This window comes from uncultured Allobosea sp., from assembly GCF_945957345.1.
Taxonomy (GTDB): Bacteria; Pseudomonadota; Alphaproteobacteria; order Rhizobiales; family Beijerinckiaceae; genus Allobosea.
On the sequence record NZ_CAMFKW010000011.1, the window covers coordinates 55220 to 111087 of the forward strand.

A 55868-nucleotide genomic window follows, 5' to 3' on the forward strand; every position below is an offset into this window, starting at 1 on the left:
ACGGCGGCGAAGCCCATAATCACGATCGCCGTCAGCGTCGCGTTCCCCAGCACGTCGTTCATGACGAGCCAGAACGGGATCGCGGTCAGGACGACCGAAAGCAGGAAGCCGGTGACGTAGCCGCGCAGGCTGCCATGCGGCGCATGATCGTCGTGAATGTCGGCGTGGTCGTTGGGACCGCTCATTTCAGCACGCCCATCAGGTAGACGAAGGTGAAGACGCCGATCCAGACGACGTCGAGGAAGTGCCAGAACATCGAGAGACACAGGAGGCGCCGGCGATTGGCCTCGATCAGCCCGCGCCTGGAGACCTGCACCATCAGCACGGTCAGCCAGATCAGGCCGAAGGTGACGTGTAGACCATGCGTGCCGACCAGCGTGAAGAAGGAGGACAGGAAGGCGCTGCGCATCGGCGTCGCGCCCTCGTGGATGAGATGCGCAAACTCGTAGAGCTCGATCCCGAGGAAGGCGAGGCCGAACAGCGCGGTGACGGCGAGCCAGGCCTGCATGGCCGCCTGCCGGCCCTTGTCCATCGCCAGCATGGCGAAGCCATAGGTGATCGAGGAGAACAGCAGCATGGCCGTGTTGACCGCGACCAGCTTGAGGTCGAACAGGTCCGCGCCCGACGGCCCGGCGGCATAGTTGCGCCCGAGCACGCCATAGGTCGCGAAGAGGACTGCAAAGACCAGGCAGTCGCTCATCAGGTAGAGCCAGAAGCCGAGCATGGTCGAGCCGCCGGAATGGGCGTGCTCGTCCTCGGTCACATAAAAGGCCGGGACGCCCGCGGCCTGCGCCTGTGCTTTCGCTTTGGCCATCACCGCCCCTCAGGCCCTGCCGAGCAATTGGCTGCGCGAATCCTCTTCGCGCAGGACTGCTTCCGCCGGAATGTGGAAATCCCGGTCGTAGTTGAAGCTATGGATGACCACTGTCGCGATCACACCGACGAAGCTCAGCGCCGCCAGCCACCAGATGTACCAGATCAGGGCGAAACCGCCGACCGTCGCAAGCGCCGCGATGATCACGCCGGCCCCCGTGTTCCGGGGCATATGGATCGGCTTGAAGCCGCCGAGCGGGCGCCGGTAGCCGCGCTTTTTCATGTCGGCCCAGGCGTCGAGGTCATGCACGATCGGCGTGAACGCGAAATTATAGGCCGGCGGCGGCGAGGAGGTCGACCATTCCAGCGTACGCCCGTCCCACGGATCGCCGGTCGTGTCGCGGAGCTGCTCGCGCCTGACGATGCTGACGGCGATCTGGATGATGAAGCAGAGGATGCCAAGCGCGATCAGCACGGCGCCGATCGCCGCGATCACGAACCAGATCTGCAGCGACGGGTCCTCGAAGCGGCTCAAGCGCCGCGTCACGCCCATCAGGCCGAGCACATAGAGCGGCATGAAGGCGACGTAGAAGCCGATCACCCAGAACCAGAACGAGAGCAGGCCCCAGAACCGGTCGAGCTTGAAGCCGAAGGCCTTCGGGAACCAGTAGGCGATGCCGGCGAAGACGCCGAAGACCACGCCGCCGATGATGACGTTGTGGAAATGGGCGATCAGGAACAGGCTGTTATGCAGCACGAAATCGGCCGGCGGCACCGCCAGCATCACGCCGGTCATGCCGCCGATGACGAAGGTCAGCATGAACGCCACGAGCCACATCATCGGCAGCTCGAAGCGGATGCGGCCGCGATACATCGTGAACAGCCAGTTGAAGATCTTCGCGCCCGTCGGGATCGAGATGATCATCGTCGTGATGCCGAAGAACGAGTTCACGCTGGCGCCAGAGCCCATCGTGAAGAAGTGGTGCAGCCAGACCAGGTAGGACAGGATGGTGATGACCACCGTCGCATAGACCATTGAGGCATAGCCGAAGAGGCGCTTGCCGCAGAAGGTCGAGGCCACCTCGGAATAGACCCCGAAGATTGGCAGGATCAGGATGTAGACTTCCGGGTGGCCCCAGATCCAGATCAGGTTCACGTACATCATCGGATTGCCGCCGAGATCGTTCGTGAAGAAATTGGTGCCGACATAGCGGTCGAGCGTCAAAAGCGCGAGCGTCGCCGCCAGGATTGGGAAGGTTGCGACGATCAGCACGTTGGTGCACAGCGCGGTCCAGGTGAAGACCGGCATCCGCATCATCTCCATGCCCGGCGCCCGCATCTTCACGATGGTCGCGATCAGGTTGACGCCCGATAATGTCGTGCCCACGCCTGCGATCTGGAGCGCCCATAGGTAATAGTCCATGCCCACACCGGGCGAGTAGGCAGCCCCTGAGAGCGGCGGATAGGCGAGCCAGCCGACCTTGGCGAATTCGCCGATGAACAGCGACATCATCACCAGAACGGCGCCGCTCACCGTCATCCAGAACGAGAAATTGTTGAGGAAGGGGAAGGAGACGTCGCGGGCGCCGATCTGCAGCGGCACGACATAGTTCATCAGGCCAGTGACGAAGGGCATCGCCACGAAGAAGATCATGATCACGCCGTGGGCTGTGAAGATCTGGTCGTAATGGTGCGGTGGCAGGTAGCCTTCGTTGCCGGCAAAGGCGATCGCCTGTTGGCCGCGCATCATCAGCGCGTCGGCGAAACCGCGCAGCAGCATGATGACGCCGAGGATCATGTACATGATCCCGATCTTCTTGTGGTCCACGCTGGTGAACCACTCGTGCCAGAGATAGCCCCAGAGCTTGTAGCGGGTGACCAGCGCGATGAGCGCGAGGCCGCCGAGCGCGACCGCCGCGAAAGTGCCGATCAGGATCGGCTCGTGATAGGGGATCGCCTCGAGGGTGAAGCGCCCGAAGATCAGCTTCCACCAGTCGGGATAGGAGGTCATCGCTCACTCGCCTCAGTTGGCGACCCGGGCGGAGACGCCCGCGGTGCCGTAGACGTCGGTCGGCGTGCAGATCGCCGTCACGAAGGGGCGCGGCGGCATCGGCTGCCCGCCCCGGCGCACGCTCTTGTCGTATTCGAGCTGCGCGACGATATGGATGCCCTCCTTGCCGCCCCCGCCCTTGGCATCCAGCGCCATCATGTCGCGCGTGCACATCTTGGCGCGGTCGACGCACATGTTGAGCACGGCGCTGAAGAGATCGGACGGGATGTCGCGGAAATAGCGGACCGCCTCGCGCTCGCTCGGCTTCTCCAGCACGAGATATTCCTCGCGCCCGAGCGTGCTGCCGTTGCGGATCGCGCCCTGCACCCAATCGCCGAAAGCCTTGTCATCGACGCCGCGGAAGCGGAAACGCATCTCGGAGAAGCCGGCGCCGCTGTAATTGGCGGAGAAGCCCTCGAACTCGCCGGCATGGTTGATCACGGCGTTGAGCTTCGCCTGCATGCCCGGCATCGCGTAGATCTGGCCGGCGAGCGCCGGGATGAAGAGCGAATTCATCACCGAGGACGAGGTGATGCGGAATTCGATCGGCTGGTCGACCGGCGCGACGACTTCGTTCAGCGAGGCGATGCCCTGCGCCGGATAGAGGAACAGCCATTTCCAGTCGAGCGCGACGACCTGGATGACGAGCGGCTCCTTGCGGACGCCGTTGCCGCCAGCCTTCGCCTCGACCACCGGCTTGCCGGCGGCGATACGGTTGAGCGGGCGATAGGGGTCGAGCAGATGCGTGCCCATCCAGGTCATGGCACCGATCACGACGATGATGAGCAGCGGCACCGACCAGATCACCACCTCCAGCGGCAGCGAATGGTTCCAGTCCGGATCGTAGCTGGCCTTGGCCGAGGCCCGGTAGCGCCAGGCGAAGAAGATCGTCAGCGCCATCACCGGCACGATGATCAGCAGCATCAGCCCGGTGGAGGCGAGCAGCAGGTTGCGTTGCTGCAGCGCAACATCGCCGGATGGACCCAACAGCACCATCTGACAGCCGCCGAGCAGCGCGAAGAGCGGCAGAACCGCTAAAAAACGAAAGATCCGCAAGAGACTCGAGACCTCCCTCATCCGGGACTGCCGTTCTCTATTCCCATTCTTTCGCACCGCACATAAGACAATCTGTCTCATTGCGATGGTTTGACGGGTGGCTTCTATCCACCGTATCCATTTGTATGAGGTGCGGGCAAGCCCGGTTCTGCCGAGCTGCCTCCCAACGAGGAATTCGCGGTCATGAGCGCTGACGCGGCGAGCCATTCATCGAGACATCCGGCGGACGAGCACGGCCGCGACCATGTGTCCCCGGCCGATATCGCGCTCGGCGTCATCATCGGCCGGACCTCGGAATATTTCGACTTCTTCGTCTTCGGCCTGGGCTGCGTCCTGGTCTTCCCCGAGCTGGTCTTCCCCTTCGCCGACCGGCTCACCGGGACGCTCTATTCGTTCGGCATCTTCGCACTGGCCTTCATCACCCGGCCGATCGGCTCGGTGCTGTTCTTCGCCATCGACCGCCAGTATGGCCGCGCGACCAAGCTCACCGCCGCGCTCTTCCTGCTCGGCGGCTCGACAGCGGGCGTCGCCTTCCTGCCGGGCTATGCGACGCTCGGCATCTGGTCGATCGTCATCCTCGCCGGCTTCCGCCTGCTGCAGGGCATCGCGCTCGGCGGCGCCTGGGACGGCCTGTCCTCTCTGCTCGCCCTCAATGCCCCGCCGAACCGCCGCGGCTGGTATGCGATGCTGCCGCAGCTCGGCGCGCCGTTCGGCTTCATCCTCGCGGCCGGGCTCTTCGCCTATTTCGAGGGCGCGCTCTCGAAGCGCGATTTTCTCGACTGGGGCTGGCGCTATCCGTTCTTCGTGGCGCTCACCATCAATGTCGTCGCGCTCTTCGCCCGCCTGCGCATGGTCGCGACCCAGGAATTCGCCCAGTTGATGGAGACCCGAGAATTGATGCCGGTCTCGATCTTCGAGCTGATCCGCGTCCATGGCCGCACGCTCGTGCTCGGCGCCTTCGTGCCATTGGCGAGCTTCGCGCTCTTCCACCTCGTCACCATCTTCCCGGTCAGCTGGATCAATCTCTTCACCGACCGCTCGGTCTCCGAGTTCCTGCTGGTTCAGGGCGCGGGCGGGGTGGTCGGCGCGGGCGCGATCGTCACCTCCGGCCTGATCGCCGACCAGATCGGCCGCCGCAACACGCTGCTGCTCTCGGGCGCGATGATCGCGCTGTTCAGCCTCTCGAGCATCGTCGCGCCGCTGCTCTTCGGCGATAGCCTCGCCGGCCAGACGATCTACGTCATCATCGGCTTCGGCCTGCTCGGCCTCGCCTATGGCCAGGCCGCCGGTGCCGTCGCCTCCAGCTTCAAGCCGCAATACCGCTATACCGGCGCGGCCCTGACCTCGGACTTCGCCTGGCTGATCGGCGCCGGCTTCGCCCCGCTGGTGGCGCTGACGCTGTCGAGCACTTTCGGCCTCGCCTGGGTCGGGCTCTACCTGCTCTCCGGTGCACTCTGCACGCTGGCGGCCTTGTGGATCGATCGGCGATTGGAAGCGCGCTACGAATAGCGCGCCCCGCCCGCCTCAACGCTGCCGATAGAGGAAACGGTCCGGCTGGACCGGCTCCTCGCGCAAGCCCATGCGCTGCACCCGGTAGAGATGCTTGGTGAAGGCCAGGGCATCGGCTCGCGACAATTCGCGGCCGCGATAATAGGCCTCCATCTCGACGCGCACGGCTTCCGGCGGATGCCGCGCGATCTTGCCGGCGACCTCGCGCGCCGTCGTCATCAGCGCATCCGGCGCGACGACCTTGTTGACGAGCCGGTGCGACAGGGCTTCCTCCGCCTCCATCGGCTCGCCGGTCAGGAGCATCCACATCGCGACCGTATGCGGCAATTGCAGGCCGAGCCGCGAGGTGCCCCCCGCGCCGCCCATGCCATAGGCGACCTCGGGGAAGCCGAATTTCGCATTGGTCGAGGCTATCCGGATATCGGTCAGCGAGAGCAGGTAGATCATGCCCTGCCCCAGGCACCAGCCATTGACCGCGCCGATGATCGGCTTGAAGCGCTCCAGCGCGAGCACGTCACGCGACCAGGAAAAATCATGTGGCGTCTCGCCCTCGCCGTTATGCGGCCAGAGATGGTCGGCGAGCTCGTCGCGTGCGGTGGCGCCGCGCTTGTAGCTGGTCTTGATGTCGTCTCCGGCGCAGAAGCCGCGCTCGCCCGCCCCGGTCAGGATGCCGCAGCGGATCGAGGTATCCGCCAGAAAGTCCTTGAGCGCGAGGAAGAGCTCCTTGTGGATGGCGGGATTGGTCGGATTCACCGACCCGTTCTCGATGGTGAAGACGGCGATGTCGCCATCCTTCTCGTAGCGAAGCGGCAAGGCGGTTCTCCTTCGGCGCGGATATCTCGAAACGGAAGCGGTTCAGCCGGCGAGCCAGCCACGGGACAGCCGGTCATAGGCCCCGGCGCGCAGATCCTCGCGCTCGGCGACGATGACGTGCTTGGCGACCTTCTCGGACGGGGTTTTCGGCAGGCTCACGCGGAATTCGAGGAAGCGCGGCACCTTGAACGGGGCGAGATGCGCGCTGCAATGCGCGAAGAAGCCGTCGACATCGAAGGCATCGGCCGCGACGCCCGGCTTCAGCACGATGCAGGCCTTCACCTCCTGCCCGCGGTCGATATCGGGGACGGGGATAGCGGCGACTTCGAGGATATCCTGCCAGCCGAGCATCACCGCCTCGACCTCGCGTGCGGCGATGTTCTCACCCGAGCGGCGGATCATGTCCTTGATCCGCCCGACGATATAATGGAAGCCGCGCTCATCGCGCCGGAACAGGTCGCCGGTGCGGAACCAGCCGCCCTCACGGAAACTGTCGGCGTTGGCTTCGGGCTTGTTCCAGTAACCCTGCAGGATGCCGGGGCCGCGAATCCACAATTCGCCGATCTCGCCAGCCGAGACTTCGTTGCCGTCCTCGTCGCGGATCGTCGCCTCGCGGAAGGGCGAGGCGATGCCGCAGGTGCCGGAGCCGACCATCGAGGTCGCGCCATAGGGCGTGAACAGGGCCGAGCCGACCTCGGTCATGCCGAAGCTCTCGCGCGCCACCACGTTGAAGCGCGCTTCCAGCTCGGCATGCATGTTCTTCCGCAGGCCGAAGACCGAGACCATCTTCAGCGGGATATCGCGATCATCCGGCCGCCGCGCCTGCTTTAGGACGATCTGCGGGAAGATGCAGTATTCGATGCCGTAGCGCCGGACCCAGTCGAGGAAGTTCGTACCCGAGGCCTTGGCCGCGACGAAGAGCGTGCCCTTCAGGCGCATCGCCATCAGCAGCAGCCATTGCGGGTCCATGTAGTAGAAGGGCTGAGCCGCGATGACATGCTTGACGATGCCGTTGGCGCGCATCGCCGCGACCCGGCCCAGCGTCAGCCAGTAGCGATGGCTGAGCATGCAGCCCTTGGGAAAGCCGGTCGTGCCCGAGGTGTACTGGATGTTGATGAGGTCATCGAGTTCGGGCTCCCGTGCCGGCACGAAACCGGCGGCCGGCGTCGCGGCCAGTGCTTCCCAGTCGCCCTCGCCCCCGACGACGATCGGCTTGGCGAAAGCCGCGAGGTCCCTGACCTCGGGCGCCTCCCCGATCTCGGCAAGCAGGCCGGCCTCGATCACGATCGCCCCGGCGCCACTATCGCTCACTACATAGGCGACCTCGCGCGGGGTGTAGCGGACATTGACCGGCACCATGATCGCGCCGATCCGCGCCAGCGCCAGCCAGGTCAGCGGAAAGGCCGGAATGTTCGGCAGCATCACGCCGACGCGGTCACCGAAGCCGATGCCGCGCGCCGCCAGCCCCGCCGCGAGCGAGCGCGTCTTCTCGGCAAGCTCGCGATAGCTGATGATGATGCCGGCCTCGAAGAAATTCGCTGCCGGGGCATCGCCCATCTCGGCGGCGCAAGCCTCGATGAAGGCCGCGAGATTGCGCGGGAACGGCTCGGCCTCGATCAGCGCGCGCAAATCAGCGGCTTCCTGCAATTCCCTATCCATCGGCCTGTTCCGTCCTGAGCCGGCGTAAGCCGGCGCTACGCGCGATTTCGGCGATACCGAGCCCGGCCATCGACATAGCCACCATCACGCAGGCGGCGGCGGCGACGGTCGGGTCGAGCCTGAGATTGAGGTCGTTCCAGATCCGGAGCGGCAGGGTCTCGATCGCCCCGGAGACAAAGAGCGTGATGATCAGGTCATCGAAAGAGGCGAAGAAGGCGAACATCGCGCCGGCCAGGATCGCGGGCCTCAGCGCCGGCAGCGTCACCAGCAGGAAGCTCCGCCACGGGTCGGCGCCGAGCACGCGCGCCGCGCGCTCGATCGTCTCGTCGAGATTGCGCAGGGCGGCACTGACCACGACGATCACATAAGGCACGGCGACGACCGTATGGGCGAGGACCAGCGTGGTCAGGCTCTCCAGCCATTTCAGCCGCGCGAACAGCATGAACATGCCGAGCGCGATGACGATTCCTGGCACGATCAGTGGCGCGATCGCGAGCCCATAGAGCAGTCCCGACCCCGGCAGGCGATGCCGCACGATCGCCAATGCGCTGGCCGTCCCGATCGCGACAGAGAGGATCGTTACCAGCACGCCGATCTTGACGCTGAGCCAGAGCGCCCCGCTCCAGGAGGCATCGGTGAACAGTACGCGATACCAGCGCAGCGACCAGGCGCTCGGCGGGAAGCTCAGGATCTCCGACTCGTTGAAGGAGAGCGGGATCAGGAAGACCAGCGGGAACAGCAGGAAGAAGACGACCGCGCAGAACCAGAGAGCGAGCGCGATGCGAACGACACGGGGGCTCATCGGTCGCCCCCATAGAGATTGCGCTCCGGCACCAGCCAGCGCAGCAGCGCGACCGCGGCGATCGTCGTCGCCAGCAGCACGAGCGCCATGGCGGAGGCCGCCGTCCAGTCGTTCATCTGGTGGACCTGAAGATCGATCAGGTTGGCGATGGTGCGGTGGCGCGGCCCGCCGAGCAGTGCCGGCGTGATGTAGAAGCCGAGCGACAGGATGAAGAGCAGCATCGCCGCCGCGACGATACCGGGCTTCGTCATCGGCAGGTAGACATGCCAGAAGGCGCGCCAGGGCGAGGCGCCAAGCACGCGCGCCGCCCGGACCAGCCCCGCATCGAGCTCGGTCATGACGCCGACAAGAGTGAGGATCGCGACCGGCAGCAGGATCTGCACCATGCCGAGATGCACAGCCAATGGCGTGAACATGAAGCGCTGCGGCTCGGAAGTGATCCCGAGCCAGATCAGCGAGGCGTTGAGCAGCCCCTCGCGCCCGAGCACCAGCGACCATGTATAGGTGCGCACGAGCACGCTGGTCCAGAACGGCAAAAGCACCAGAGCGAGATAGATGCCGCGCCGCGAGGCCGGCTGGCCGGCGATGAAGCAGGCGGCGGGATAACCGAGGACGAGGCAGATCAGCGTCACGCTCAGCGCGAGCTGCAGCGTGTTCAGGAAGACGAGCGCGAAGACCGGCGAGGACATCAGCCAGCTCGCGCCGGCCCATGCTCCGCCCTTGCCCGAAAACGAGATTCGCATGATCTCGACGAACGGGACCACGAAGAAGATCGCGAAGAGCAGCAGGAGCGGTGCGGCCAGAAGCGGCGCCACCATCGATTTCCTGATCACGTCACCCGTCTCCGGCTCGTGCCCTCAACTCAGCAGCCAGGCGGCCCAGCGCTCGGTCAGCTTCGGCCGGTTCTCGCTCCAGTATTCCGGGTTGAACGCGTACTGGACGGCGACATTGTCGGGATGGATCGGCAGGATCTTCGCCAGTTCCGGATCGACCTTCTCGATCAGGCCGGGCGCGAAGCCGGGATAGGGCGAATCCTGCAGGAGCTGAGCGCCCTTGTCGGGGTCGAGGCGCGATTTCATGTAGCGCATCGCTTCTTTCGGATGCTTCGCACCCTTCGGCACCGCCCAGTAGGAGAGCTGCAAAGCACCGCCATTCCAGATGATGTCGACCGGCTTGCCCTCCTTCTTGAGTGGCGGCACGCGCCCGTTCCAGACAGTGCCCATCACCGCCTCGCCATCGACGAGGAGCTGGACCTGCTGGGCGCCGGTCGTCCACCAGGCCGCGACGTTGCGCTTGATCTGGTCGAGCTTCTTGAAGGCACGCTCGACATCGAGCGGATAGAGCTTGTCCGCCGGCACGCCGTCGGCCAGCAGCGCGAATTCGAGGTTCTGCACCGGCGAATCCTGCAGGGCGCGCGGCCCCGGAAAGCTCTTCACATCCCAGAAATCGGCCCAGGATTTCGGCGCCTTCCCGCCGAACTTGTCGGTGCGATAGGCGATCACGGTCGAAAAGGTCGAGGTCACCATGCCGTATTTCTGGCGGGCGATCGGCGGCAGCTTGTTGTCGGGATCGACGATCGACCAGTCGATCTCGGTCAGCCAGCCGTTCTTGACCGCCTCGATCATGTCGGCCCCGCCCATCTCGGTCAGGTCCCATTCCATGTTGCCGGTCTCGACCATCGCCTTGAGCTTGGCGAGCGAGACGGGCGCCGTGGCCCGGATCCCGATGCCGGTCTCGGCGGTGAAGGGCTTCTCGTAGATCCGCTCCAGTGACTTGGCGAGGCTGCCGCCCGACCCGTTGACGGTGATCGTCACGGCTTGTGCGCGGGCGCTCGTGCCCAATGCGACAAGCGCCGCGCCGCCCAGCGCCAAGCGGCCCATGTCACGTCTCGTCACTGCGGTCATCGTTCGCTCCCTCCCCTTGTTATGTCGTGGAATCGATCGTCAGCCGTCGAGGAACGCGGCCCTTTCCAGGCTGAACCTGAGCGTCACCGGCGCGCCGACCACCGGGCCGTCGGCGCCATGCCGGCGCTGCTCCTGCACGATCACGCGCCCCGCCTTCTCCGTCTCGACGACATAGCGGTAGCTGCCGCCGTGGAAGGCGACGTCGCCGATCCGCCCGGCGAGCACTGGCATAGCCCCAGCCTCCGCGACCCTCGTGAAATGCTCCGGCCGCAAGGCCACCCGCCCGCGCCAGCCTTCCGGCAGGCGCGCCGGCGCCGGTCCATCGCCCCCCGCGAAGGTGAGCCGCCCCCCGGCCAGCTTGGCCGGCAGAAAATTGGTCTCGCCGACGAATTGCGCGACGAAGGCGTTGCTCGGGCTGTCATAGACCGCGGCCGGCGAGCCGATCTGCTCGATCCGCCCCTCGCTCATCACCACGATCCGATCGGACATGGCGAGCGCCTCGCCCTGGTCGTGCGTGACATAGATCACTGTGCAGCCGATGCGGCGCTGCACCTCCTTGATCTCGTCCTGCATCGCCTCGCGCAGCTTGAGATCAAGCGCGCCGAGCGGCTCATCCATCAGCAGCACGCGCGGCTCGAACACGATGGCACGGGCGCAGGCGACACGCTGACGCTGGCCACCGGAGAGCTCATGCGGCTTGCGTCCCCCGAAGCCTGCAAGCCTGACCATCGCCAGCGCCTGCTCGGCGCGAGCATGGCGCTCGGCCTTCGGCACGCCGCGCATCCGCAGCGGAAAGGCGACATTGTCGCGGACATCCATATGCGGGAACAGCGAATAGCTCTGGAAGACCATGCCGACATTGCGCTTCTCGGTCGGCAGGCGGGTGATCGAGACGCCGCCGATCAGCACGTCGCCTGCACTGGGCTCGATGAAGCCGGCAAGGATGTTGAGCGCCGTCGTCTTGCCGGAGCCCGACGGGCCGAGGAAGGTAACGAACTCCCCGCCCGCGATATCCAGCGAGAATTCCCGAAGCGCCTCGACCGGCCCATAGCGCTTCGTGATCCCCGCAAACGAGATCGGCGCCCCGCCTGCGGAGGCCTGCAACCCTTTCGCGCCGCGATGTGCTAGAGATGGGTGCATCATGATCCTGAAACTGATATCAATGTCAGTATGTGAATCGGAGACGAGACGTGTCAAGCGGCCATCCATCCGCAAAGCAGGCTGACGAAGCTGAAAAAGCGGCCGAAACGGCTGCCGGCGCAGCCATTGGCTCAAGCGTAGCGGAAGCCGCAACCTCCGGCTTCAGCCTGCCGGAAGCCATGTGCGCCGAATTGGAAGCCGCGCCGAAACTGTCGCGTTCGGAGATGACCCGCCGAAAGCTGATGATCGCGGCAGCGGAGCTGATCCAGGATGCCGGCTTCGGCGGCCTGAAGGTCGCCGATATCTGCAAGCGCGCCGATTTCGCCCACGGCACCTTCTATCTGCACTGGAAGGACAAGCGCGGCGTCGCTCATGACGTGCTCACCGCCTTCATGGAAGCGATCCGCGCCAATCGCCCGCAGCGGCAGCCGGGCCAGAGCTTTTACCAGCGCCTCGTCATCGGCCACCTCTACTATATCGACCTCTACCGCCGGAATATCGGCCTGATGCGCTGCCAAGGGCAGCTCGCCGACGAGCTCGACGAATTCGCAGCGATTGGCCTGAAAGCCAACCTCGCGCTGGCCCATCGCGTCCTGCGCGCGGCGGAACGCGAGCAGCCTTCACTGACCGCGGAGCCGATCCCCCAGCGCCTGGCGACCGCGCTGGGCTGCATTGCCATGGTCGACAAGCTGCTGCACGAGGTCTTCGCGCGGGGCCTCGCCATCGGCCTCACCGATGACGAGTTCGCCGGAATGCTCTCACTGAGCTGGCATCGCTCCCTGCTCGGCCGCGATCCGTGACCGCGATCACGCCGCCTGCGGCTGCTCCTGCGGCGCCAGATACGCGCCCTGGAACGTTTCCATCACATGCTGGACCATGTCGCGTGCGACATGGAGCTGGTCGTCCTGGAAGGCGAGCGCACGCGGCGAGTTGAGCACGATCTCGTAGCTCGGGAAGTAGTCGACGAAATCGAAGCGGCGGAACAATTCCTCCGCCACGGCCCGCAATACCGATTTCGAGGCGCTGTTGGCGACGATGACATCGGCGTCCTTGAAGGTCGCTCCGAACGGCACTGGCGAGACGGTGACGACGAAGCGCATCTCGGGATGGCAGTGCTCGCGGATCAGCCCGATGATGTCGAGCATGTCGGCGAGCGTCGCGTCATAGCCGTAATCGACGAAGCGGAAGCGCTCCGGCATGCGCTGCAGCCAGACGGGGCCGGGATGGGCGTTCATCGCGATGCCGGTCTGCGCATCGAGCCAGGTCTCGGTCAGGCCGAGCGTGAAGAAGCAGACGCGGGCCTGCTTGATCTGCGCCGTCGCCGTTGTCAGGCGCTTGCGGTTGGCGAAGGCGCTCTCCCGGTCGAGCAGCCGGAGGCCACTGGCCTGCGGATCGAACCATTGCCCAGGCCCAAGCTCGATCAGCCCCTCGTCAGGGTAGCTCTCGCCCGTCAGGACGCGCTTCAATTCATGCGTCATCGAGCGCACCGAGTACTTGTTCAGCGCGCCCCGGCTGAGCTGGCCGCGATCGGCCCCGCCGCCGCGCCCGCTCTCCTCGCTCCAGCTCTCGAAATGCTCGGCCGGCACGCCATGGCCTTCAAGCAGCAGCGGCAGGCCCCGCGCCATCAGGATGTTCTCGACCTCGCGCGCGAAGCACGAACCCATGGTGAAGATCGGCTCGGACGGGTCGAGCTTGAACTTCGGCTTGTGCTCCACCGCGACATAGTCGCCCGTGGTCAGGCGCTCCTTGGCCATCTTCTCGGGCTTGCCCGAGGTCCAGCCGCGCACGGGATTGCCGCGCATGATCGAAAGGGCCGTGCCCGCATCATATTCGATCTTCATGATCGTCTCCTGGTTCGTGGAAGCCGATAGCCGGAGGGCCTTCGCGCCTCTGCGAAGGCCATTCGTGGGATCAGCCCAGCCCTCACATCCGGTGGGGAATGCCGTTCCGGTCGAGGAAGCCGCGCATCCGGTCGTAGGAGCCGGCATAGCTCTTCGCGAGGCCGTTCAGGGCCGCCTCCTGATAGACCGCGCGCCACCCGCCCTCGGCCAGCGCCGCCTCCGGCACGACCGGGATCTTCAGTGTCTCGGCCAGTTCCTGGCTGCGCGTGTCATAGGCGACGAGCACGCCGGGCACGCCATGCGCCACCGCCGGCAGCACGCCATGGACGCGATAGCCGACAGCGAGATCCTGCGAGCGGGCAAAGGCGTCGTAATGCTCGACATCGAAGAACGAGAACAATTGCTTCTCGTAGATCCGGCGCATCGCGGCATCGTTCGCCCCGCTCCACCAGCCGGTGCGGGTGAATTCGGCGACGGCCTTCTCCTTGGCGGCGGGATCGCGCAGGAAGAACGCCTTCTCCTCCTGCTCGCCATGCGAGGACATCACCATCTCGCTTTGGGCATCAACCTTGAGCAAGGCGGCCTTCTGGTTGCGCAGATAGGCTTCGGGGTCGGCGGTATAGCTCTTGTCGGCCTCGCGGCGCAGGCTGAACGCGACCTTGCGGATCTCACGCTGGTCAGGAACGCGGATCTTGAGGTCGCGATTGCGGGTGCGGAAGATCGAGGGGCAGCCGACCACCTCGACATTGCGGATGCCGTTCTGCCGTAGCGTCTCGGCGCTGAAGGCGCCGCGCACGCCGACGGCGGCCGAACGCTCGGCGACGATCGACCAGAAGCGCTTCGAGCCTTCCGACAATTCGATCCGGCGGTTCTGGCTCGCCTGCGCCCCGACGCCGATAGCGTAGACCGGCAGCTTGACCTTCTCCAGCACCTCGACGGCACGGAACCACTCCATGCTCTCATGGATGAAGTTCGAGCCGCGCACGAAGACGAAATCGAACTCGCTGGCATAGCGCGCGATGTCGGCATCCGTCGGCGACATGATCTTCATCGGCTCCAGATGCGCGTAATCGAGGAGCTTCAGCGTCGAGTCGTAGACGATCATGTCGCCGATGTTGAAATAGTCGCTGAGCAGCTTCTCCATCGGCGCGCGATACCAGCGCACCTTGTCATGGTCGTAGACCTCGCCGGCCGGATAGATCACCAGCGCCCGCAGCGCCTTGGTTTTCGAGACCGGGCGCAGTTCCGAGCCGGGCGCGAGCGCGCCTGTACGGGCGTCCGCCACCGCGATGGAGCGCAGGCGCGTCTCGGGGAAAGCCGGCAGCGGAATGGCGATCTCGGCAACGGTCGCATCGCCCGTGACCAGCGCGCCTGGGTTGATCGTGGCGTAGTCCTGCCCATCGATGAGCAGGAGCAATGACGGCCAGCTTCCGCCGGGCTCGCGGGCAACGAGGACTACGACCTCCTGCGTGGTGGCCCGCAGGATTTTCATGGTCTGCACGGCCTGGCTGGCCGAAAGCGGGTGCGCTGGCGCATTCATGGATTGTCCTTCACGATGCGGATTTTGATGCGGACGAGATCGCGCTGCGGGCCGATCTTGCAGTCGGCGACATGCATCTTGGTCATGAACAAAAAGGGCTGATCGCCCGTGGTCTCGAAATTGCGCGAGCGCGAGGCCGGGTCTGCGACGGCGCCGTAGCCGTAGCGGTCGCGGTCGCCGCAATCCTTGCTCCACATGGTCGGATGCGTGACGAGCGTCTTGAGCGGCGACCAGGTCACGAGATCCTTCGACCAGCTATAGGCGACGCGCCCGCCAGCAATGCCCTGTTTGGGATCGGGACCGAGATGGAAGATCGCGAGCCATTGCCCGCTCGCCTCGTGCCGTGTGACCGAGCCGACCGTGGTCGGCAGATATCTGAGCGGCTGGCACGGGCGCGCTTGGCTCAGGTCATCGCGATAGGGATCGACGGCGGGGATCGTGAAATCCTGCCCGTCGAAGGCGCGCCAGGTCGTCGGGTCCTTGATATCCGTGGAGCGGAACAGGCAGACGCCGTTCTTCTGGCCTTCGCCACCGGTCGTCGCGATCAGCGCATACCAGGCGCCGTCCTTCTGGACGATGTTCGAGGGATTGAAGAAGCCGCGATGCCGACCCTGTCCGACATCCTGCTTGTAGGGCGGTGCCGCCACCAATGGACGCGGCTCGTCGGTCCTGAAGCTGCGCCCGCCATCGTCGGACTGCGCGGCCGTCACGACATTGTACCAGCAGCTCATCGCCTCCTTGAAGCGGCAGGCGCCCGGATGCTTGTCGGCATGGTACTCGGCATGGATCAGTGCTTCGACATGACGCCCGTCGCCGGTCCAGGTCGCGGCGATCCAGCTCTTGTCGCTGAATTGGCTCGGATCGGCACTGCTATTAGCCTCGAACGAGACCGCGCAACTCTTGCGGATCGAGGTGAGGTCACGGCCGATCAGCGGGCGGCTGCGATAATGGCTGGCGAAGGCGACAACCTCGCCCTTGTCATCACGGAAGGCCCGCAAGGGCGCATCCGGCAGGTCCCATTCCTCGCAGCGCTCGCGCGCCCAGGAGACGACGGTCTCCTCCTGCGCGCCGGGCGCGAGCTCCAGCCGATAACCCTGCGCCACCGCAGGCACCGCCAGCAGCATAAGGGCCGCCGACAGAGCCCCGCGCAGGGTGCGGGCGCCCCTCATGCCACCTTCCTTTCGGGCGCAGGCGCCTCCTGGGTGGCCGCAGCCGGTTTGGCCATCTTGTGGTCGACCTTGTTCTCGCTGAGGAAGGCGCTCATCGCGCGATAGACCTGCCCATAGGCCGCGTTGAAGCGGTCGAAGCGCGCCTGGTCCCAGTGCTCCTCCAGCCTGAAATCCTGGCCGGCGAAGACGTCGATGCTCGGGATCTTGAACGTATCGGCGAACTCGACCGTGCGACTGTCATAGGTGAAGTAGATCGAGGGCGTGCCGTTCGCGAGCGCCATCAGGTTGCCGTGCAGGCGATAGCCAAGTACGAGGTCGAGCCCGCGCACCAGCCGCTCATATTCCGCGACCACGTCGGAGTAGAACATCCGGCTCTGGTAGAGTCCGGTGACCTGCTCATCGAGATACCAGTTATTGGCCCACTCGTTCTGCTTCAGCGCGGCAAGCGCCTGCGCCTTCTGCTCGGCCGTGCCGAGCGCGAGCTTCTTCTCCTCGACCTCGCCCTGCGACATCAGCGTGACCTCGAAACGATCGGCCATCGCCTTCACCAGCGAGCGGTGGAAGGTGAGATAGCGCTTGATATCCTGGGCATAGGTCTTCGAGACCTCGCGCCGCAGCGTCACGCCGGCGGTCTTGATCTGCTCCAGCGGCGGCAGGCGGATGGCGAGGTTGGGGTCGTTGTTCCGGAATGCGGTCGGGCAGCCGATGATGCGGACATTCCTGATGCCGAGATCGTTCAGCACCTCCGCCGAATAGGTACCGCGCACGCCGAGCGACGCCGTCGAATCCGAAATGAGCTTCAGGACGGTCTTCGTATCCTCGCTCAATTCCAGCTTGCCGCTGACCGGCGCCTGGGCGCCGATGCCGAAAGCGATCACCGGCAATTTGAGCCGGCGCAGCACCTCGCCCGCCTTGGCCCAGTTCATCTGCGCATGGACATAGTTGGAGCCGCGCAGGAAGACATAGTCGTATTCGGCATTGAGCCGGTCGATCATCGCGGGGTCGACGCGGTCGATCGGCAACTCGTCGAGCTTCTCGAAATTGAGCAGCTTCAGCGAGGAATCGAAGACGAAGGCATCGCCGATATTGTGGTAGTGCTCGATATGGCTCTGCAGATCGGCATGGCGATACCAGCGGACATTGTCGTGATCATAGACCTCCCCGGAGGGGCTGATGACGAGGATGCGGGCCATGGTCGGGTCTCCCCTGTTGTTTCGTTATGGTTTCAAGCGATCATCGCGGCAGGGTCCTGCCGCATGGCGGAAGGCTTGCTGCGCTCCGCAAGGAGGCGGCGGTAGAGGTCGAGATGCGTGCCCGCGCATTCGCGATGGCTCATCGGCCGCTTGATGCCGCCGCGCAGGCGCTCCCAGAGGCTGGGCTCGGTCAGCGCGCGGGTCATGCAGTCGACGAGATCTTCCGGGCTGCCGGGCCGGAAATGCAGGCCGTCGACCTCGTCGGTGATCTTCTCGGCCATGCCGCCGAGATTGCTCGCCAGGATCGGGCGGCCGTGGAAGAACGCCTCCTGGATCACGATCGGCGAGTTCTCCCACCAGACCGATGGCATCACCATCCAGTCGACCGAGCGCATCAGATTAGGCATCTCGCGGTTCTGGAAGGCGCCGCAGAAGCGCACGCGCCGACCGGCCGCTTCAACGAGCTTGGCGAACTTGTCCTGATAGGCTTGCGGCTGGCGCTCCAGATTGCCGCCATAGACCAGCAGGATCGAATCCTCGCCCCAAACATCCTCGGGAATGCGCGTCACCGCGTCGATCAGGACGTCGGCGCCCTTGTAGGGCGTGAGCTGGCCGAAATAGGCGAAGCGCGAGCGGCGCGCCTTCCCCTCGGGCAAAGGACGCGGCGGCGCGACGCTGGCGACGTCGATACCGTTCTCGATCACCGAGAAGCGCTCCTCGGCGAGGCCCCAGTCGACATAGCGGTCGACGAGGAAGCGGCTCGGCGAGACGAAATGGTCGGCCAGCCCCAGCATGCCCTTGATGAAGGTCTCGCGCGCCAGGAAGCGGGCCGGCGAAATGTCCGGGAAACAGGCGTTGCAGTCGGTCGGCGAAGCCCGGTAGCAGAGCTTGAAGGCGCCGGTCTTCACCATCTGGCCATGGTGATGGCAAATCGAGAGATATTCGTGGAAGGTCACCACGATCAGCGCGTCCGGCAGCGCGTCGCGCACCGCGAACAGGCATTCGAGGCCAAGCCCGATGAAATGGTGGAAATGCACCACATCCGGCTTCAGGTCGTTCAGCACGCGCACGAAATCGCGGTCGATCTCCTCCGTCGCCCGGTTCGAGATCAGGAAGTGGTCGTAATCCTCGGCGTAGTAGAGTAATTCGCCGCCGCGCTGGCGCAGGCTCATCAGCGCCGTGCCGGCATGGCGCGGCGTCGGCGCCCCAACGCGGGCGAGGAAATGGGAATCGACGCCCTCGCCGGCCTGCAAGCCCTTGTGCAGGTTGTAGGACGCCACCTCCGCGCCCCCCAGGGACATCGAAGGATGGCCGTGCGATATCACGAGAACCCGCATCCTCAGCCTTTCATGTTGGAGATGGCGAGCGCCCAGCGCCGGTCGAAGCTGGTGCGGTCGGCGAGCTGCGCGAGCACGCCGGCATGAGGCGTCGTGGTCTCGGCGTCGTCGACGGCATAGACCTCGACATCCGGCACCCAGAGCGAGGGCGAGCCCGCCATCCGGAGCTTGAGGCAGAGATCGAGCCCCTTCTCCGCCGTCGTGAAGTAATTGCGCGCGAAGCCGCCGACCTCGATGAAGGCGGCGCGCGACAGTACGCAGCATTCGCTGGCGCCGGCCGCGACCTCCATCGGGCCGAGATTGCCGACCGCCTCCAGGGGATAGCCGACGAAGCGGTTGGCGATGCGCCGGCTCGTCCCCTCGCCTTCCAGCCAGGCGCCGGCCCAGCGGATGGAATCGTCCTCGAAGAGCAGCGTTGGGCTTGCGACGCATTGGCCGCCGCGTGCTCGATAGGCCCGCTCCAATCGGCCGAGCCAGCCGGGCATGCGGATCTGCGCAGCCCCGGAGAGCAGCGCGACGGTATTGAAGCGGCAGGCGCGGACGCCCGCCTCCAGCGCATCGCAGGCATCCTCGACTCCTTCCACCGCGACGAGGCGCACCGACAAGCCATAGAAACGCGCCAGCCGCCGCGCCTCCGCACCGACACGGTCGAAGCTCTCGGAGGGTGCCGCGAGCACGATCGGCAGGGGCCGCGCTTCCGGGTCCATCGCGAGCAGCGCGAACAGCGCCGACAATTCGCGATGCCGGTGATCAAGGCCGATCACGAGGCCGAGCGTGGCCTCGGGATCGAAGGTGCCGACATCGAGCGTCTCCGCGGCGCGTGGTGGCGCGATCTCGGCCGCCTGCAGGGCTGGCGCGATCTGGCGTTCGACCACGGCATTGGCGGTCGAGGAGCGCGCATCGAGCAGGCCGAGCACCCGCTCAAGCGCGCGGCGCGCCGGAGCACGGTTGGGTTCGAGCGGCAGGAAGGCGGGACCTGTGCCCTGTACCTCGAAGGCGAGATGCAGCGGCTGGCCGGCTTCCGGCAGCAGCTTCGGCGCGAAGACGATGAAGCCGTGATTGTTGCGCCGCGAGGCCAAGGCCGGGCCGAAGCGCGGGTCCTCCATGAAGGCCGCCGTCACGTCGGCGCGTTGCACCCGCGTCCACAAACGATCGACGGCGCAAGACTGGCTGCCGCTGCGCAGCGAGACGCCGCCGACCCGGCGCTCGGGATCGAACAGCCAGCCGATGATCAGCACGCCGGTACCTTCGACCACTGTCACCGAGTCGATGCCGGCGCGCACCGGCTCCTCCAGCAGGCAGACCGTGTCGCGCCCGTCGAAGCGCTGGGAGGCGCGCCTGAGCTTGTCGGCCGTCACTTGGGGAGCAGTGCCGCGTTGCAGGCCGTCGCGCAGATGGCCGGGTACGGTGATCGGTTCGAGCAGGACATGGCGCTCATAGACTTCGAGCGCGCGCCAGCCGTCATTGCCGCGGAAATAGAGCCGCTCGATCTCGCCGGGATGCTGGGCGTGGCAATCCTCCAGCAGGCCGAAGAAGCCACGCGCGCCCTCCCCGAGATCGTCGCGCTCGAAGGTGCCGGTTTCGAGATGGGCCGGCGACAGGCCGCCATGGGAGATCAGCAGCTTCACCCGCCCGGCGGCGAAATGGGAGGTCCAGCCCTGCAGGAAGATGCCGCCGCCCAAGCCCGCTACCTCGTCGAGCTTGCCCATCACCTCCACGAAGCCACCCGGCCGCGCCACCGTCTGCAACAGCATCGCCACGGCCCGCAGGCGGCGCGGATTGGGTGCGCCGGTCAGCAGCACTTCGAGCAGGCCGTCGACCACGCTCGGGAAAGCCTGGCCGGCATCGTCGGCAAGCTCGGACAGGAAGGTCTGCAAGGGCTGAGGCTTGGACGCCAGGATCAGCCGCAGCGGCCGGCCGGGCCGCCCAATCAGCAGCGCGCCGGTGCCGCTATCGTCGACGCTCGGCGCCGGCGCCAGGCACAGGAAGCCGGTGGCCGCCGAGGGCTCGGCACCGGGCCGGCGCCAGCTCAGCACCATCGTCTGGGCGCGGTTGCGGGGATTGCCGTCGACCGCGACCGGCACCTTCGCCGGAATCGCATCGCAATGGCTGCGGACGAGGATCGCGTTCTCGCCGAGCGGCGTCCAGGCCACGGTCGGCGCCTGCGCGATCGCTGTCCTCTCGGGAACGATGACCTCGCTCATCGCCTCACCCTCCCCAGAGCGTCACGGCGAGCGTGACGAAGGACATCACCGCTGCGAGCGCCGAGAGGAAGCCGAGGATGACCGTGACCTGCCGGAGCGGCGCGCGTGCTTCCTTGCGGATCGCGTCGAGGCGCTCGTCGAAGCCGCGCAAGGTGCCGTCAAAGCGCAATTGGAAGACGTCGAGCTCGCCGAGCCGGCGCACGATCTCGCTCTGGCTCTCGGTCTCGGCCTTTGTCGCCTCGGCCAGCGCGTGGTTTTCCTCCAGCCGCGCAGCGATGCGGTCGAGCTTCTCGTTGAGCTCTTTCTGGGCGAGCTGAGCGCGCCGGTTGAGCACGATCAGCATCTCGACCTTGTCGAAGAAGCGCGCCAGCGGCACAGCGATCGCCGCTTCCGCCGCCAGCTCGTCCGCCGCCGGCAGGCGCAGTTCGAACTCCGCCCTCGTCGCAGGCGAGATGCCAACGACCACCAGCCGCGCCCGCGCCGCAACCAGCACCTCGTCGAGATCGATCGAGAAAGCGTGCTTGCCGTCGCCGATGCCGTTGCGACGCAGGTCGATGCGGCTCTGGTCGGCTTTCGTTTCCGCGACGACCTTGCCGTCGCAGGAGATCCTGACGGTGATCGCCTCGTCGGGACGGGCTTCGTCCCAGATCCAGCCATGCAGCCGGCTGCCGTCGAGGGCATCGACCCGTCCGTTCAGGCGAGCGGGATTGACGTTGGGAAGACGGACGTCGTTGTCCTGATGCTGAGCCGTGGTCATGCGGCCTCCGCGAGCTTGAGGCTGTCGAAGAGGGCGAGGTGGCGGCCGGCGCAGCCGGCTAGCGTTGGCTGCTCGGCGATGCCGTGGACGAGGCGCTGCCAAAGGCCGGCCTCCTCCATCGCCCGGCGAAGGGTGCGGGCCAGTGCAGCCGGGTCGCCCGGCCGGACATGCAGCCCGTCGATCTCGTCGCGCACCATCTCGGCCATGCCGCCAATGGCGCTGACGATCGGCGGACGGCGGTGCTGGAAGGCTTCCTGGATGACGAGGGGCGCGTTCTCCCACCAGATCGAGGGCATCACCACCCAGTCGACCTCGGCCATCAGACCGGGCACCTCGTCACGGGAATAGGGCCCGTAATGGGTGACGACGCCCTCCGCGCCGCCAAGCGCAGTCTCGAACGCCGCGGTGAAGGCCTCGCTCTGGAACGGTGCACCGCCATGGATGCGCAGGGAGAATCCGGTCTCGCCGGAAGCGCGTAGCAATTGCGCGGCCTGCAACAGAGGTAGCACGCCCTTCCAGGGATTGAGGTTGCCGAAATAGCCGAAGCTGGCACGGCGACCTGTCGCCTGCCGATGCGGCGCGGCTTCCTGCGCCGGGCGGGCATTGGCGATGATCTCGATCCGCTCGCCGGGCAGGCCCCAGTCGACATAGCGCTGGCGCAGGAAGCGGCTCGGCGCGACGAAACGGTCGACCACCGCGAGATGTGTCTTGATGAAGCGCTCGCGCAGCAGGAAGCGGTCGGAGCCGATCTCGGGGAAGCAGCCATGACAGGCCGAGGGCGAGGAGCCCTTGCAACGCTGGCGGTCGCCCGGCCGCACCATCAGCCCGTCATGGTGGCAGATCGAGTAGTAGTCGTGCAGCGTCATCACGATCGCCGCCTGCGGCAGGAGCCTTCGCGCCAGCGTCAGGAACTCCGCCCCGATCAGCACGAGATGATGGACGTGGATCACGTCCGGCCGGAACTCCTCCAGCAGCGTCGCGAGATCCTGCAATGTGCCGTAATGGTCGATCTGGCTCATATGGAAGCGATCGTAATGCGCGCTCCACAGCACCACGTCCTCGCCGACCGCCTGCAGCGCCGTGCCGGGATGCGGCTCGCGATGCATCGCATTGGTCGCGCCGAGGAACAAAACCTCGCAGCCCTGCTCGCGATAGGCCTGCGACAGGTCATGCGCGAAGATCTCGGTGCCGCCCGGATGCAGCGACGGGTGGTTATGCGCGACGACGAGGATGCGCAGGCTCATGCCACGCCTCCCGGTGCTTTGCCCCCCGGCTTCGTCGCGATCAGCAGGTCCTGGTAATGCGCCGCGCTGATGCCGCGCCAATGCCCCGGCCGCAAAGCCTCGACAGTCAGACCGGCCTGTGCGGTCTGCTCCAGCAGGAAACGGCTGTCGATGCCGGCGGCCGCGAGCGGCGCCTCGTCGATCGCATACCAGCCCGGCCCCTCCTGCCAGCGCTTGAACGACAGGCGCTCCTGCCCGGTCGACGTGCCGTCGATCGCGAAGGCGGTGAGAAAGAGGCGCCCGCCCGGCGACAGCAGCCGCGCGGCCTCCTGCAGATAGACCACCAGCTCCTCGGGCGGCAGATGCGTGGCGACCGAGGTCATCGTCACGAAATCGAAGCTGCCATTGGCGAAACCGAAGCGCACTTCGATCCCCGGCAGGGAGCCGGCCGGATTATAGAGCGGGTGGGCGATGTCGAGCCGCTGGAAGCGGAAGCGCGGATAGGCCGGCGTGATCGTCTGTGCACACCAGAGGATGCCCTCCATTACCGGATCGACGCCGTCATAGCTGCCGCGCTCGGGATCGAGATATTGGGTTAACGGCACCGCCATACGGCCGATGCCGCAGCCGATATCGAAGACGCGCTCATGCGGCTTCAACCGGCCGATGCGGATGAAATGACCCAGGAACTCGGCGCCGATCGCGCGATAGTCGCCGTCGCCGACGAAGATCGAGTCCGGCGGCGGGTGCGGCATGAAGCGGTTGCTCTGCAGCGAGGCCAGGAGCCAGTCGAGCTCGGGCCCTGCGGAAACCTCCGCGGGAGCAGGCTCGGGTGCGATCTGTCTCAGGGCGGTCATGCGGCGGTCGCTCTCCTGAAGCTGAAGCGAGGAACAAGGTCGGGTTCGGCAGGTGCCGGCGCCGGCAGCGCCAGCTCGGGCGCGGAGGTCTCGAAGGCCTGCATCAGCGCTTCGATCTGGGGGCCCCAGCGTTGCGATTGCAGCCAGGCATTGTGCTGGGAGGCGGCGCCGCGCGTGTAGTCGACACTGCGTGCGATCGATTGCCGCTCGAGATGATAGAGCGCGACATCGGGGACATAGAGGATACCGAAGCCGGCGCGCCTGATCTTGAGGCAGAGATCGCTGTCCTCGTAGTCGCCGATGACATAGCTCTCGTCGAAGCCGCCGAGCTCCTCGTAGAGATCGCGCGCCATCACGATGCAGGCGCCGGTGACGCCCGGCACCGGCCGCTCGACATTCGCCGGCGCGTAGCTGCCGGGCATGCCCTTGAAGTAATGATGGTTAAGCCAGGCGCCTTTACTGTCGCGCTTGAAGAACAGCCCCGCATGCTGCAGCGAGTTGTCGTCGTAGAGCAGCTTCGGGCCAACCGCACCGACCCGCGCGCGGCGGTCCAATCGGGCGATCAGCCCTTCCAGCCAGCCATTGCCGGCCGGGATCACGTCGGAATTGACGAGCGCGAGAACCTCGCCACGCGCCTGCGCGGCACCGGCATTGCAGGCAGCCGAGAAGCCGCCATTGCGCCGCATCGCGACAAGCTGCATCGGCAGGCCATAGGCGAGATGCAACCCACCGAGGAGATGCGAAACCTCTGCCTCGTGCTCGGGCGAATCGAGCACATAGATCAGCTCGGCATTCTCCGAGAACCACGGGTCGCCGGCGAAGGCCGCGACCTGCACGCGCAGGAAGTCATAGACCCGGTAGAGCGGGATCACGACCGAAGCCTTCGGCCGCGCCCATGGCTGCCCGAAGGCCTTGACCACCGGCTCCGGCCGGCTCCCGCGCAGATCCTCCTGGCAGGCGGCGAGGATCGGTGCGAGCGTCGTCTCGATCATATCCCCGGTCAGATATTGCGGCGGAATCGCCGCAAGCGCTCGCGCCCGGATCGTCGTGGGATCGGCCGGCTGCACCGGCGGGCGCAAGGTCAATGTCGTCCCGGATTTCAGCTTGATCTCGCAGCGGGGCTGCAGCACGGGCGCCCCGCCAGCATAATCGGACGCGAAACCGGCAAAGCCCGTGCCGGGGCGGGTCTCGCCATCCACTCCGGTCGGCAGACGGACGGGAAAGCGTTGCAACCGCGAGAGCATCGCGATCGGCTCGCCATTGCCGCGATGGAGCAGCACTTCTTCCAGCAGTTCGTCGGGATCGCGCAGCCAGCCGCCAATCAGAAGTCCGGCCCGGTTGCAGACCGCGAGGTCGAGCTCGGCGGCAGGCAGGTCGTTGCTGCGCCGAACATGTTGGACCGCAAGCGGCACGCGCCGCTGCATCTCGATGGCGAGCAGGCGGCCCTGCTCGGACAGCCCGGCGAGTTGTTCGACAACCCAGTTGCGCAAGCCATCGCGGCTCGCGGCCTTCCCCGCCCACCAGCGGCCGAGCGAGGGCGCGGACTGCCGGCCAGGCAGCGCGCGCAGGACCAGCGAGCGCTCGCCCTGCAGGATGAGAAGTCCACCACCACGGCTCGGCGGCGCATCCATCACGAGATGGGCCTCGCGCTTGCCGCTGCGATCGGTGGCGCCAAGGCGGGACTTGAGGTCAAGGCGCGAAAGCCCGGTACCATCGAGGCGCGCGACGCCTTTCAGGTCGCCGAAATCGGCAGGCACGACCGTCTCGAACAGCCATTGGCCTTCGACCAGCGACGCGGTCGGCTGCATCGCCGCCGGCTTGGAAAACAGGGTCAGCAGGAGCTGGCGCAGGAAGGACAGGTAATTCGGGATCGCGGCGAGGCCGAACAGGGGCGGCCAGGACCGTACCAATGCATTCGCGAGTGTCAGGCGAGCCTGTGGGGTGAGTTCCCCGAGAATCTCGGCCGGATCGGCAAGGCCGTGGACGAGCGTCGGGTCGAAACCCGCCGTCACCTCGCCCTGTGGGCCGTGATCGCTGAGCGTCGCGACGACATTGTCATGACCCGATGAACGGAAGGCGACGGCAAGCCGCTCGCGTCCATCGCGCAGGCCAAGCGAGATCGAGGCCGCAGGCAGGCGCCGGCCGCCAGCCGTGAGCGCGATCGCGGGCTTGCCGAAGGGCGAGGCCTCGAGCGTCCAGCAGAGCAGAAAGACCGACCCGCCGAGGCGGTGAAGTTCGAGCTGGGCAGGCGGCGTCGTCGCCATCGCGACAGGCGCGAGTGAAAGCATTGGTGCGCTCCTGCGGCATGGAGAATCCCGGAGCGCTTGCGGAAAGCGTGGGAACACTTTCCGGGGGCGTGTGCGCTCCGGGGGCTGCAAGCCTCTCGCCGGGCCGGTTCGGCCGAACGGGAGGCAGCATCAGGATCAGGCGACCGTGAAGTAGGAGTTCGGATCGGCCTGAACGTCGTCGGCGGAAACACCGACCAAGGTCAGGCTGTCGCCGTGGCCAAGATCGATGACAGTGTTGCCGCCGACCGTGGTCGCGCGCGCCGCCACGTCTTCCGCGGTGTGGACACCCGTGCCGTTGATGTCGGACGCGATCTGCAGCATGTCCGTGCCGGCCTGGAAGTCGAGGACCACGTCGTTGCCGCCGCCGCCGGCGAACACGAAGGTGTCGGCACCCGCGCCGCCGTGCAGGATGTCGTTGCCGGCACCGCCGAACAGCATGTCGTCGCCAGCGCCACCCTGCAGGATATCGTTGCCGTCGCCGCCGTGGAGGATGTCGGCTCCGTCGCCGCCCTGCAGGACGTCATTGCCGGCACCACCCTGAAGGATGTCGTTGCCCGGCCCGCCCTGCAGCACGTCGTTACCCTCGCCACCGATCAGGACATCGTCGCCGGCATTGCCGCGCAGGATGTCGTCACCGGCGCCGCCGAGCAGGATGTCGTTGCCCTCGCCGCCGAACAGGGCGTCATTACCCTCATCGCCGGACAGGACATCGTCACCGAGGCCGCCGAAGAGGATGTCATTGCCCTCTCCGCCGAACAGGGCATCGTTGCCGCTATCGCCGAAGAGGAGATCATTTCCCTCTTCGCCGAACAGGGTATCGACCTGATCCCCGCCATGGACGATGTCGTCGCCGGCGCCCGCGTGAATCACGTCGCTGAAACGCGTCCCTATCAAAAAGTCGTCGAATGCACTTCCTTCGATCGTCGCCATACGGCACCTCCTGGGCGATCTGATGAACCTGGAACGTTCGGCGGCCGCACCGCGGAACGGAAAGACCAGGAACGATTCCGGCGGCCCTCAATAGATCTGGCCGCCGCTCGACGGGCTGAAGATTGCCTACTCGATGCAATGCAGCAAGAGTTTTATTGTGATCATTTTGCGACGCAACAAGATTTGGTCTTTATTTTACGATCAACAAACTATCGATATTGCAACCGATATACTTTCAAAATCGAAATATAAGTCCGTCCATGCGGATGCCCGACCGACGCGGCACCCAGCGCGGCTCAATCCTCGCGGAAGGCGCGGTTGAAACTGTCGGTGATCGGCGAGAGCAGGTAGTCGACCGCGCGGCGGGCGCCGTTGACGATCATGACCTCCGCGGTCATGCCGGCATGGAGCGTGACCTTGTAGTCGCGCAGGCTCTTGGGATCGATCTCGGCGCGCACCACGAAATAGGGCGCGCCGCTCTTCTCGTCGACGAGCTGGTCCGGCGCGACATAATTCACCTTGGCCTCCAGTGGCGGCAGCAGACGCGAGTTGAACGCGGTCAGCCGCACGCGAGTCGCGGCCCCGACCTTCACCGCATCGATGTCGCGTGGGTCGACCTTTGCCTCGACGATCAGGGGCTCGTGCTCCGGCACGATATCCAGGATCGCCTCGCCGGCCGCGATCACGCTGCCGGCGGTGCGCATCCGGATATTGGCGACGATGCCCTCCTGCGGCGAGGTCACCACCAGCCGGCGCAGCACATCCTCGGCCTGGACGATGCGCTCGGTCACCTCCGAAAGCATGAGCTGGCCTTCCTGGATCTCGCCACCGATATCGTTCTGCCGTTCGAGGCTGATCGAGAGGATTTCCAGATTGGCGCCGGCGACCGCCTGCTCGGCCTTGGCCCTGCGGGCGGCGAGTTCGCCGGCCTTGCCGGACAATTCGCTTTGCTTGGTCTGAAGATCGACGAGCTGGCTGCGCTTGGCGTAGCGCTTCTCGTAGAGCTCGGCCATGATCCTGACCTCCTCGTCGATCAGCGAGCGCTGCTTGGTTGTGGCGTCGATCTGGGCGTTCAGCGCATCGGTTTCGGCCTGATGCTGCTCGATGACGCGCTGCTGAATATGGACCTTGCCGTCATGAACCTGGGCGCGGGACTTGAACAGGCCCTGCTCGGCCCGCAGCACCTCGCGCGCGATCGGCGAATCCATTTGCGCGATATCGGCGGGAAAGGCGATCTCGGCCGCGCCGGTCTGCTCGGCCCGTAGGCGCGCGAGCTTGGCTTCCAGCCCGATGCGCTTGGCCTGCAACTGCTGCAATTCCGCGCGCTGGCGCGCATCCTCCAGCCGCAACAGCGGCTCGCCTCTCGTGACGCGCTCGCCTTCGGCCTTGAGCAGGGTCTTGAGGATGCCACCTTCGAGATGGCTGACGGTCTTGCGCTTGCTGTCGACGGCGACGAGGCCCGGCGCCACCGCGGCATTGTCGAGCCGCGCTGTCACCGCCCAGGCGCCGAAGCCGCCGAAGCCGACGCCGATCGCGGCGACTCCGGCCAGCACGAGATTGCGCAGGCTCGGCGTGCGTTCGTCATGCACGTCGATCACGTCAGGCTGGATCGTGAGCGAATGCTCGGGGCGCTTGATCAGGGAGCTTCCGGTCATGCCTTCACCTCGCGGACCTGAGCCGGAGCCGCTGGAACCTTGGCAGCGGGATCGAGCTCGACCCGTCCGCCGGGCGTGATCATGCCGGCAATCTCGCCGCGCGGGCCGAACTGCTGCACGCGGCCCTCGCGCAGCACCAGCAACTTGTCGACGACCTGCATCACCGAGGGGCGATGCGCGATCAGCACGACGATGGCGCCGCTCTCGCGCGCCGCCGCGATGGCGCGGATCAGGCTCTGCTCGCCCTCGGCATCGAGATTGGCATTGGGCTCGTCGAGCACGATCAGCCGCGGCATGCCATAGAGCGCTCGCGCCAGGCCGATGCGCTGGCGTTGGCCGCCGGACAGGTTGAAATCGCTGTCGGCGACGTTGGTGTCATAGCCAAGCGGCAGGCGGCCGATCAGCTCGTGCACGCCGGCGATGCGCGCCGCCTCCAGGATGGCGTGCGGATCAGGCTCGCGCATGCGGGCGATGTTCTCGGCGATCGTGCCGTTGAGCAGCGATACCGATTGCGGGAGATAGCCGACCATCGCGCCGAAGGAACCGCGCTCCCACAGATAGGTGCTGTGCCCGTCGAGATAGACGCCGCCGACATTGGGCTTGATCACGCCGACGAGCAGGCGCGCCAGGGTCGACTTGCCCGCTCCTGAAGGCCCGACGACGCCGAGAACCTCGCCGGGCGAGAGCGTGAAGGAGACGCTCTTGATGACCGTCTGCTCCTGCCCCGCGGGCGCATAGATCACGCGATCGATCACGAGATCGCCCTGGCAGGGCGGCGTCGGCACCGTCTGGCGCTGCGAGCTGCGGCTCAGCACCAGCTCCCGCACGCGCTTCCAGGCAGCGGCAGACAGGACCCATTGCCGCCAGTCGGTGATCATCGAATCGAACGGGGCCAGCAAACGGCCGAGCAGGATGCTCGCGGCCATCAGCGTGCCCGCCGTGACCTCGTTGCGGATGATCAGGACGGCGCCGGTCGCATAGACCGCAAGCTGCATCGTCATCCGCGACGAGCGCGTCACGGCGGCGATGAACTTGCCGCGCCGCGTGCCCATGTCGAGCTGCTCGATCATCGCGAGCTGCTGGCCGCGCCAGCGCCTGGCCAGTGCCGGCAGCATGCCCATCGCCTCGATCGTCTCGGCATGGCGCAGGCTGGCGCCGACCTCGTTGATGCTGGCGACGCCGGCCTCGTTGGCATCCTTGAGGATGCGCCGGGTCAGCATGTCCGAGAGCACGCCGAGCAGCAGCAGGATGATCAGCGAGGCCAGGCCGACGAGCCCGTAGACCGGGTGCAGCGCAAAGAGCACGGCCAGGAAGACCGGCGACCAGATCGCCTCCAGCGGCGTCGCGATCGCCGAGCTCGCGATGAAGAAGCGGATGTCGTTGAGATCGCGAATCGCCTGCGTCGCCTGCCCCGAGCCCTGTTCGAGCGAGGCGCTCACCGCCGCCTGCAAAGCCGGCAAATTGAGCTTGCGCGCGAAGATGCTCGCCATCGCCTGGAAGGTCAGCGAACGGATGAATTCGATCGTGCCGTAGAGCGCCAGCGCCCCGACCGCGATCACCAAGAGCATCGTCAGCGTGTCATAGCTGCGGCTGACGGTCACGCGATCCTGAACCTGCATCATGAACAGCGGGACGGTCAGCAGCAGCAGGTTCACGCACAAGCTGAGGAACGCCGCATAACTCAGGCCGCCGACGAAGGAGCGCTGGAGATTCCGGATCAAGGCGTCGGGCGCCGGCTTCACAGCCTTCATGCAGGGCTCCGCGAGTGAGGGGGCTTGGGTCCGAGACAACGATGGGGAAGGCCTCGCCATCGGCCCACGAACGAGACATGGCGGGAGTGTCAAGATTATGACAGATTAGAAGCGTAGCTCACCGATTCAGATCGAAGCAAATAAGGCTGAAACATGAGAAATTTTGAATTTTGAAGCAGTTTCTGCGCATCTCAATATAAATACAATCTTACTTATTGGCTCACCTAGATGGCATGTGCTTTGCCTATAGGCTTTCTGCAACGAACGGAGGCAAAACGGATGGATTGTTTAATTTTCGATCAGGTGAGGTGAGGAATGCACTTCAAATTGCACGGCGGCGGGCAATTCACAGGCACTCCCCTGAACGGCCATCATCCGGCGAATGGTTCGGACGTCCTCGAAGAGGTCCCTGATCGCCGAATTTCCCCTTTTGACCTGGCGCGGGTGATCGAACGGGTCAGCCGGCGCTTCCTCGACTATCTCAGGCTGGAACTGACCAAGCTCGGCATCGACGACATCTCGCCAGCGCAAGTCATGGTGCTGATGACGATCGGACAGGGCGAGATTGCCGTGCGCGATCTTCTGGATCGTGGCCACTATGGCGGCTCGAACGCCTCGTATAACCTCAAGCAATTGGTCGAGAATGGGTATCTCGACCGCGGAGCTTCACCGCGCGACCGTCGGCAGGCCCGCATCTCGCTGTCCCTGAAGGGGCAGATGCTGTGCGAGCGGCTGCGTTTGCTCGATGAGGCCAGCCAGTTCGGCCAGCGGCTCGAGAGCAATCGCGAGACCGACGTGAACACGACGCACGAAACCCTGCGCCAACTCGAACAGTGGTGGAACGACGCGCTCCGCTACGGTGGAGTCCTGCTCGCATCATGCATGTCCTATTCGTTCATCGCGCAGGATCTGGTCAATTCGCTGCTTTGATCGGCAGCCTCGTCGCCGAAGGCGTCGAGGTCACGCTGATCACCGAACGCCCGACGCAGGAGGCGCCGGGCGTGCGCCAGCTCGTCTATGCAGTCGACGAGACCACGACCCAGCACCCCGGGCTCGCGGCGACCGAATATCACCTGCGCACCGGAGAGGCGGTGGCGCGATTGATGGAGCGCCTGAAGCGCAGCGATCCGCCCGATGTCGTCCTCGGCCATATGGGCTGGGGCGGCATGCTCTTCGCCCGCGACGCGCTGCCCGATGCGGCGCTGATCGGCTATTGCGAATATTACTATCGCAGCACCGATTCGGACCTCGATTTCGGCATCGACGAGCCGATTCCCGCTGCCGACCGACAACGCGTGCGCATGCGCAATGCAGCCCAGCTCCTCGCGCTCGATACGCTGGATGCCGCCTACGCGCCGACGCAATGGCAGCGCCGGCAATATCCGGCCGCCTATCGCCAGCGCATCGCCGTCTGCCATGACGGCATCGACATCCATGCCTGCCGGCCGGATGCCGCAACGACCTTCGTCCTGCCGGACGGCCGCGTCCTGTCACCGGGCATGCCGGTCGTGACCTTCGTTGCGCGCGATCTCGACCCCTATCGCGGCTATCCCGAATTCATGCGGGCGGCGGCGATTCTCGCGGAGCGCCACCCCGACGTGCTCTTCGTCGTGATCGGCGGCGACGGCTCAGGCTATGGCCGCCCCCGCTCCGACGGCAATAGCTGGCGCGAGGCGATGCGTGCGGAGACCGGTCTTGAAGACCGTATCGTCCATATTCCCTGGCTGCCCTATGAGAACCTGATCCGGCTGTTCCAGGTCTCGGCCGTCCATGTCTATCTCACTATCCCCTTCGTTTTGTCCTGGTCGCTGTTGGAGGCGATGGCTTGCGGCTGCCTCGTCGTCGGCTCCGACACCGAACCGGTGAAGGAGGTGATCCGCGACGGCGCCAATGGCCTGCTCGTCCCGTTCCACGATAGCGAAGCGCTGGCGGACCGGATCGCGGAGGCCCTGGTGAGCCCGGCGCTGATGCGGCCTCTGCGTCGCGCCGCACGGGACACTGTCATCGCCGGTTACGAGCGCGAGCGTTGCGTCGCGCGCCAGAGCGGCTGGATCCATCAGTTCGGCGACTAGGGCCTAGCTTTCACGCGGCAACCGTCCCCGCGAAATCGAGAGCGGCGGCCCGGACCGTTTCAGCAAAATCCTGCGCGACGGCCGAGCGGAAGCGGCCAGCACCCCAGATGATCGCGATGTCGTAGGTCACCGCCGGCCTGAGCGGCCGCACCTCGACGCCCCTGCCGCGATATTCCTCTGCCGTGAATGGATCGACCACCGATAAGCCAGCGCCGGCCGCGACCAGGCCACAGGCGATCATCGACAGCGGCGTCTCGACGCGGGTCTGGCGCGCGACGCGATGGGCCGAAAACAAGGCATCGATCCGGTAGCGTAGCTGCGTCGACTGTTCGAGCGAGATGAAGGGCTCGTCTACGAAATCCTCCGGCGCCAGCACCGTCTTCGCGGCAAGCCTGTGCCCGGTCGGCAGTACGGCGACCGGCGCCATCGCCGGCAGGATCTCGATATCGATCCCCGGAAAATCGAGCGGCAGCTGCGCGAAGCCGAGCTCGCAGAAACCCGACGTCACCCAGTCAACGACCTGCGAGGAGATGCTCCCGTAGATCGCGATTTCCAGGTCAGGCTTCTGCTTGAGATAACGACCGACGACCCTGGGCAGGAACCCGACATTGAAGGCCGGCAGCGCCGCGACCCTGAGCGAACCGGCCCGCCCGTCACGCAGGTTGCGCGCCGCGTTCTCGATACGCTCCAGCCCGACGAACTGACGCTCGACCTCGCGATAGAGCGACAGCGCCTCATTGGTGGGCACGAGCCGCGCGCCCCGCTTCACGAAAAGCGGCAGGCCGAGCGCATATTGCAGGTCCTGGATCAAGCGCGTCACAGCCGGCTGCGTCACGTTGAGCGCCTGTGCAGCCGCCGTGATGCCACCGGTCACGATCACCGTCCGGAAAGCCTCGATCTGGCGCGGGTTCAGCATGGTCGATCCTCACTCGACTCGACCATAACATTTCAACATGTACTGCACGAAACATTCGATTTGACCAGTTCAAGGTCAGCCCCGAACCTGACGGCATCACTCGAAAACGAGGAGGGGATACCGTGAAGCTCGCCATCACATTCGCTCTGGTTGCCGGAACCGCTCTCGCCGGCTCCGCCGCTTTTGCCCAGCAGAAGACGATCTATGTCGCCGGCTATGGCGGCTCCTACGAGCAGACCATGCGCAAGGAGGTCATCCCGGCCTTCGAGAAGCAGGCCAACGTCAAGGTCGAGTACGTCGCCGGCAATTCCACCGACACGCTCGCCAAGCTGCAGGCGCAGAAGGGCAACCAGCAGATCGATGTCGCGATCGTCGACGATGGCCCGGCCTATCAGGCGGTGGCGCTGGGCTTCTGCGGCACGCTGACCGACGGCACCGTCTACAAGGACGTCGCGCCGGTGATGAAGTTCAAGTCGAACAAAGGCGTGGGGCTCGGCCTCGTCGGCACCGGCCTGTTCTACAACAAGAAGGTCTTCGACGAGAACAAGTGGCCGGCCCCGACCTCCTGGAACGACCTGAAGTCGAAGACCTACGGCAAGAAGATCGTCGTCCCGCCGATCAACAACACCTATGGCCTGCACGCGCTGATCGCCTTCGCGCAGATCGGCGGCGGCGGCGAGAACAATATCGAGCCGGGCTTCGAGGCCTTCAAGAAGGACATCAACCCGAACATCATCGCCTATGAGCCCTCGCCGGCGAAGATGACCGAGCTGTTCCAGAACGGTCAGGCCGTGCTCGGCGTCTGGGGCTCGGGCCGCGTCAAGGCGCTCGCCGATACCGGCTTCCCGGTCGCGTTCGTCTACCCGAAGGAGGGCGGCTTCGCGCTCGGCTCCGCCGCCTGCCCGATCGAGGGCTCGAAGAATGCGGCCGAGGCCAATGCCTTCATCCAGTTCATGCTCTCGCCCGCGATCCAGAAGATCATGGCGACCGGCGCCGGCTTCGGCCCCGCCAACATGACGGTGACGCTCACGCCGGAAGAGCGGAAGGGCCTGCCCTATGGCGACGAGGTCAAGGCGCTCAAGGCGGTCGACTGGGACGTCGCCAACGCCAAGCGCGAGGAATGGACAAGGCGCTGGAACCGCGAGGTCGAGCGGTAACATAGCCCGCCTTCGAACCTCGCTGTCATCCCGGACGTAGCGAAGCGAAGATCCGGGATGACGGTCGAGTGTCCGCGCCCTCAAGCGAGGCCAGCAAACAGCCCATGTCCCATCTCGTTCTCGAAGGCCTCGGCAAATCCTACGGCACGGCAGTTGCCGTCGAGGGGCTCGACCTTTCGGTCGCGCGCGGCGAATTCATCTCGCTGCTCGGCCCCTCCGGCTGCGGCAAGACCACGACGCTGCAGATGATCGCCGGCTTCGTGCCGGTCGATCGCGGCCGCATTCTGCTCGACGGCGGCGATCTCGGCAGCGTCGCCCCCAACAAGCGCGGCCTCGGTATCGTCTTCCAGAGCTATGCGCTGTTTCCGCATATGACCGTGGCGCAGAATATCGCCTTCGGGCTGGAAATGCGCGGTGTCGAGAAGGCGGAGCGCGAAAAGCGCACGCTGGAGGCGATGGCGCTGGTCGGGCTGAAGGGCTTCGAGGACCGCTATCCGCGCCGCATGTCGGGCGGGCAGCAGCAGCGCGTCGCATTGGCCCGCGCTCTGGTCATCAGGCCCTCGCTCCTGCTGCTCGACGAACCGCTCTCCAATCTCGACGCCAAACTGCGCGAGGAGATGCAGGGCGAACTGCGCCAGATCCAGCGCTCGATCGGCACGACCACGATCCTCGTCACCCACGACCAGCACGAGGCGATGGCGCTGTCCGACCGCATCGTCGTGATGAATCGCGGCCGCGTCGAGCAGATCGGCGCGCCCGATGCGGTCTATGGCGCGCCCGATACCGCCTTCGTCGCGAACTTCCTCGGCAAGACCAATGTCCTGTCAGTCACCGGCGATGGCCGTGGCCAGGTCACGATCGAAGCCCTCTCCGTGCCGCTTGCCGGCGCCCCATCAGGAACGCTGCGCATCGCCGTCCGTCCGGAGCGCCTCGGCTTCGCGGCGGAAAGTGCACCCGGCTTCGCCGCCCGCATCACCTCCCGCGTCTTCCAGGGCGCGCATTGGCTCTTGACGGCCGAGAGCGCCGCAGGACCGGTCACCCTGATCCGCCACAATGACGGCACGCCCGTCCCCGGCGAAGGCGAAAGCGTGACGCTGAGCTTCGGCCCCGGCGACGCCGCGCTACTGGCGGAGGGGGCAGGCTCATGAGCCCGGACGCCTCCGCCCGCACGACGCCCTATGGGATGACCGGCCCAGCCCTCGCCGTCTTCCTCGCCCTCGTCATCATCCCGCTCGGCATGACCGTGCTGCTCGCCTTCTACGACTGGGGCCAGTACAAGGGCATCGTCGCCGAGTTCACGCTGAAGAATTTCCGCGAGATCTTCAGCGACAGCTATTTCCTCGAAGTCTTCCTGCGCACGCTGCGCATCTCCGTACTGGTGACGCTCTTCGCCATCCTGATCGGCGTGCCCGAGGCCTATATCCTCAACCGCATGTCGCCGGCCTGGCGCGGCCTCTGCCTGCTCGCGATCCTCGGGCCGCTGCTGGTCTCGGTCGTGGCGCGCACGCTCGGCTGGGCGCTGCTGCTCGGCTCGAACGGCCTCGTCAACCGCGGGCTGATGGCGCTCGGCCTGATCGGCCAGCCGCTCGAATTCATGTTCACCGAGACCGGCGTGGTGATCGCGCTCGTCCATGTGCTGATCCCCTTCATGATCCTCGCAGTCTGGGCCTCGCTGCAGCGGCTCGATCCGCAGATCGAGAACGCCGCGCTCTCGCTCGGCGCCTCCCGCCTCACCATCTGGCGCCGCGTGATCCTGCCGCAGATCGTGCCGGGCATCCTCTCGGGCTCGATCATCACCTTCGCGCTGGCGGCAAGCGCCTTCGCCTCGCCGGCGATCATCGGCGGCAGGCGCCTCAAGGTCGCGGCGACACTGGCCTATGACGAGTTCCTGAACACACTGAACTGGCCGCTCGGCGCCGCCGTCGCCGTGCTCCTGCTCGCCGCCCTGGTCACCCTCACCGTCGGTACCAACCGGCTGGTCGAGCGCCGCTATTCACAGGTGTTCGAATGAGCCGCAACAGTCCCTTCGCCATCCTGTTCCACACGCTCTTCGTCGTCTTCATGCTGGCGCCGCTGGTCGTGGTCTGCCTCGTCGCCTTCACGCCGGAGGGTTATCTCTCGCTCCCGGGCCGGGTCTGGAGCCTGCGCTGGTTCAAGGCGATCCTCGACTATCCAGAGTTCCTGCGTGCCTTCCGCGACTCGCTCTGGCTGGCAGCGCTCTCCTCCACTGTCGCAATCGGGCTCGCGGTACCCGCCGCGCTCGCCATCGCCCGCTATCGCTTCCCCGGCCGCGAGGCGATGACGGCGCTCTTCATGTCGCCATTGATGGTCCCCCATGTCGTGCTGGGCATCGCCTTCCTGCGCTTCTTCACGCAGATCGGCCTCTCCGGGACCTTCCTCGGACTGGTGCTGAGCCATATCATCGTGATCCTGCCCTTCGCGCTCAGATTGGTCCTCGCCGCCTCCTACGGGATCGACCGGCGCATCGAGCACGCCGCGATCTCGCTCGGCGCGAGCCCGGCCGTCGTCTTCCGGCGGGTGACCCTTCCGCTGATCCTGCCCGGCGTCGTCTCGGGCTGGCTGCTCGCCGCGATCAATTCCTTCGACGAGGTGACGATGACCGTCTTCATCGCCTCGCCCGCCACCACCACCTTGCCCGTCCGGATGTTCCTCTACATCCAGGACAATATCGACCCGCTCATCGCAGCCGTCTCCGCCTGCCTGATCGCCCTGACCGCCATCCTGCTGATGGCGCTGGACAGGCTGTTCGGGCTCGACCGGCTGTTCGTCGGAACCGGAAAAGGCTGACGCCAGTGTCCACCACCATCAAAGAACCCGATGTCGCCGTGATCGGCGGCGGCGTGGTCGGCGGCGCCATCGCGCTCGGCCTCGCCTGCAACGGCGCCAAGGTCGCGATCCTCGACGAGGGCGACACCGCCTTCCGGGCCTCACGCGGCAATTTCGCGCTGGTCTGGGTGCAGTCCAAGGGCTTCGGCATGCCCGATTACGCGCTCTGGTCGCGCCGCTCCGCCGATAGCTGGCACGAACTCGCGGCGTCGCTGGCCGGCGAGACCGGGATCGACGTCGCCCATAGCCAGCCCGGCGGCTTCATGCTCTGCCTCTCGGAGGAGGAGCTCGACAAGCGCGTCGACGCGATGCGCCGCCTCCATAACAGCCGGCCGCTGACCGATTTCCCCTATGAGGTGCTCGACCATGCCGAGACGAAGCGGCGCCTCCCCGCGATCGGCAAGGACGTGGTCGGCTCGCTCTATTCCCCGCTCGACGGCCATGTGAACTCGCTGAAGCTGTTCCGCGCGCTGCGCGAGGCGACGGTCCGGCGCGGCGTCGACTACCGCCCGAACAGCCCGGTCGAGAGCATCATCCCGCGCGACGGCGGCTTCGCCATCACCGGCCCCTGGGGCGAAATGCGCGCCGGCAAGGTCGTGCTCTGCGCTGGCCTCGGCAATGCGCGCCTCGCCCCGATGGTCGGGCTCGATGCACCGGTGAAACCGAGCAAGGGCCAGATCATCGTCACCGAGAAGACGGAAGCCTTCCTGCACAACCCGATGGTCACGGTCCGCCAGACCGACGAGGGCGGCGTGATGATCGGAGACAGCCAGGAGGATCGCGGCTTCGACACCGTCGTCGGCCAGCCGATCATCTCGACCATGGCGGAGCGGGCGGTGAAGATGTTCCCGCGCCTCGCCGGCCTCAACGTGGTCCGAACCTGGTCGGCCTTGCGCGTGATGAGCCCCGACGGCTTCCCGATCTACGACCAGTCCGTGACCCATCCCGGCGCCTTCGTCGTCACCTGCCATTCCGGCGTGACGCTCGCCGCCAATCATGCCCTGACGCTCGCTCCGGCGATCCTTGCCGGCGTCTTGCCCGACAGCGTCGCCAGCTTCACCGCACGGAGGTTCCATGTTCCGGCCCATAGCTGACCTTGCCGCGAGCGGGGCGCTGAGCTTCACCTTCGACGGCCGGCCGATGACGGCGCGGGCGGGCGACACGGTCGCCGCAGCCCTGCTCACCAACGGCATCGTTGCTTGCCGCGAGACCCCGGTCTCCGACACGCCGCGCGCGCCCTATTGCCTGATGGGCGTCTGCTTCGACTGCCTCGTCGTCATCGACGGTATCGGCAACCGGCAGGGTTGCCTCGTCCCCCTCGCGGAGGGCATGCGAATCGAAACCCAGCACGGCCGCCGCCATCTCACGGAGGCCTCGGAATGACTCCGATCGCCAGCATCGAACAGCTCGCCGAGAGCTATGACCTCCTTGTCGTCGGCGCAGGTCCGGCCGGTCTCTCCGCCGCGGCGCGCGCTGCCGAGCTCGGCCTCTCTGTCCTGCTCGCCGACGAGAACCCGGCGCCGGGCGGCCAGATCTACCGCGCCGTGACCACGACGCCGGTGAAGAACCGTGCCATCCTCGGGGATGACTACTGGCGCGGGGGCGAGATCGTCGCGCGCTTCCAGCGCTCGACAGCCGTTTACGCCCCGCGCTGCACCGTCTGGTCGATCGGCCCGGACGAGACCGCGCCCGGCAGTTTCGAGCTCGGCCTCTCGCTCGACGGGAAGGCGCGCATCATCGGAGCGCGGCAAGTCATCCTCGCGACCGGCGCACAGGAACGCCCCTTCCCGATTCCGGGCTGGACCCTGCCCGGCGTGATGACCGCGGGCGCTGCCCAGATCGCGCTGAAATCCGCCGGCGCTATTCCCTCGGGGCGTACGGTCATCGCCGGCTGCGGCCCCCTGCTCTACCTGCTGGCGGGACAGCTTGCCGCTGCCGGCTGCCAGATCGCCGCCGTGCTCGACACGACACCCTCGGCCAATCGATCGAAGGCGCTCGGCGCGATCCCGGACTTCCTGCGCTCGCCCTATCTCGCCAAGGGCCTCAAGCTGATGCTGACGGCGCGACGCAAGCTGCGCTTCGTTTCCGGCGTGACCAGCCTGACCGCAACCGGGGAAGGAAAGCTCGCCTCAGTCCAGTTCGAGCAGGGCGGCCGCACCGGCACCATCGCCTGCGACACGCTGCTGCTGCATCAGGGCGTGATACCCAGCGTCAACTTCTCCAATGCCGCTGGCTGCGCCCATGATTTCGACATGGAACAGCATGCCTGGGTGCCGCGCGTCGATGCCTGGTTCGCCTCGACCGTGCCCGGCATCGCCATCGCCGGTGACGGCGCCGGCATCGGCGGCGCGGAAAGCGCAGCCCTGCGCGGCGAGATCGCAGCCTTCGGCGCGGCATCGCGCCTCGGGAAGCTGAACGAAGCCGAGCGCGATCGGCAGGCGGCGCCGGTCCGGACCGAACTGGACAAGAAATTGCGCGGCCGGCGCTTCCTCGACCTGCTCTACAAACCGGCGCCGCAATTCCTGGCACCGTCGAAGGACGAGACGATTGTCTGCCGCTGCGAAGAGGTCACGGCCGGCCAGATCCGCGACGCCGCCAAGCGCCTCGGCGTCACCGGCCCCAACCAGATGAAGGCTTTCCTGCGTTGCGGCATGGGCCCCTGCCAGGGCCGCCTCTGCGGCCCGACCGTGGTCGAGCTCATCGCCGAGACACGCGGCACGACCCCGGCCGAGACCGGCTATTACCGCCTGCGCCCGCCGATCAAGCCGGTGACGCTGGCCGAGCTCGCAGCCCTGCCGCAGACCGACGCCTCGGTGAAGGCGGTCGTGCGATGACCAAGGACCGTCGTAGCGCCGATGTCATCGTCATCGGCGGCGGCATCCATGGCTGCTCGACTGCAATGCATTGCGCGCTGCGCGGGCTCTCGGTCATCCTGATCGAGAAGGATCATGCCGGGCGCCATGCCTCCGGCGTCAATGCCGGCGGTGTCCGCCAGCTCGCCCGCCATGTCGCGGAAATCCCGCTTTCCAACGCCTCGATGGCGCTCTGGCACAATATCGCCGAGCTGGTCGATGACGATTGCGGCTTCACCAGCGACGGGCAGGTTCTGGTCGCCGAGGACGAAGCCGATCTCGAAGGTTGCCGAACCCGCGTCGCCGACCTGACCTTGCGCGGCTTCCACCATGAGGAGCTGATCGACGCCAAGGAATTGCGCGAGATCGTCCCGGCCGTATCCGAAACCTGCCCCGGCGGCGTGATCTCGCGCCGCGACGGTGCCGCGATTCCCCTGCGCGCAACACAGGCCTTCAAGCGCAAGGCCGAGAGCCTCGGCGTCACCATCCGCGAGGGCGTGCGCGTCACCAGGGTCGAGCAGGACGGCCCAAACTGGCGCATCGTCACCGATGCCGGCGCCTTCCTTGCCCCTCGCATCGTCAACGCCGCGGGCGCCTGGGCCGACCGCATCGCCAGCGATCTCGGCGAGCCCGTGCCGCTCTCGGTCATCGCTCCGATGCTGATGATCACCGCGCCACTGCCGGCCTTCATCAAGCCCGTGGTGATCCTGCGCGGACGAAAACTCTCCTTCAAGCAGTTCGACAACGGCACGGTGCTGATCGGCGGCGGCCATCTCGGCACCCCCTTGCGCGACGAGAACGTCACCCTGCTCGACTGGCGCAAGCTCGCGATCAGCGCCGCCACGGTCTGGGACCTCTTCCCGATCATGCGCGGCGCACCGATTGTACGCGCCTGGGCGGGCATCGAGGCCCGCATGCCGGACGACCTACCGGTTTTCGGCAAAAGCGCCAAACATGAGGGCGTCTATCACCAGTTCGGCTTCTCGGCGCACGGCTTCCAGCTCGGCCCCGGTGCCGGCGCCGTGATGGCCGAGATCATCGCGACCGGCCGCTCGAACGTGCCGATCGACGGCCTCGACATTGCCCGTTTCGCCTCCACCCACTGAGTTTCAACGCAGGAGAAGACCATGGCCATCAAGCGCTCCATCCGCACGCCCATCCAGAACCGCGTCGTCGAGACCGGAAACCTCGCCTTCGTCGGCGGCGTCGTAGCCGATGACACCACGCAGGGGATGGGCCCGCAGACCCAGAACATCCTCGGCAAGATCGAGGGCTATCTCGGCGAGGTCGGGCTCGACCGCAAGGCGATCGTCGCCGCCCAGATCTTCGTGACCGATCTCAAGCTGAAGAAGGAGATGGACGCGGTCTGGACCGGCTTCTTCGGTGAGGAAATGCCGACCCGCGCCACCGTCGGCGTCGCCGATCTCGGCGGCCCGTTGATCGAGATCGTCGTCACCGCCTCGCGCTGAGCCGCGTCATCGGCGGGAGCCTGCGACGGGTCCCGGCCGCCGCCCACGCGATCCCGTCAGCCTGAAACGGAAGCAGGAGCTTCCGGCGCCAGGCTGACGCGGTCGAGCTTCGGCGTCATCGTGTCGAGCAGAGGCAGGGCGGCCGCGCCGAGCGCCGCCGTCAGACGCCCGGTCCCGCCACGCTGGACGCGCGGGATCGTCCGCCCCGGCCGGTTCGCGACCGAGATCGGCAGCGGCGCCATCGCTGCTATCAGCGCATCGATCACCGTATCCGGCATCTCGCCTCCAAGGATGACGGTTTCCGGATCGAACAGGTTCTCCAGCGTCGTCACGATCGGTGCCAGCAACCTAGCCGCCTCCGTAATCCAGCCGATCAAGGCGGGATGTCCCTGCGCGTGCAGGCGCGCAACCTCCTCCGGCCCGGCACCGGCGATCCCGGCCTCGCGCAAGGTCTCCGCCAGCGCATGGAAGGAGGCATAGCGTTCGAGGCAACCATGCCCGCCGCAGGCGCAGGCGCGGCCATCGCGAACGACGGGGATATGGCCGATCTCGCCGGCATTGCCGAAGGCGCCGCGATAGGGCTGACCGGCGACAATGACCCCGAGCCCGAGTCCGGCGCCGAAATAGATCTGGCAGAAATGGCGCAGATTGCGGCCAAGCCCATGGAGATGCTCGCCAACCGCGGCCGCATTGGCGTCGTTCTCGATCACCACCGGCGTGTTCAGGGCGTCCTGCAGAAGCTGCGCTGCATCCTGCCCGGCCCAGCCGGGCAGGGGCGAGGTGCCGACCGAGTTCATGCCCTCGATCTCGAAGGGGCCGGGCATCACCACACCGCAGCCGAGCAGGCGCTCGGGCAGGCCGGCTTCGCGTCGCACCGCAGCCAGTTCCGCCGCAGCCGTCTTCTGCACGCCCGCAACGGTCGTGTCCGCGAGCGGCGCGATGCGCTGCGCCCTGATCCGCCCGGCAAGGTCGACGAGAACCGTGGTAACGTGATCGGCCGCGATCTCCATCCCGGCCGTCATCCCGCCCTCGGGATTGACGGCGAATTCGACCGGCGGCTGGCCCCGCGCCGTCCGGCGCCGGCCAAGCTCAATGAGGAAGCCTTCTTCGACCAACTCGGCGACGATGTTGGAGACCGCCTGGGCCGTGAGTTTCGTCAGCACCGCGATATCGGACCGGCCGAGCTGCCCGTGCTGGCGCACGGTTTCCAGAACCACACGGCGGTTATGGCTGCGCGTTCGCTCGGGATTGGTGCCGACGGCGACGCTGCGGGACGGAGGGACGGGACGGTTCGGCATAGGCGGTCACGCGAGGGCGGGGGAACAGCCTGCTCCGGCAATTAATCCAACTCAAGTGAATTAATTGATTGACAGCCGCGGGCCGCGGAGACGACGATACCGGCGAGCCTCCCGAATGCCGTCCGCCGGCAGGGACGGAGGACGCTGAAATCAGGGGAGAGGGTCATGCGCGGCTTACGCGGGATGCTGTTGGGTCTGATGGTCTCGGTCGGCGCGATCGCCGGCGCGAAGGCGCAGACCGTCGAGATCGAATACTGGCAGTATGTCTTCGACGCGCGCGTCAAGGCGATGAACGAGCTGATCAAGCGCTTCGAGGCCGCCAACCCGAACATCAAGGTCAAGCAGACGACCTTCCCCTATGCCGACTACCAGACCAAGATCGCCGCGGCGATGCCCGCCGGCCAGGGCCCGGATGTCGTGCAGCTCTTCTATGGCTGGCTCGACAATTTCGTCGGCGCCAAGTTCATCCAGCCGCTACCGCGCGACGCTTTCCCGCCCGCCGCGATCGAGAAGGAATTCTATCCGATCGTCTCGGCGATGAAGCGCGACGGCGAGTATTACGCGCTGCCGACGGCGGTGCGCTCGCTCGCGCTGTTCTACAACAAGAAACTCTTCCAGGAGGCCGGGCTCGACCCGAACACGCCGCCGAAGACCGTCGACGAATTGCTCGACTTCGCCAAGAAGACGACCAAGCGTGACGGCGCCGACAACATGCTCTCGGCCGGCATCACGCTCGACTTCCCCGGTCAGGACTATCATTGGTGGCGTGAGACGCTGCTGCGCCAGAATGGCGGCGCGCCCTATAGCGACGACAACAAGACCGTGACCTATGACAGCGAGGCCGGCGCCAAGTCGCTGAACTGGTATGCCGATCTCCAGCGCGTCCACAAGGTCGGCCAGGTCGGCTTCATGGACGAGGGCCAGGCCGCCTTCCGCGCTGGCCGCGCCGCGATGACGGTCGACGGCTCCTTCCGTCTCGGCGCCTTCGGCGGCATCAAGGCCTTCGAATGGGGCGTCGCCGAGCTGCCCGCTTCGGCCGACGGCAAGAAGGCAAATTTCGCCAGCTACTGGGTCAACGGCATCACCACCAAGCCGACCGGCGAGAAGCTGGAAGCGGCCAAGAAGTTCCTCGCCTTCGTCACCACGCCCGAGGCGATGCAGCTCTGGCTCGAGACCGTCGGTGAATTGCCGGCCCGCAAGGCCGCAGCCGAGACCGAGAAGAACCTGAGCAACCCGATCTATGGACCGTTCCTCAAGGCGCTCAACTACTCGCACGCCACGGTCTTCGTCGACGAGATGGCCCAGCGTCAGGTCTCGCTCGACATGCTCAACCGCGTTCTGCTGCAGAACCAGGACGCCAAGGCCGCGCTGGCCGAGGCCGCCAAGGCCGAGCAACCCATCCTCGACCGCTTCTACAAGAAGTGATGTGGACCGGACGCCGGATCGGATTGTCGCGATGAACGCCTCTTTGTCTCGTGTCGATGCGCAATCCGGCGCCCGTCTCTTCTCGGGCCTCGGCATGCGCCAGAAGCAGGTCCTCTGGGCCTGGTCTTTCCTGGCCGTGCCGGTGCTGTTCTATGCGGTGGTGCGTTTCTATCCGACGCTGGAAGCCTTCTGGATTTCCACCACCAACTGGAATCTGCTGACCAAGCCCTCCTTTGTCGGGCTGGCCAACTTCAAGCGCCTCCTAGCCGACCCCGTGTTCTGGAAGGTCTTCGGCAACACCGCGCTCTACCTGCTGCTGGGCACGCCGATCAGCCTGCTGCTCGCCTTCACCATCGCCTATCATCTCGACCGCGTGCGCCTCCTGCACGGCTTCATCCGGGCTTTGTATTTCCTGCCCTTCCTGACCACCGCCGCAGCGATGGCCTGGGTCTGGCGTTGGTTCTACCAGCCGGTGCCGATCGGCCTGTTCAACAATCTGCTCGCCGGCATCGGCATCGCCCAGCAGCCCTTCCTGCGCTCGACCACGCAATCGCTGCCCGCCGTGCTCGCACCGGCGATCTGGGCCGGTCTCGGCTTCCAGGTTGTGATCTTCATGGCAGGCCTGCGCGCCATCCCGACGACCTATTACGAGGCCGCCCGCATCGACGGCGTCTCGAACGGAACGATCCTGCGGCGGATCACCCTGCCGCTTCTCAAGCCGACGATCGTCTTCCTCGTCGTCTTCTCCTCGATCGGGTTCCTGCGCATTTTCGATCAGGTCTACAATATGACCAGCCAGACGAGCAGCGATCCCGGCGGGCCGCTGAACGCGACCAAGCCGCTCGTGCTGATGATCTACCAGACCGCCTTCTCCTCCTTCGACATGGGCTATGCCGCGGCCCAGACCGTCGTGCTCTTCCTCGTGCTGCTCGTGGTCTCGCTGCTGCAGCTTCGGCTGCTGAAGGACCGCTGATGAGCGCCGCCGCCTCCCCCATGGCCCTGCGCCTCGAACCTGGCCGCATCATCGCCTGGCTGCTGCTCTTCGGCGGCGGCCTGCTGATGGTGACGCCGCTCGCCTTCATGTTCGCGACCTCGCTGAAGGATTCCTCCGAGATCTACGATCTCGCCTTCTTCCCGGCCCATCCGACGCTCGGCAACTACGTAACCGTGCTCTCGGACGGCCGCTTCCTGCGCTGGTTCGCCAATTCCTTCGGCATCGCCACCGCGGTCACGCTCTCGAACGTCTTCTTCGACAGCCTCGTCGGCTACACTCTGGCGAAGTTCCAGTTTCGCGGCCGCTATCTCGTCTTCATCGCCATCCTCTCGACGCTGATGATCCCGACCGAGATGCTGGTCATCCCGTGGTATGTCATGGCCAAGAACTTCGGCTGGCTCGACAGCTACTGGGGCATCATGTTCCCGGGCATGATGACGGCTTTCGGCACCTTCCTGATGAAGCAGTTCTTCGAGACCGTGCCGAACGACTTCCTCGAAGCCGCCCGCATCGACGGCCTCAACGAATTCGCGATCTTCTGGCGCATCGCCCTGCCGCTGGTGACGCCGGCCCTCTCGGCGCTGGCGATCTTCACCTTCCTCAGTAACTGGACCGCCTTCATCTGGCCGCTGATCGTGACGACTTCCAAGGAACTCTACACCTTGCCGGTCGGCCTCACGAGCTTCGCGGTGGAATCGCAGGTCCAGTGGGAGCTGATCATGACGGGCGCTGCGCTCGCTACCTTGCCGACGCTGACGGTCTTCCTGCTGCTCCAGCGCTATATCGTGCGCGGCGTGGTCCTCGCCGGTCTCAAGGGCTGATTGCCATGACGATGAACGATCCACGGGCGAATGACACGTCCGTCTTCCCCGATCCCGTCTACAAGGAAACCGTGCTGCGCCCGCTCTTCGACGGCGCCAAGACGCATCACGTCCAGAGCTTCCGCGCCATCGACCGCGCCCATCTCGTGATGCTCGCCGAAACCGGCATCCTGCCGCGCGCCGCCGCAGGCCGCATCGCCCGCGCGCTCGACACGATCGATGCCGAGATCGACCCGGCCACGTTGAGCTATGACGGCACGGTCGAGGATTACTTCTTCCTGACCGAGGCTGAGCTGAAGAAGCGCCTGCCGGCCGATGATGCCGGGCGCCTCCATACCGGCCGTTCGCGCAACGACATCGACCACACGCTGTTCAAGCTCGCGCTGAAGCCGCGGCTCGACCATATGGCCGGCCTGCTGCGCGCGCTGATCACCGCGACCCTCGACCTCGCCGAGCGCGAAAAGGCGACATTGATCGTCGCCTATACCCATGGCCAGCCTGCCCAGCCGACCACCTTCGGCCATTATCTCTCGGCCGCGATCGAGGTGATGCTGCGCGACCATGAGCGACTGGTGCAGGCGCGCGCCTTGCTCGACCTCTCGCCGATGGGCGCCGCCGCGATCACCACTTCAGGCTTCCCGCTGGATCGCGCCCGCGTCGCGCATCTGCTCGGCTTTTCGGGCCCGCTGCAGAATTCCTATGGCTGCATCGCCGCAATCGACTACCTGACCGCGACCTACAGCGCGGTCGAGCTCGTCTTCCTGCATCTCGGCCGCCTGATCCAGGATTTGCAGGTCTGGACCGCCTTCGAGGTCGGCCAGCTCTATGTGCCCAATGCCTTCGTGCAGATCTCCTCGATCATGCCGCAGAAGCGCAATCCGGTGCCGATCGAGCACCTGCGCCACCTCGCGTCGCAGACCGTGGCGCGCGCCCGGATGGTCCGGGACATCGTCCACAACACGCCCTTCACCGACATGAACGACGCCGAGGGCGAAACCAACGAAGCCGGCTATCAGGCCTTCGCGACTGCTGAGCGCGTGCTCAGCCTTCTCGCAGCGCTGCTGCCGGCGTTGCAGGTCGACGGCCGGCGCGTCGCCGAGAACATCCGGCGCTCCTGCATTACCATCACCGAGCTGGCCGACACGCTGGTCCGGTCGGAAGGCCTCTCCTTCCGCACCGCCCATGAGATCGCCGCCGATGTCGCGCGCGCCGTGGTCGCGGCCGATGGCGACCTGCCGCGCGACGGCTATGCCCCGTTCCGCAAGGCTTTCCGCGAACACGCCGGCCGCGAGCCGCAATTGAACGAGGCTGCCTTCGCGGAGGCCGTCTCGCCCGAGCATTTCGTCGCGGTGCGCGAGCGCTTCGGCGGGCCGGGGCCGCAAGCTCTCGCCGCCGCCTTCGCCGGCTATCGCGGCGTCCTCGTGGCGGCAGGCCTCGCCGCGACCGCGACCGCTGCGCGCGAGGCTTCCGCGCGCCATGAACTCGACGCCGCCGTCGCGGATCTGATGGGAGCAGCCTGATGGCGGGTATCGAGCTTCAGGGGCTGGTCAAGCGCTACGGCAAGACGCAGGTCGTCCACAGCATCGACCTCGCCATCGAGGACGGCGAATTCGTCGTCTTCGTCGGTCCGTCCGGCTGCGGCAAATCGACGACGCTCCGCATGATCGCCGGCCTCGAGGAGATCGACGGCGGCACGATCACGATCGCTGATCGCCCTGTGAACCGGCTGGAGCCGAAGGAGCGGAACATCGCCATGGTGTTCCAGAACTACGCGATCTACCCGCATATGAGCGTCGCCGAGAATATCGGCTTCGGCCTCTATACGGCGAAGCTCGACAAGGCCGAGAAGCGCCGTCGCATCGAGGAAACGGCACGCATCCTCGGCCTCGAACCGCTGCTCGAACGCAAGCCTTCGGCATTGTCCGGCGGCCAGCGCCAGCGCGTCGCCATCGGCCGCGCCATGGTGCGCGATCCCTCTGCCTTCCTGTTCGACGAGCCGCTCTCCAATCTCGATGCGCAGTTGCGCGCCCAGATGCGGCTGGAGATCAAGCGCCTGCACCAGCGGCTCGGCCGCACCATCGTCTTCGTCACCCATGACCAGGTCGAGGCGATGACGCTGGCCGACCGGATCGTGGTGATGCGCGACGGCCGCATCCTCCAGGTCGGCGCGCCGATGGAGCTTTACGAGAAGCCGGCGGACGTCTTCACCGCCCGCTTCATCGGCTCTCCGACGATGAACATCCTGCCGGCCAGGACGACCACCGCCGATGGCAAGGCGGCGCTGGAGCTCGCGGGCAACAGCATCGCCCTGCCGCCCCGCCCGACGCCGCCTCCCGCCAACGTGCTGATCGGCGTGCGCCCACAGGAACTGCGCGTGCTCGCTCCCGGCGAAAGCGCCGATCTCGTCCTCACCGGCAAGGTCGCGGTGGTCGAGCCGCTTGGTTCGGAGAGCTTCGTCCATGTCGAGCATGGCGATGGCCTGATCCTCGCCTCGGCCTCTGCCAAGGCGCCGCCGGTCGTCGGCCATGAGGTTCGCCTCGGCGCCGGTATCGACGCCTTGCGCCTGTTCGACGCGGCGACCGAGCGCGCCCTATGAGCGCCGGGCGCGACCTCGTCCTCAGCATCGGCCGGCTCTACTGCGACATCGTCTTCCGCGGGCTCGATGCGATGCCGCGCCTCGGCGAGGAACGCTTTGCCGAGAGCGTCGCGATCGTGCCGGGCGGCGGCGGCTTCATCACGGCCGCCCATCTCGCCGCGCTCGGCCTGCGCGCCGGCCTGCTCGCCCGCATCGGCACGGACCCGCTCTCCGGCACGCTCGCGCCCGCGCTGGCCGATAGCGGCGTCGATCTTCGCTGGCTCGAACGCACGCCCGAGGCCGGCCCGCAGCCGACCGTCGTCATGGTGCAGGACGGCGAGCGCGCTTTCCTGTCGCGGCGCGCCGGCAGCGCCCGCCCGGCGACGCTGGATGCGGCCCTCGCCGACCCCGCCGCGCGCCATCTCCACATCGCCGAATTCGCAACGCTCGCCGAAATCCCCGATCTGATCGAGACCGCGAAAGGCGCCGGCCTCACCGTCTCGCTCGATCCGAGCTGGGACGACGACTGGATCCGCCGGCCCGACCTGATCGAGCGCGCCGCGGGCGCCGATATCTTTCTGCCCAACGCCGCCGAAGCGCGCGCCATTGCGGGTTGCGATGACCTCGATGAAGCCGGAAGCCGCCTCGCCGGCCACTTCCCCGTCGTGGTGGTCAAGGACGGCGGCAACGGCGCACGGTTGTTCCAGCGCGGCAACGCCTTCCCGCTTCCCGCGCCCGAAGGCGGGCCGGTTCTCGATACGACCGGCGCCGGCGACGCCTTCAATGCCGGTTTCCTCGCCGCCTGGCTCGCCGGGCGCCCATCGCAGCAGGCCCTGGCCGAAGGCATCGCCTGCGGCACCCTCTCGGTACGGTCGGTCGGCGGCGCCGGAACGCGGCTCGACCACACCGATGTCGACACCATGAGTCGAAACCTGCTGCGTAGTCACGACCGGATCGATGCCTGAAGCTCTCCTCACCCGCGAGGCGGCGGAAGCGGCCGATGTCGCCGCTCGCCAGATCGCGATCAACGGCGAAGCCGTGGCGCTGCTCGGCGACCGCCTGCGCCGACGCAAGCCCGCCTTCATCGCGACCTGCGCCCGCGGATCCTCCGACCATGCCATGACCTATGGCAAGTATCTGCTGGAGCGGACGCTCGGCCTGCCCGTTGCCTCGCTTGGCCCAAGCCTGGCTTCCGTCTATCGTGGAGAGATCGACCTTTCCGGTGCGGTCTTCATCGCGGCCTCCCAATCCGGCCGTAGCCCGGACGCGCTGCAATTGACCGAAACGGCCAAGCGCGGCGGCGCGCTGACGATCGGCCTGATCAATGACATGCAATCGCCGCTCGCCGGACTGGTCGATGTCGCCCTGCCCCTTGCCGCCGGTCCCGAAACCAGCGTTGCCGCGACCAAGAGCTTTATCGCCACCGGTATCGCGCTCCTGCATCTCACGGCCGCCTGGAGTTGCGAGCGCGACCTGTCCGATGCGCTGGTCCGGTCGCCCGAGTTGCTTCGGCAAGCCGGCCTCTGCGACTGGTCGCCCTTCTTCGGACATCTGAAGGACGCGACCAGCCTCTATGTCATCGGCCGCGGTCTCAGCCTCGGCATCGCCCAGGAAATGGCGCTGAAGTTCAAGGAAACCTGCCGCATCCATGCCGAGGCCTTCAGCGCAGCGGAGGTGCTGCATGGCCCGCTGGCGCTGGTCGGGCCGGGCTTCCCGGCGTTGGTACTTGATCCCGCCGACGAGGGCAGCGACAGCACGCTCTCGGTCGCCCGCAGCTTCACGGCCCTCGGAGCAGATGTCGCCTATGCAAGCGCCGAAGTCGCGCCGGGCATCGCCTTGCCCGTGCCGTTGGAGACGCCCGCCGTGCTGATGCCGCTCCTGCAGGCGCGCGCCTTCTATGGCGGCATCGCTGCGCTGGCCAAGGCGCGCGGGCTCGACCCCGACCGGCCGCCTCACCTTCGCAAGGTCACGCAGACGCTGTAAGCGCCGGCCGGGTACCGGGCGAGGTTCCATTGAGACGCAGCGTGCTCTAGATCTGGCTCAGACCCACGCCCTGGATCGTCAGCTCATGAAACAGCCGCTCACGCCCGCTTCGCTCGCCCCGCCCTTCGGGCAGTACTCCCATGGCATGAAGGCCGATGCGCAAGGTGTCCTCGTCACCTCCGGCCAGCTCGGCATCAACAGCGACGGCAGCGTCCCTGAGGATGCCGGCGCGCAGGCCCGCATCTGCTTCGAGAGCATCGCCGCGATCCTGCGGCAGGGCGGCCTGTCGATGACGGATATCGTGCGCCTCAACGCCTTCGTGACCGACCGCAAGCATATGCCGGCCTATATGAAAGCGCGCGACGTGGCTTTGGCCGATTGCCCGGTCAAGCCCGCCTCGACGCTGGTGATCGTCTCCGGCTTCAGCCGGCCGGAATTCCTGGTCGAGGTCGAGGCGACGGCCGTCTACTGAACCCGCCGCCCCTCTCGCGGGCGCTCAGTGAGCGCCAGCTTTGACGAAATTGGCGAGCTCCGGCGTCTGCGGATTGGCGAAGAGTTCCTTCGACGGCCCGCTCTCCCAGATCAGGCCCTGGTGCATGAAGACGGTGGTATCCGCGACAGTGCGCGCGAAATTCATCTCATGCGTCACCAGCAGCATGGTCATGCCGCCCTTCGCGAGCTTCTCCATGACAAGCAGCACTTCTCCAGTGAGCTCCGGATCGAGCGCCGAGGTCACCTCGTCGAACAGCATGACCTTGGGCTGCATCGCCAGAGAACGGGCGATCGCGACGCGCTGCTGCTGGCCGCCCGAGAGGTTGTCCGGGTAGCTGTCGAACTTCTCGGAGAGGCCGACCTGCGCCAGCACCTCCTTGGCGAGTACCAAGGCCTGCGCCTGCGGCACATTCTTGGTGATGCGCGGCGAGAGCATGATGTTCTGCCCCACCGTGAGATGCGGGAACAGGTTGTAGCTCTGGAAGACGATGCCGACATCCTTGCGCAATTCGCGCAGCTTCGTCGGATCTTGGGTCATCGTATGGCCGGCGACCTCGATCTTGCCGGCGTGGAAGGTCTCTAGGCCGTTGATGCAGCGCAGCAGCGTCGACTTGCCCGAGCCCGAGCGGCCGATGATCGCGACGACCTGCCCGGCATCGACGCTGAGCGAGACGCCTTTCAGCACTTCGAGAGCGCCGAAGCGCTTGTGGATGCCTTCAATGAGAACGGCTGGCATTCATCACCTTTTCGAGATGGCGGCTGAGCCGGGAGAGCGGGAAGCAGATCGCGAAATAGATTGCCCCGACCAGCGTGAAGATCTGGAAGGCCTGGTAGGTCGCGTTGTTGACCAGCATGCCAGCGCGCATCAGGTCTACGAAGCCGACGACCTGCACGATCGAGGTGTTCTTCACGAGCTGGACCAGGAAGCCGACCGTCGGCGGCAGCGAGATGCGGATCGCCTGCGGCAGGATGACATGGCGGTAGGTCTGCGCGGTCGTATGTGCCAGCGAGGCCGAGGCCTCCCATTGCTGGCGCGGCACGGATTCGATCGAACCGCGCCAGATCTCGGCGAGATAGGCCGAGACATAGATCGACAGCGAGGCCGAGGCCGCGAGGAAGGGCGGCAGTTCGATGCCCAGCGCCGAGAGCCCGTAGTAGCTCATGAACAGCACCATCAGCACCGGGATCGACTGGATCACCAGGATGTAGCCGGCCGCGAAGCGGCGCAGCCAACGCAGCCGCGACAGGCGCATGATCGCGAAAGCGCCGCCGAGAATGCTGCCGATGAAGAAGGCGATCGCGGTCAGCGCCAGCGTCCAGCCGGCGGAGCGCAGAATGAAGAGGGCCTCTGGCCAACCGAAGGTCTGCATCAGGCGGCCTCCCCATGCGCTTCGGTGAGGCGGGCAAGGCCCGACACCTGCGGGAAGAGCTTCCGGCCGAGCCAGTTCAGGAAGAGTTTGAACGAGAGCGCCAGCACGAGATACAGCACGGTGACGACGATATAGGTCTCGAACGAGCGGAACGTATCCTGCTCGATGATCGCCGCCGTGCCCGACAATTCCTGCACCGAGACGAAGGAGCAGATACTGGAGGCCAGCATCATCAGCACGAACTGGCTCGACAGCGCCGGCCAGACCCGGGCGAAAGCCGGCTGCAGCACGACATGCTTCAGGACCTGCCATTTCGTCATGGCGAGCGCCAAGCCTGCCTCGATCTGCGATTTATGGATGGAGTCGACACCGGCGCGGATGATCTCGGTGGCATAGGCCGCGAGATTGAGCGTCATCGCCAGGACCGAGGCTTCGAGCCCGTTGAGCCGGATGCCGAGCTGCGGCAACCCGAAGAAGATCATGAAGAGCTGCACCAGGAACGGCGTGTTGCGCATCAGCTCGACATAGGCGTCGACGACATAGCCGGCCCAGCTCCCGGCGAGGCTGCGCAGCGCGGTCATCGCCGTCGCCAGCACGAGGCCGAGCGCGATCGCGACGAAGGACAGCGCGATCGTCAGCCAGACCCCATTGAGGATCATCGGCCATTTGGAAAAGACGTCTTGGAAGAGCAACGGCGCGCTCCTTCGTCCGGGAGGGTCGACGAGGGGTCGCCGGCGCGCTCATGCTGCGCGCCGGGACATCAGCGGATCCGATCGGAAGACCCGATCAGGACGTCGGATCAGAAGGTCGGCAGCGGCGGCAGCGGGCTGCCGACCCACTTCTGGGCGATCGCGTCGAGCTCGCCGTTCTGCTTGACATAGTAGATGAAGTTGTTGAGCCACTGGCGCAGCTCATAGGCGTCCTTGCGCATGGTCATCGAGTTCGGCTGCACGCCGAAGACGAACTTGAGTTCGGTCTCGGTCTCGCCGCGCGCCTTCATCGCCGCATTGGCCTGCGCGTCCGGGCCGGCAATGGCCTGGACCTGGCCGGAGAACAGCGCCTGCATCGTGGTGGCGTCGTCCTCGAAGCGCAGGATGGTGAGGTTCAGTTCCTTCTCGCGGTTGGTGAACTCGCGCTCGACGCTGGAGCCGCGGTTGACACCGACCTTCATGCCCTTGAGATCAGCCCAGGTCTTGATGGCGACGCCCTTCTTCGCATAGACGCCGGTCTGGAAGGCGCTGTAGGGGATCGAGAACATCACCGCCTTGGCGCGCTCCGGCGTCGGGGCCAGCGTCGCGACAAGGAAGTCGACCTTGTTGGCTTCCAGCGCGGGAATGCGGGCCGGCGGCGTCAGCTGCACCATCTCGACCTTCACGCCGAGATATTTGCCGATCAGCGCGATGACGTCGGCATCGTAGCCGATGGCGTTACCCTGCGAGTCGACCGAGCCGTAAGGGGGGGCGCCGATCAGCACGCCGATCTTCACCGAGCCGCGCTTGATGATGTCGGTGACCGTCTGGGCCGAGGCCTGGCTGGCGGCAAGCAGGCCGGCGCCGAGCGCCAGCGCCATGCCGGCAATCTTGAGATGCTTGAGCATTTTCACCTGGTGTCTCCTCTGCTGCGGCAGCGCCGCTTGTCGTGGCCCGGCTTCTTCTGGCCGGTTGTTGAAGAACCTGATTGCGCCGGCAGCGTCAGGCGCCGGGGCGCACGACATTGACGAGCGGCTCGCCGGCGAAGCGGCGCTTGATATTGTCGGCAATGACCCCCTGCCGGCGGCTGATCGTGCCGCTCGTCCATCCGGACATATGCGGCGTCATTAAAACGTTTGAAAGCTCGTGGAAAGGCAGATTTGCAGGCAGGGGCGTGCTGTCCCCAGCGCTGGGATAGCGATACCAGGTGTCGATGATCGCCCCACCGATCCGACCGGTCTTCAGGGCGTCGAACAGCGCCTGCTCGTCGATGGTCGGGCCGCGCCCGACATTGATCACGACGGCATTCGGCCGCATCGCCGCGAAGGCGGCCGCGCCGACGATGCCCTTGGTCTCCGCGGTGAACGGCACGGAGACGACGACGACATCGACCGAGCCGCAGAATTCCGCGAGCGCATCGAGCGTGAAGGCGCGGTCGACCAGGGTCGAGGTCGGCACGGCGCTGCGATTGGCGACATGCACCTTCATCTCGAAGGACTTGGCCCGCGCCGCGATGGCCTTGCCGATATGGCCGAAGCCGAGGAGGCCGATGGTCTGGCCGGCGATCTCGCCATGGACGCGCTCGGGCGCGCCGGCCCAATAAGCCCAATCGCCCTGGCGCAGGCGCCGGTCGGCATCGGCCAGCGGCACGTTGCGCGCCAGCAGCGCCGCCATGACATATTCCGCGATCGCCTGCTCATGGCCGAAGCAGTTGCAGACGGCGGCCGAGGCTGGCAGCGCCGCGAGATCGACCATGTCGTAGCCGGCACCCGGCACATGGAAGAGCTTGAGCCCGGCGGGTTGCGGCAGGCCGGCATCGAACTTCACACCGATGATGACCTCGGCCTCGGCATAGGCCCTCTGATCGGCACCCTCTTCGAGATGGTCGGGCAGGAGCCGGATCTCGGCCTTGTCGCCGACCAGCCCGGCGAAGCCGTGGCTGAAGGAGGCGGCGTTCTCGCCGTGGAAGACAATGCGCATGGTCCGGTAATCCCTTCCGTCAGATCTTCAGCAGCGGCTCGACCCTGCAATCCAGCAGGGACGGGTCGATCACCGCTTCCATCTCGTCGAACATGCCGTCCACGAAGCCGATCAGCGCATCGGAGGCGGCGACCGCCTCATCCGCCCGGCGCGCCGCAATGGCGTTCAGCACCGCGATATGGTGGTCGATCGAAACCGCGAGGCCGACCCGCTGCGGCATGGCGCTGTGGTAGATGAAACCGATGCGCCGGAAGATCGTGTGCAGCGGGCGCAAGGTGTGCTGAAGGAAAGGCTCGGCCGCAGCGGAGAGCACAGTCTCGTCGATGCGACGGTCCAGCGTGTTGAACTCGGCCAAGCTCAGGCTGTCCCTGCGTTCGCGCAGCAGGCGCTCGATATGCAGGAGTTGGTTGCGATGGGAGGGGCCGGCCCGCTCGGCC

52 protein-coding genes (2 of these 52 running past the window's edge) are annotated in these 55868 nt (G+C 66.3%); 21 read left to right on the plus strand and 31 right to left on the minus strand.

The features are described 5' to 3' along the window. The 4 genes in view from cyoD to cyoA are tightly spaced (at most 12 nt apart) and all read right to left on the minus strand, a layout consistent with a single transcriptional unit that may run on beyond the window. Positions 1-185 carry the 5' portion of a cytochrome o ubiquinol oxidase subunit IV gene (cyoD, locus tag Q0Q36_RS07790; RefSeq protein WP_293797021.1) on the minus strand. It extends 175 nt beyond the left edge of the window, so 185 of the gene's 360 nt are visible here — the first part of the coding sequence; the start codon lies at positions 183-185; its stop codon lies beyond the left edge, outside the window. Beyond that, positions 182-814, minus strand: a complete 633-nt coding sequence (cyoC, locus tag Q0Q36_RS07795) for a cytochrome o ubiquinol oxidase subunit III (protein ID WP_293797023.1) — start codon at positions 812-814, stop codon at positions 182-184. The genes cyoD and cyoC overlap by 4 nt, the downstream gene beginning before the upstream one ends. A gap of 9 nt (positions 815-823) precedes the next feature. Then, positions 824-2824, minus strand: coding sequence for a cytochrome o ubiquinol oxidase subunit I (gene cyoB, locus Q0Q36_RS07800; protein WP_293797026.1), 2001 nt, complete (start codon positions 2822-2824; stop codon positions 824-826). A gap of 12 nt (positions 2825-2836) precedes the next feature. After that, positions 2837-3919 carry a ubiquinol oxidase subunit II gene (cyoA, locus tag Q0Q36_RS07805; RefSeq protein WP_293797028.1) on the minus strand — a complete coding sequence of 361 codons (1083 nt, stop codon included), beginning with the start codon at positions 3917-3919 and terminating at the stop codon, positions 2837-2839. Between the two features lie 183 nt (positions 3920-4102). Between cyoA and Q0Q36_RS07810 the strand changes: the two genes are divergently transcribed. Next, positions 4103-5428: an MFS transporter gene (locus Q0Q36_RS07810; protein WP_293797030.1), complete on the plus strand. Its 1326-nt coding sequence runs from the start codon at positions 4103-4105 to the stop codon at positions 5426-5428. Between the two features lie 15 nt (positions 5429-5443). Here the strand turns inward: Q0Q36_RS07810 and Q0Q36_RS07815 are convergent, their stop codons facing one another. The 6 genes from Q0Q36_RS07815 to Q0Q36_RS07840 are packed head-to-tail and all read right to left on the minus strand — an operon-like array spanning position 5444 to position 11710. Further along, positions 5444-6241, minus strand: a complete 798-nt coding sequence (locus tag Q0Q36_RS07815; protein WP_293797033.1) for an enoyl-CoA hydratase/isomerase family protein — start codon at positions 6239-6241, stop codon at positions 5444-5446. Between the two features lie 42 nt (positions 6242-6283). Continuing rightward, on the minus strand, positions 6284-7900 hold the full coding sequence (locus tag Q0Q36_RS07820) for a class I adenylate-forming enzyme family protein (protein ID WP_293797036.1): 1617 nt from the start codon (positions 7898-7900) through the stop codon (positions 6284-6286). Further along, positions 7893-8702, minus strand: a complete 810-nt coding sequence (locus Q0Q36_RS07825) for an ABC transporter permease (RefSeq protein WP_293797039.1) — start codon at positions 8700-8702, stop codon at positions 7893-7895. The genes Q0Q36_RS07820 and Q0Q36_RS07825 overlap by 8 nt, the downstream gene beginning before the upstream one ends. After that, positions 8699-9535: an ABC transporter permease gene (locus Q0Q36_RS07830; RefSeq protein ID WP_293797041.1), complete on the minus strand. Its 837-nt coding sequence runs from the start codon at positions 9533-9535 to the stop codon at positions 8699-8701. The genes Q0Q36_RS07825 and Q0Q36_RS07830 overlap by 4 nt, the downstream gene beginning before the upstream one ends. Positions 9536-9559: 24 nt before the next feature. Then, positions 9560-10606 carry an ABC transporter substrate-binding protein gene (locus tag Q0Q36_RS07835; RefSeq protein ID WP_293797043.1) on the minus strand — a complete coding sequence of 349 codons (1047 nt, stop codon included), beginning with the start codon at positions 10604-10606 and terminating at the stop codon, positions 9560-9562. A gap of 39 nt (positions 10607-10645) precedes the next feature. Then, positions 10646-11710: an ABC transporter ATP-binding protein gene (locus Q0Q36_RS07840; RefSeq protein WP_293797045.1), complete on the minus strand. Its 1065-nt coding sequence runs from the start codon at positions 11708-11710 to the stop codon at positions 10646-10648. A gap of 260 nt (positions 11711-11970) precedes the next feature. Here Q0Q36_RS07840 and Q0Q36_RS07845 point away from each other — a divergent pair, with 260 nt between their 5' ends. Further along, positions 11971-12546, plus strand: coding sequence for a TetR/AcrR family transcriptional regulator (locus tag Q0Q36_RS07845; protein WP_293797046.1), 576 nt, complete (start codon positions 11971-11973; stop codon positions 12544-12546). A gap of 6 nt (positions 12547-12552) precedes the next feature. On the opposite strand, the gene Q0Q36_RS07850 is transcribed toward Q0Q36_RS07845, so the two are convergent. The 13 genes from Q0Q36_RS07850 to Q0Q36_RS07910 form a co-directional block, all read right to left on the minus strand. Next, a complete protein-coding gene (locus Q0Q36_RS07850; protein WP_293797048.1) occupies positions 12553-13587 on the minus strand; it encodes a GSCFA domain-containing protein in 1035 nt (344 codons plus the stop codon). A gap of 82 nt (positions 13588-13669) precedes the next feature. Continuing rightward, a complete protein-coding gene (locus Q0Q36_RS07855; protein ID WP_293797051.1) occupies positions 13670-15127 on the minus strand; it encodes a polysaccharide pyruvyl transferase family protein in 1458 nt (485 codons plus the stop codon). Next, positions 15124-16296, minus strand: coding sequence for a hypothetical protein (locus tag Q0Q36_RS07860; RefSeq protein ID WP_293797054.1), 1173 nt, complete (start codon positions 16294-16296; stop codon positions 15124-15126). Before Q0Q36_RS07860 ends, Q0Q36_RS07855 begins: the two co-directional genes overlap by 4 nt. Next, the gene (locus Q0Q36_RS07865; RefSeq protein WP_293797056.1) at positions 16293-17489 is read right to left on the minus strand and encodes a polysaccharide pyruvyl transferase family protein; all 1197 of its coding nucleotides are present in this window, start codon (positions 17487-17489) and stop codon (positions 16293-16295) included. The genes Q0Q36_RS07860 and Q0Q36_RS07865 overlap by 4 nt, the downstream gene beginning before the upstream one ends. A 32-nt stretch (positions 17490-17521) precedes the next feature. Continuing rightward, complete coding sequence (locus Q0Q36_RS07870) at positions 17522-18790, minus strand: glycosyltransferase family 4 protein (RefSeq protein WP_293797057.1); 1269 nt, start codon at positions 18788-18790, stop codon at positions 17522-17524. A gap of 38 nt (positions 18791-18828) precedes the next feature. Next, a complete protein-coding gene (locus Q0Q36_RS07875; protein ID WP_293797058.1) occupies positions 18829-21030 on the minus strand; it encodes a hypothetical protein in 2202 nt (733 codons plus the stop codon). A gap of 4 nt (positions 21031-21034) precedes the next feature. Beyond that, positions 21035-21787 (minus strand): hypothetical protein, encoded by a 753-nt coding sequence (locus Q0Q36_RS07880; protein ID WP_293797059.1) that lies wholly within the window; start codon positions 21785-21787, stop codon positions 21035-21037. Next, positions 21784-23031, minus strand: coding sequence for a glycosyltransferase family 4 protein (locus tag Q0Q36_RS07885; protein WP_293797061.1), 1248 nt, complete (start codon positions 23029-23031; stop codon positions 21784-21786). The genes Q0Q36_RS07880 and Q0Q36_RS07885 overlap by 4 nt, the downstream gene beginning before the upstream one ends. Further along, entirely contained in the window at positions 23028-23867 is an 840-nt protein-coding gene (locus Q0Q36_RS07890; protein ID WP_293797063.1) for a class I SAM-dependent methyltransferase, read from the minus strand. Before Q0Q36_RS07890 ends, Q0Q36_RS07885 begins: the two co-directional genes overlap by 4 nt. Next, positions 23864-26155 carry a glycosyltransferase family 2 protein gene (locus Q0Q36_RS07895; protein WP_293797065.1) on the minus strand — a complete coding sequence of 764 codons (2292 nt, stop codon included), beginning with the start codon at positions 26153-26155 and terminating at the stop codon, positions 23864-23866. Before Q0Q36_RS07895 ends, Q0Q36_RS07890 begins: the two co-directional genes overlap by 4 nt. A gap of 135 nt (positions 26156-26290) precedes the next feature. Continuing rightward, the gene (locus Q0Q36_RS07900; protein WP_293797067.1) at positions 26291-27085 is read right to left on the minus strand and encodes a calcium-binding protein; all 795 of its coding nucleotides are present in this window, start codon (positions 27083-27085) and stop codon (positions 26291-26293) included. A gap of 296 nt (positions 27086-27381) precedes the next feature. Then, a complete protein-coding gene (locus Q0Q36_RS07905; protein ID WP_293797069.1) occupies positions 27382-28740 on the minus strand; it encodes an HlyD family type I secretion periplasmic adaptor subunit in 1359 nt (452 codons plus the stop codon). Then, positions 28737-30491 carry a type I secretion system permease/ATPase gene (locus Q0Q36_RS07910; RefSeq protein WP_293797071.1) on the minus strand — a complete coding sequence of 585 codons (1755 nt, stop codon included), beginning with the start codon at positions 30489-30491 and terminating at the stop codon, positions 28737-28739. The genes Q0Q36_RS07905 and Q0Q36_RS07910 overlap by 4 nt, the downstream gene beginning before the upstream one ends. A gap of 315 nt (positions 30492-30806) precedes the next feature. On the opposite strand from Q0Q36_RS07910, the gene Q0Q36_RS07915 reads away from it, so the two are divergent. After that, positions 30807-31421, plus strand: a complete 615-nt coding sequence (locus Q0Q36_RS07915; RefSeq protein WP_293797073.1) for a MarR family transcriptional regulator — start codon at positions 30807-30809, stop codon at positions 31419-31421. Next, positions 31418-32563, plus strand: a complete 1146-nt coding sequence (locus Q0Q36_RS07920; RefSeq protein ID WP_293797075.1) for a glycosyltransferase — start codon at positions 31418-31420, stop codon at positions 32561-32563. Before Q0Q36_RS07915 ends, Q0Q36_RS07920 begins: the two co-directional genes overlap by 4 nt. A gap of 10 nt (positions 32564-32573) precedes the next feature. On the opposite strand, the gene Q0Q36_RS07925 is transcribed toward Q0Q36_RS07920, so the two are convergent. After that, a complete protein-coding gene (locus Q0Q36_RS07925; protein ID WP_293797076.1) occupies positions 32574-33479 on the minus strand; it encodes a LysR substrate-binding domain-containing protein in 906 nt (301 codons plus the stop codon). A 134-nt stretch (positions 33480-33613) separates the two neighbouring features. Between Q0Q36_RS07925 and Q0Q36_RS07930 the strand changes: the two genes are divergently transcribed. The 9 genes from Q0Q36_RS07930 to Q0Q36_RS07970 all read left to right on the plus strand — a co-directional run bounded on the left by Q0Q36_RS07930 (position 33614) and on the right by Q0Q36_RS07970 (position 41804). Next, positions 33614-34636 carry an ABC transporter substrate-binding protein gene (locus Q0Q36_RS07930; protein WP_293797128.1) on the plus strand — a complete coding sequence of 341 codons (1023 nt, stop codon included), beginning with the start codon at positions 33614-33616 and terminating at the stop codon, positions 34634-34636. Between the two features lie 104 nt (positions 34637-34740). Further along, positions 34741-35784, plus strand: a complete 1044-nt coding sequence (locus Q0Q36_RS07935) for an ABC transporter ATP-binding protein (RefSeq protein ID WP_293797077.1) — start codon at positions 34741-34743, stop codon at positions 35782-35784. Next, positions 35781-36647 carry an ABC transporter permease gene (locus tag Q0Q36_RS07940; RefSeq protein WP_293797078.1) on the plus strand — a complete coding sequence of 289 codons (867 nt, stop codon included), beginning with the start codon at positions 35781-35783 and terminating at the stop codon, positions 36645-36647. The genes Q0Q36_RS07935 and Q0Q36_RS07940 overlap by 4 nt, the downstream gene beginning before the upstream one ends. Then, a complete protein-coding gene (locus Q0Q36_RS07945) occupies positions 36644-37444 on the plus strand; it encodes an ABC transporter permease (RefSeq protein WP_293797080.1) in 801 nt (266 codons plus the stop codon). The genes Q0Q36_RS07940 and Q0Q36_RS07945 overlap by 4 nt, the downstream gene beginning before the upstream one ends. A 5-nt stretch (positions 37445-37449) precedes the next feature. Continuing rightward, positions 37450-38577, plus strand: a complete 1128-nt coding sequence (locus Q0Q36_RS07950) for an FAD-binding oxidoreductase (protein ID WP_293797083.1) — start codon at positions 37450-37452, stop codon at positions 38575-38577. Further along, positions 38558-38866: a (2Fe-2S)-binding protein gene (locus Q0Q36_RS07955; protein WP_293797085.1), complete on the plus strand. Its 309-nt coding sequence runs from the start codon at positions 38558-38560 to the stop codon at positions 38864-38866. Before Q0Q36_RS07950 ends, Q0Q36_RS07955 begins: the two co-directional genes overlap by 20 nt. Beyond that, complete coding sequence (locus Q0Q36_RS07960; RefSeq protein WP_293797087.1) at positions 38863-40317, plus strand: NAD(P)/FAD-dependent oxidoreductase; 1455 nt, start codon at positions 38863-38865, stop codon at positions 40315-40317. The genes Q0Q36_RS07955 and Q0Q36_RS07960 overlap by 4 nt, the downstream gene beginning before the upstream one ends. Then, a complete protein-coding gene (locus tag Q0Q36_RS07965) occupies positions 40314-41441 on the plus strand; it encodes an FAD-binding oxidoreductase (protein ID WP_293797090.1) in 1128 nt (375 codons plus the stop codon). Before Q0Q36_RS07960 ends, Q0Q36_RS07965 begins: the two co-directional genes overlap by 4 nt. Before the next feature lie 21 nt (positions 41442-41462). Further along, positions 41463-41804 (plus strand): RidA family protein, encoded by a 342-nt coding sequence (locus tag Q0Q36_RS07970; protein ID WP_293797091.1) that lies wholly within the window; start codon positions 41463-41465, stop codon positions 41802-41804. A gap of 56 nt (positions 41805-41860) precedes the next feature. On the opposite strand, the gene Q0Q36_RS07975 is transcribed toward Q0Q36_RS07970, so the two are convergent. Beyond that, on the minus strand, positions 41861-43102 hold the full coding sequence (locus Q0Q36_RS07975; RefSeq protein ID WP_293797093.1) for an ROK family transcriptional regulator: 1242 nt from the start codon (positions 43100-43102) through the stop codon (positions 41861-41863). 165 nt (positions 43103-43267) lie between these two features. Here Q0Q36_RS07975 and Q0Q36_RS07980 point away from each other — a divergent pair, with 165 nt between their 5' ends. From Q0Q36_RS07980 to Q0Q36_RS08015, 8 genes are all read left to right on the plus strand, one after another. Continuing rightward, a complete protein-coding gene (locus tag Q0Q36_RS07980) occupies positions 43268-44527 on the plus strand; it encodes an extracellular solute-binding protein (protein WP_293797095.1) in 1260 nt (419 codons plus the stop codon). Between the two features lie 31 nt (positions 44528-44558). Then, on the plus strand, positions 44559-45500 hold the full coding sequence (locus tag Q0Q36_RS07985) for a carbohydrate ABC transporter permease (RefSeq protein WP_293797097.1): 942 nt from the start codon (positions 44559-44561) through the stop codon (positions 45498-45500). Beyond that, positions 45500-46342: a carbohydrate ABC transporter permease gene (locus Q0Q36_RS07990; protein ID WP_293797099.1), complete on the plus strand. Its 843-nt coding sequence runs from the start codon at positions 45500-45502 to the stop codon at positions 46340-46342. Before Q0Q36_RS07985 ends, Q0Q36_RS07990 begins: the two co-directional genes overlap by 1 nt. A gap of 5 nt (positions 46343-46347) precedes the next feature. Beyond that, positions 46348-47862: an argininosuccinate lyase gene (locus Q0Q36_RS07995; RefSeq protein WP_293797102.1), complete on the plus strand. Its 1515-nt coding sequence runs from the start codon at positions 46348-46350 to the stop codon at positions 47860-47862. Continuing rightward, positions 47862-48938, plus strand: a complete 1077-nt coding sequence (locus Q0Q36_RS08000) for an ABC transporter ATP-binding protein (RefSeq protein WP_293797104.1) — start codon at positions 47862-47864, stop codon at positions 48936-48938. Before Q0Q36_RS07995 ends, Q0Q36_RS08000 begins: the two co-directional genes overlap by 1 nt. After that, positions 48935-49882: a carbohydrate kinase family protein gene (locus Q0Q36_RS08005; RefSeq protein WP_293797106.1), complete on the plus strand. Its 948-nt coding sequence runs from the start codon at positions 48935-48937 to the stop codon at positions 49880-49882. Before Q0Q36_RS08000 ends, Q0Q36_RS08005 begins: the two co-directional genes overlap by 4 nt. After that, positions 49875-50900, plus strand: coding sequence for an SIS domain-containing protein (locus tag Q0Q36_RS08010; protein ID WP_293797107.1), 1026 nt, complete (start codon positions 49875-49877; stop codon positions 50898-50900). The genes Q0Q36_RS08005 and Q0Q36_RS08010 overlap by 8 nt, the downstream gene beginning before the upstream one ends. An 85-nt stretch (positions 50901-50985) precedes the next feature. Beyond that, positions 50986-51372: a RidA family protein gene (locus Q0Q36_RS08015; RefSeq protein ID WP_293797108.1), complete on the plus strand. Its 387-nt coding sequence runs from the start codon at positions 50986-50988 to the stop codon at positions 51370-51372. A gap of 24 nt (positions 51373-51396) precedes the next feature. Here Q0Q36_RS08015 and Q0Q36_RS08020 read toward each other — a convergent pair whose 3' ends face one another. From Q0Q36_RS08020 to Q0Q36_RS08045, 6 genes are all read right to left on the minus strand, one after another. After that, positions 51397-52128: an amino acid ABC transporter ATP-binding protein gene (locus tag Q0Q36_RS08020; RefSeq protein ID WP_293797110.1), complete on the minus strand. Its 732-nt coding sequence runs from the start codon at positions 52126-52128 to the stop codon at positions 51397-51399. Next, entirely contained in the window at positions 52109-52762 is a 654-nt protein-coding gene (locus Q0Q36_RS08025; protein WP_293797112.1) for an amino acid ABC transporter permease, read from the minus strand. The genes Q0Q36_RS08020 and Q0Q36_RS08025 overlap by 20 nt, the downstream gene beginning before the upstream one ends. Further along, complete coding sequence (locus Q0Q36_RS08030) at positions 52762-53454, minus strand: amino acid ABC transporter permease (protein ID WP_293797114.1); 693 nt, start codon at positions 53452-53454, stop codon at positions 52762-52764. Before Q0Q36_RS08030 ends, Q0Q36_RS08025 begins: the two co-directional genes overlap by 1 nt. A gap of 107 nt (positions 53455-53561) precedes the next feature. Continuing rightward, positions 53562-54359 carry a transporter substrate-binding domain-containing protein gene (locus Q0Q36_RS08035; protein WP_293797130.1) on the minus strand — a complete coding sequence of 266 codons (798 nt, stop codon included), beginning with the start codon at positions 54357-54359 and terminating at the stop codon, positions 53562-53564. A gap of 94 nt (positions 54360-54453) precedes the next feature. Beyond that, positions 54454-55431 carry a 2-hydroxyacid dehydrogenase gene (locus Q0Q36_RS08040; RefSeq protein WP_293797116.1) on the minus strand — a complete coding sequence of 326 codons (978 nt, stop codon included), beginning with the start codon at positions 55429-55431 and terminating at the stop codon, positions 54454-54456. 19 nt (positions 55432-55450) lie between these two features. Further along, positions 55451-55868 carry the 3' portion of a GntR family transcriptional regulator gene (locus Q0Q36_RS08045; RefSeq protein WP_293797118.1) on the minus strand. 338 nt of this gene lie beyond the right edge of the window, so only the last 418 of its 756 coding nucleotides appear in the window; its start codon lies beyond the right edge, outside the window; its stop codon occupies positions 55451-55453.

Excerpts from the sequence above, each read along its gene's own strand:
- cyoC (WP_293797023.1), bottom strand. The coding sequence starts at position 814 with ATGGCCAAAGCGAAAGCACAGGCGCAGGCCGCGGGCGTCCCGGCCTTT.
- cyoB (WP_293797026.1), bottom strand. The coding sequence starts at position 2,824 with ATGACCTCCTATCCCGACTGGTGGAAGCTGATCTTCGGGCGCTTCACC.
- Q0Q36_RS07810 (WP_293797030.1), top strand. The coding sequence starts at position 4,103 with ATGAGCGCTGACGCGGCGAGCCATTCATCGAGACATCCGGCGGACGAG.
- Q0Q36_RS07820 (WP_293797036.1), bottom strand. The coding sequence starts at position 7,900 with ATGGATAGGGAATTGCAGGAAGCCGCTGATTTGCGCGCGCTGATCGAG.
- Q0Q36_RS07825 (WP_293797039.1), bottom strand. The coding sequence starts at position 8,702 with ATGAGCCCCCGTGTCGTTCGCATCGCGCTCGCTCTCTGGTTCTGCGCG.
- Q0Q36_RS07835 (WP_293797043.1), bottom strand. The coding sequence starts at position 10,606 with ATGACCGCAGTGACGAGACGTGACATGGGCCGCTTGGCGCTGGGCGGC.
- Q0Q36_RS07845 (WP_293797046.1), top strand. The coding sequence starts at position 11,971 with ATGACCCGCCGAAAGCTGATGATCGCGGCAGCGGAGCTGATCCAGGAT.
- Q0Q36_RS07850 (WP_293797048.1), bottom strand. The coding sequence starts at position 13,587 with ATGAAGATCGAATATGATGCGGGCACGGCCCTTTCGATCATGCGCGGC.
- Q0Q36_RS07855 (WP_293797051.1), bottom strand. The coding sequence starts at position 15,127 with ATGAATGCGCCAGCGCACCCGCTTTCGGCCAGCCAGGCCGTGCAGACC.
- Q0Q36_RS07860 (WP_293797054.1), bottom strand. The coding sequence starts at position 16,296 with ATGAGGGGCGCCCGCACCCTGCGCGGGGCTCTGTCGGCGGCCCTTATG.
- Q0Q36_RS07865 (WP_293797056.1), bottom strand. The coding sequence starts at position 17,489 with ATGGCCCGCATCCTCGTCATCAGCCCCTCCGGGGAGGTCTATGATCAC.
- Q0Q36_RS07870 (WP_293797057.1), bottom strand. The coding sequence starts at position 18,790 with ATGTCCCTGGGGGGCGCGGAGGTGGCGTCCTACAACCTGCACAAGGGC.
- Q0Q36_RS07875 (WP_293797058.1), bottom strand. The coding sequence starts at position 21,030 with ATGAGCGAGGTCATCGTTCCCGAGAGGACAGCGATCGCGCAGGCGCCG.
- Q0Q36_RS07880 (WP_293797059.1), bottom strand. The coding sequence starts at position 21,787 with ATGACCACGGCTCAGCATCAGGACAACGACGTCCGTCTTCCCAACGTC.
- Q0Q36_RS07885 (WP_293797061.1), bottom strand. The coding sequence starts at position 23,031 with ATGAGCCTGCGCATCCTCGTCGTCGCGCATAACCACCCGTCGCTGCAT.
- Q0Q36_RS07890 (WP_293797063.1), bottom strand. The coding sequence starts at position 23,867 with ATGACCGCCCTGAGACAGATCGCACCCGAGCCTGCTCCCGCGGAGGTT.
- Q0Q36_RS07895 (WP_293797065.1), bottom strand. The coding sequence starts at position 26,155 with ATGCTTTCACTCGCGCCTGTCGCGATGGCGACGACGCCGCCTGCCCAG.
- Q0Q36_RS07900 (WP_293797067.1), bottom strand. The coding sequence starts at position 27,085 with ATGGCGACGATCGAAGGAAGTGCATTCGACGACTTTTTGATAGGGACG.
- Q0Q36_RS07905 (WP_293797069.1), bottom strand. The coding sequence starts at position 28,740 with ATGACCGGAAGCTCCCTGATCAAGCGCCCCGAGCATTCGCTCACGATC.
- Q0Q36_RS07910 (WP_293797071.1), bottom strand. The coding sequence starts at position 30,491 with ATGAAGGCTGTGAAGCCGGCGCCCGACGCCTTGATCCGGAATCTCCAG.
- Q0Q36_RS07915 (WP_293797073.1), top strand. The coding sequence starts at position 30,807 with ATGCACTTCAAATTGCACGGCGGCGGGCAATTCACAGGCACTCCCCTG.
- Q0Q36_RS07925 (WP_293797076.1), bottom strand. The coding sequence starts at position 33,479 with ATGCTGAACCCGCGCCAGATCGAGGCTTTCCGGACGGTGATCGTGACC.
- Q0Q36_RS07935 (WP_293797077.1), top strand. The coding sequence starts at position 34,741 with ATGTCCCATCTCGTTCTCGAAGGCCTCGGCAAATCCTACGGCACGGCA.
- Q0Q36_RS07940 (WP_293797078.1), top strand. The coding sequence starts at position 35,781 with ATGAGCCCGGACGCCTCCGCCCGCACGACGCCCTATGGGATGACCGGC.
- Q0Q36_RS07945 (WP_293797080.1), top strand. The coding sequence starts at position 36,644 with ATGAGCCGCAACAGTCCCTTCGCCATCCTGTTCCACACGCTCTTCGTC.
- Q0Q36_RS07955 (WP_293797085.1), top strand. The coding sequence starts at position 38,558 with ATGTTCCGGCCCATAGCTGACCTTGCCGCGAGCGGGGCGCTGAGCTTC.
- Q0Q36_RS07960 (WP_293797087.1), top strand. The coding sequence starts at position 38,863 with ATGACTCCGATCGCCAGCATCGAACAGCTCGCCGAGAGCTATGACCTC.
- Q0Q36_RS07965 (WP_293797090.1), top strand. The coding sequence starts at position 40,314 with ATGACCAAGGACCGTCGTAGCGCCGATGTCATCGTCATCGGCGGCGGC.
- Q0Q36_RS07970 (WP_293797091.1), top strand. The coding sequence starts at position 41,463 with ATGGCCATCAAGCGCTCCATCCGCACGCCCATCCAGAACCGCGTCGTC.
- Q0Q36_RS07975 (WP_293797093.1), bottom strand. The coding sequence starts at position 43,102 with ATGCCGAACCGTCCCGTCCCTCCGTCCCGCAGCGTCGCCGTCGGCACC.
- Q0Q36_RS07980 (WP_293797095.1), top strand. The coding sequence starts at position 43,268 with ATGCGCGGCTTACGCGGGATGCTGTTGGGTCTGATGGTCTCGGTCGGC.
- Q0Q36_RS07985 (WP_293797097.1), top strand. The coding sequence starts at position 44,559 with ATGAACGCCTCTTTGTCTCGTGTCGATGCGCAATCCGGCGCCCGTCTC.
- Q0Q36_RS07990 (WP_293797099.1), top strand. The coding sequence starts at position 45,500 with ATGAGCGCCGCCGCCTCCCCCATGGCCCTGCGCCTCGAACCTGGCCGC.
- Q0Q36_RS07995 (WP_293797102.1), top strand. The coding sequence starts at position 46,348 with ATGACGATGAACGATCCACGGGCGAATGACACGTCCGTCTTCCCCGAT.
- Q0Q36_RS08000 (WP_293797104.1), top strand. The coding sequence starts at position 47,862 with ATGGCGGGTATCGAGCTTCAGGGGCTGGTCAAGCGCTACGGCAAGACG.
- Q0Q36_RS08005 (WP_293797106.1), top strand. The coding sequence starts at position 48,935 with ATGAGCGCCGGGCGCGACCTCGTCCTCAGCATCGGCCGGCTCTACTGC.
- Q0Q36_RS08010 (WP_293797107.1), top strand. The coding sequence starts at position 49,875 with ATGCCTGAAGCTCTCCTCACCCGCGAGGCGGCGGAAGCGGCCGATGTC.
- Q0Q36_RS08015 (WP_293797108.1), top strand. The coding sequence starts at position 50,986 with ATGAAACAGCCGCTCACGCCCGCTTCGCTCGCCCCGCCCTTCGGGCAG.
- Q0Q36_RS08020 (WP_293797110.1), bottom strand. The coding sequence starts at position 52,128 with ATGCCAGCCGTTCTCATTGAAGGCATCCACAAGCGCTTCGGCGCTCTC.
- Q0Q36_RS08025 (WP_293797112.1), bottom strand. The coding sequence starts at position 52,762 with ATGCAGACCTTCGGTTGGCCAGAGGCCCTCTTCATTCTGCGCTCCGCC.
- Q0Q36_RS08035 (WP_293797130.1), bottom strand. The coding sequence starts at position 54,359 with ATGCTCAAGCATCTCAAGATTGCCGGCATGGCGCTGGCGCTCGGCGCC.
- Q0Q36_RS08040 (WP_293797116.1), bottom strand. The coding sequence starts at position 55,431 with ATGCGCATTGTCTTCCACGGCGAGAACGCCGCCTCCTTCAGCCACGGC.